Genomic DNA, 48,936 nt, shown 5'->3' on the forward strand with positions numbered 1-48,936 from the left:
TGGATCGTACAGGCTTTTGAGCTGCCGTTTAAGACCCTGCCAGATATTCATACCGACTACCTGTTAGAGCTGGTGTTGGCAATGCTAGGGCTGAGCGGTGTTAGGATGGTAGAGAAGATTAAGGGAGTTGCTAAGTAATTAGCTAAAAGGTGCAAGCCTAGATTTGAGGTGGTTGATTAGATTTATTCTTTCCAATGCTGTTAAATGCGGCTATGAATTTATTGATCGAGTCGACTGTCTTTTGAGTAGTCGACTGCAATTGTTTTAACTGTTCTTTATGTTCAATGAGTTCTTGCTTTGTCATTTTGTTCTCACACATTTTGATTAATAATTGCCCAACCTAATAAAGGTATTACTAGATAGATTGGCTTCTCATTATATCTTCCATCTTCCATCCAAATTCCCATGCCAGCGCTTTATCTTGCCACACTGTGATTGTTTCTCCTGTCTGCGCTGGCATGTTTCGTGGTTTGTAATACGGATTATCAATCTCTTTTATTCCAATAGCCCTAGCATTTGCACCGGCTTTCTGAATGTTTTCGTTCATTTTTGAGTCCGCTCATTCAAAGTCTTAATCACCCAATCAGTCAGCTTTAAACCTTCCAGTTGAGAAGCTTTTACCCAACTCGCTTTATCAGATGGCAGGCACCGAACAATTAACGTGCTTGTGGCCTTTTGATCCTCTGGCTTTGCCGCATTGCGCTTGCCTGTGTTCCCGTGTTGATTATCCATTTTTCACCTATATAAAAAAGCCCCATTCCTGGGGCTGTCTGTTTATTCGATTTCTACTTTTACCCTTGGCTTGTTCTGTGTCCAGAATGCGCCCTCATTTCTTAATGTTTTGTATATGATGGTATCAGCCCATTCACAATGCTTGCTGAGGTAGATTTTTGAAGCTTCCTTAACATCCTCAGGCTGATCATCATAGCCATAATATTCTCTAATGAAAGACCAGGCTTTTTGTCTGAGTTCCTCAGAGTATTCATTTCTAATATGCACATACTTTGCTTGAGGAATATCTTTCCGGCTGTTTGTGTATTCGTAGATATCCTCCATTCCATTGAAGCTACCATACTGAAATTGTCCGGAGAATTCTTCTATTTTTTTGAATATGGCTGGCAGTTGATCATAGACTGTTATATCTACTGCATCGCCCATTGAGAAGTTACGGCTTCTTACTGATGCTTTGATGCCGTGTTTTTTAAGTTCGGCCTTGATGATTGCAGCTGCTTTTGCTGATTCTGTTTTCATTTTTAAACTCTCCAGTTTTAGGTTCTAAGTTCCGCTTAGTCGGTATCAATTAATCAATTGATGGAATGCATTATATAGATATTATTTTAATTTGTCTATACAAATTAATTATAATTTATGCAATATTCATTTTAAAAATGCTGACAAAAATGCTGACCAAGCTATGCCTAAACATGACCAAATATGCCTAAATATAGCCATTCTTAGAACTGCAACTAATTGATTTATAATGATTATTATATTCGAATCGGAAATACCTAATATGCGACATCGAACAATATCCGGAAATGCCGGTAGTAGCCAGGAGCGTGTTCACCCCACCAGTGAGCCTGGAACACGAGACGAAAGAGGAATTTCTGAAACGCTTTACAGCGCAACCGAAGACAGTCTCAACAAAGGATTAGAGCAGGTGTGGCAGGACTTTGAGAAGTTGAAGATATATGCCTGGGATTTGACGGAGAGGTGCAGGCCAAAGTTTGAGGTGGTTGATATTGACAAAGCTAAATAATTTATTGATACCCTCGCTTTCAGCTTTCAGATTTTATCGGAAAGCTCATATGAGAGATTGCTATAAACAAAGTCTTTTGCCCTAAATAAATCTAACATATTCATCCTCCTAACGTACGGTCCTGATATTTGAACCATTTAAGCGCGCTCTCAAAGTGAGATGGTTCAAAATCTGGCCAATATTGCTCTACCACATAGATATCTGCATATACAGACTGGGCGGGCAAGAAGCCGCTAAGTCGTCTGCCTCCTCCCCAGCGGACGATCAGGTCAATACGAGAGACTTCTCTGGAGCGAATCTGTCCATCAGTTCTCAGCCCTTGCAAATCCCAATCCCAGCCGTAGTTAATTAAAAAATTCACCTTGATACCCACTCCCTGCCGTGAGCGAAAACGACGCAAGGCAGCTGGATATTGGGGCGACTCGTCGTCTCCTACCACGAGTAGTGCTGCTCCTCGCGCGGCGATCTCTTCTGCAAAGATGCAACAGGCATTACGGAAGGCATTTGCCTGAGTGCTCGGTCGGTGGGTGTTGTCCTTAGTGAAACCGTAGATCGAGAGCTCTTCAATGTCCAGTTTACGGCAGATTTCGTACAGTTCTATTCCAGGCAGAACGCCATGTGCGTATCCTTCTTCCTTGGCAAGATTTCGTGACTGAGCCCAGCGTCGATTGCCGTCGGGAATAAAGCCTACATGGCGGGGGAGAATATTTTTCATAATTACGGATTACTTGAGTGAGAGGATACCTTCTTTGCTTCTATCAAATAATGTCTAATTTTTTTAGTATCTCTTAACACTATTACAAAAACAATACGTATAACCCCCTAGAAACTGTTTGAAAATTCTGAAGTCACTAATCTGCTCTTTACTTCCGGTGAATTTTTTTCATTGAGACATTCATTATTCCCTTCTTTTATGACAATGACACTGACCAAAATGCTGACCAAGCTATGTTAAAACAAGTCAAAACAGGTATAAATACGGTCATTCTCATTTATATAAGTCATTGATATATAATTATTATTATAAGTTAGATGCATATAGTATCAATGCACTCAAGACAAACTCATACTCTTCGAATAAGAGTTGAGAGGAAATATTATCGATCACACAATAATGCTTTAGCCGAACAATTTGCTAATATTGATATCTTGCTGTTCATAGGCATTAAATTCGAGTAAGTCACGTGCCTTAAATTTAAATGATTTGGCAATAATGACTTCGGGAAATTGCTCGATACGTACGTTATTGATTTTTACTGCATCATTATAATACTCACGACGATCAGCAATACCATTTTCCAGATGAGTGATACGCGTTTGTAAGTGCTGGAATTTTTCGCTGGCTTTTAATTCAGGATAATCTTCAACTACTGCAAATAAATTACCTAGACCCACTCTTAACATATTCTCAGCTGTACCTAATGCACCGATATCACCTGCATCGCGTGCTATTGCAACCTGAGAGCGTGCTGCAATGATCTGCTTGAGTGTATCTTGCTCAAACCCCATATATTGTTTGCAAGTGTCGACTAGTTTGGGTAATTCGTCGTGACGTTGTTTGAGTAAAATGTCAATATTTGACCATGCCTGCGATACGGTATGTTTTATATCTACTAGTCGGTTATAGATCATGATGCTATAGCTCGTCACTAAGATTATAGTGACTAGAAAAATATAAATAGCGACATCCATGTAATATCTCCTCTAAGTTTCATTTCGTAACATACCTTAACGAAAGCTTATGAGAGAGTAGAAAAAGGAGCTCGTTTTGACGCTATTTTCTAGTGAATATTAAATCCCAGACGTTATGTCCTAAGCGTAAACCGCGTTGCTCAAATTTTGTGAGTGGACGATAGGGGGGACGTATAGCATAATCGATTGCTGTATTGGTAAGCAGGCTTTCGTTACTGAGAACAGATAAGATCTGTTCAGCATAGTCTTTCCAATCTGTAGCGACATGAAGATAGCTACCTGGTTTCATATACTTACATAAAAGCGAAACAAAAGCTGATTGGATTAACCGGCGCTTATGATGGCGCGCTTTGGGCCAGGGATCGGGGAAAAAAATATGAACGCCGTCGAGTGATTTAAGTGGCAGCATATGCTGCAAAACTTCGACTGCATCATGCTGAATAACGTGCAAATTCGTTAATTCAAGCATTTTGATTTGACTAAGCAGACTCCCCACCCCTGGAGTATGAACTTCTATCGCCAGATAATCGTTTTGGGGGTGCTGTTGAGCGATAGTAGCTGTGGCTTCTCCCATGCCAGAACCTATTTCCAAGATTTTGGGAGTGCTACGTCCAAAAATCTTCTCAAAATTCAGTTGTTGAGCTGAAAAAGGAATACCGAATTCTGAGAACAGCGTTTCATAGGCATTGCGCTGAGCATTTGAGATACGGCCCTGGCGAAGCACATAACTACGAATGGAATTCACTGATGACAAAAAATAGTACTATTTAAATTAATTTTATATAGCGAACTGAAAGATCATTTCGGCTGTACTGGTAAGATGCCTTCATTTGGTGAACTGGGGCTTGCGCTATAAGTTTTTTTTGCCATGCGTCCAGCCAAATAGGCTTCACGACCTGCTTCTACAGCTTTGCGCATAGCAGAGGCCATCATAATCGGGTTTTGTGCAGCAGCGATAGCCGTGTTCATTAGCACACCGTCACATCCTAATTCCATTGCAATTGCTGCGTCAGATGCCGTTCCTACGCCAGCATCTACCAGTACAGGAATTTGGGTGCTATCAATAATAATTTGCAAATTCCAAGGATTCAGGATACCCATTCCTGAGCCGATTAATGAAGCTAAAGGCATAATTGCAACACAGCCGATTTCTTCTAATTGTTTAGCGATAATGGGATCATCTGAGGTATAAACCATTACTTGAAAATTTTCTTTAACAAGAATTTCTGCTGCCTTAATAGTTTCTACCACATTGGGAAAAAGTGTCCTTGGGTCACCAAGTACTTCTAATTTTACCAGAGAATGACCATCCAGCAATTCTCTTGCCAGTCGCAAAGTACGGATGGCTTCCTCTGCAGAATAGCAGCCAGCAGTATTAGGAAGCAATGTATAGTGAGAAGGCGGCAATACATCAAGCAGATTGGGTTCGTTGGGGTTCTGACCGATATTAGTTCGACGGATAGCTATGGTAATGATTTGTGCGCCGCTAGCCTCTATGGCAGCGCGTGTTTCGTTGAAGTTTTTATATTTGCCGGTACCAACCAAAAGCCGAGAAGAGTAATGCTTGCCAGCAACGATGAAATCATCCATGAAATCAGTGTTTATAGAAAAATGCGAATTGCATATAAGATTAGAAAACGTTTAATATTTGATTAAATCAAAATTAAAAAGAATTAGCCGCCACCTACAGCCACCACAATCTCCAATTGATCTCCGTCAGAAAGCGTTTGTAATGTGAACTGACTTCGAGGCACGATTTCACCGTTACGTTCGACAGCAATACGTTTATTCTGGATTGACATGTGCTCCAGCAGTTGTTGAAGGCTGAGTGGGTTGTCAAAATGGTGAAGTTGACCATTTATGGTGACTTGTAACATTTGAAATATATTAAATATGTTTAATGTAAGGTAGACTTAAAAATCCATTTAATAATACAATTTTATCATGCGGGTGTAGCTCAATGGTAGAGTAGAAGCTTCCCAAGCTTACGACGAGGGTTCGATTCCCTTCACCCGCTCCATTCCCACTGCCGGCAATAAAAGCATGCGTGTCATGGACTATTAATAATATAATATCAATATTTTGATCAAAATAATCTTGGATCGTCTTGATGATTAGAATCCTACGGGGACATTTTTATTGTTTTTTGGCAATTTTTTTGCTAATAACAAGCGATTCAGTATTAAGTGATAGTAAAACTGATCAACCTGAACCACGACATATCCTTGGATGGGTAGAATCTATTCGATTAGAGCCATGGGGGCTAAAAATGCTTGCTCGTATAGATACTGGAGCAAATACCTCGTCCATGAGTGCACGGGATATTCATCAATTCAAAAAAGGAAATAAAGATTGGGTGCGGTTCATTCTCGATTTTGGAACTGAAAAAGGTAAACCCACTCGAACTGTCGAAATTGAACGCCCCTTACTTCGTTCACATAAGATAAAACAACATAGCGGTATTTCACAAGAACGCCTTATTATTGCTATGGACGTTTGTTTAGCAAACGAAATACATAAAGTTGAATTTAATCTTATTGATCGTCGAGCCTTAAATTATCCCATTTTGCTTGGACGTAGAGCACTTGCGGGTATCGCTCTAGTTGATTCATCGCGTACTCATCTTAGTAAGGCTGATTGCGGTCACGTAAAGAAAAAGAAGAAAAAACATGATCAATCAGATGAGTTGGCTATTCCTGAATGAGACAGCTTCATTTATTACTCTTAGTTATAATATTGTGTGCAGTAGGGCTAGGCTTAGCTATTTATAAAGTAACCACCCTGGGATTGCCTCTAACTACTTCTGAGAAAGCAGAAGTTTGGAATGTGGAAGCACGTATCAGTTTTCGCGCAAAGCCCGAAACCAGCGTAAAAGTAAGTTTACCGCTCCTTTTTAATCCTTCTGGCTATACTATTCTCGACGAGGATTTTGTCGCAGCCAATTATGGATTGGCAATTGAACAAGATGATAATGGACGTACAGCTCTGTGGGCAAAGCGACGTGCGGAAGGGAAACAATTATTATTCTATCGCGCAATCATATACAAGGATACTGAAAAGACAACTGATTCAGTTAAAGCACCGATTTATCCACCAATACCAGATTATCCTGAAAATTTCCGACCCATTATCCAAGGGCTGCTCGATAAGGCGCGACAGCAATCTGCAGATACCGTTTCTTTTGCACAGCAAGTCATTAAGCAATTAAATGCTGTATCGCCAGCACCAGAGTTAAAATTGCTACTGGAGCATATCAATAATTCTCGTAATCTTGCTAAAGGTGTTAATTGGATTTTAGCAGGAGCCCGTATTCCTACTCGAATTATTCAAGGCCTCCGTCTAGAAGATGGTAAGCTTTATTCTGAATTGGAATCCTGGATACAAGTCTATGATGGCAAGCAATGGCGCACACTCAATATAAAGGATGGTAAGGAAGGTCTGCCATCCAATTTTATCCTATGGCAAATTGGCGATCAGAAAACCTTTTCTGTCGATGGGGGAAGTGAAGTGAGTCTCCAATTTTCCGTAGCCAAAACGCTACGGGAATTAGTGGACATTGCAGAATCACGTGCGGCGCTCAAAGGATCACACCTGATGGAGTTTTCCTTATATTCATTGCCGGTTCAAAGCCAGAACGTATATAAAATATTATTAATGGTACCTTTAGGGGCATTTGTCGTAGTTTTAATGCGCAATTTAATTGGGATTAAAACTTTTGGGACATTTATGCCGGTATTAATCGCGCTGGCTCTGCGCGAGACAGAGTTGGCATGGGGGTTATTACTGTTTTGTTTGATTGTCGGATTAGGATTATTATTGCGTGCTTATGTGGATCGATTGAAGTTATTACTCATTCCACGCTTGGCTTCTGTGTTAACGATGGTAGTGCTTCTTATGGCGAGTATTAGCGTTATCATGCACAAGCTTGGACTTGAAATGGGGCTATCAGTCGCTTTATTTCCAATGGTAATCATGACTATGACCATAGAACGGATGTCTCTTACATGGGATGAAGCTGGCCCCGCGGAAGCATTTAAACAGGGCGCAGGAAGCTTGCTGGTGGCAACAATTGGTTATCTGGTGATGAATATCGATGCTTTACAACATTTAATATTTGTATTTCCTGAATTATTACTTGTTGTGTTGGCAGCCATACTATTGTTTGGCCGATACTCCGGATATCGATTGACAGAGCTGTGGCGCTTCCGTGCTTTAGCTAAACGCTAAATAGATGTTCAAAGTCTTACTCAATCTAAAGCGAGCAGGAGTTGTTGGGATAAACCGACGAAATGCCGATTACATCTTACGTTACAATGAACGTTCTCTCTACCCATTGGTTGATGACAAGCTTCGCACCAAACGACTCGCAATTACTGCAGGAATTGCAGTACCTGAGTTATATGGTGTGATTGAAATCGAGCATGACATAGGTCATCTTCCCAATATTGTAAATGGTCATAAAGATTTCGTGGTTAAACCGGCGCATGGCTCGGGAGGAAACGGTATTTATGTGATCATTGGACAAATCAATAACCGCTATCAGCATAACAATGGCAGCTTGTTGAGAGAAGAAGATCTGGAATACCATATTTCTAATATTTTAAGTGGTATGTATAGCCTTGGCGGTCAACCAGATCATGCGCTCATAGAATACAGAGTAAAGTTTGATCCGATATTTGAATCAATTAGTTATCGTGGTGTACCAGATATTCGCACTGTAGTATTCAGAGGCATCCCTGTTGCGTCAATGGTGCGTTTACCTACACGTATGTCGGATGGTAAGGCTAATTTACATCAAGGTGCAGTTGGAGCAGGAATAGATTTAGCAACCGGGCTTACTACGAATGCTGTTTGGCAAAACCACCCTGTTGAACAACACCCTGATACTGGCGCCAATATTGGTAATTTCAAAATTCCTCACTGGGATAAACTATTAACATTGGCATCTCAGTGTTATGAATTGGTCGGATTAGGTTATCTTGGAGTGGATGTTGTATTGGATCGTGAGCTGGGTCCTTTGGTATTGGAATTAAATGCAAGACCTGGTTTGTCTATCCAAATTGCAAATGGAAAAGGTATGCAGAAGCGTCTTGAATATATTGATCAACTTGCTGAAATTCCTGCTTCAGCGCAAGAACGTGCATCTTTTGCGCAGAATCTTTGCCTACAACTATAAAACACCCGCTTTCTAACCGTTGTGTTCATCCATACTAACTTTGTCTGCTTGCCATCTACTTAGGAGATGATAGGTTTACTCTAAGCTATTCCGTATCATTCGATTTAATCGTACTTAAACGAGTACGTAATATTTCAACTTCTTCACGAAGCTGTAGTACCAATGCGACACCTGCTAGATTAACACCAAGATCTCTTTGTAACCTCTGAATAATTTGAACGCGCCGCAAACAAGCACCACTGAAGTACCACCGCTTGGATGTGATATTAATTGGCTCAAGAATTCCTTCTTCAACTAAAGAAATGATCCATTCTGCATTGACTGCACAGATACGGCTTAACTCACCGAGAGAAAATTCCATATCATCTTCAACGATAATGCCATCGATTACATTATGATTTAATGTCATTTATACCCCCAATTTGGCACGTGGATTAAATGCCAGTTTTTGTTCCATTTCCCGGTATAGTATGCGAGCTTGCTCGCTATCAGCTGGCGGCAAAACAACTTGTAATGTAATGTATAAATCTCCGGGTGGATGAGCCGGAATGCCCCGTTCTTTTAGGCGCAGCTTGCGTCCTGATTGGATGCCAGGAGGTATTTTCAAATCCACAATACCAGTTGGAGTAGGAGTTTTGATGGTTACTCCCAACGCAACTTCCCATGGCGTAACAGGAAGTTCGAGAAAAACATCCTTCTCCTCAACTTTATACAAAGAGTGCGGCTGAAATGCTACCTCTAAATAAAGATCTCCAGCACTATTTTGATCCACGCCTCGGCTACCTTGGCCTACGAGACGAATAAGTTGCCCCTGTCGAACTCCTTTTGGAATTCTCACATTTAATGTACGCTCTTTAATTTTCGGTCGCCCGTCAGGACCTATCTCTGTGTGCTGAAGTGTGATAGTGCGAGTTGCTCCATGATAAGAATCTTCAAGATCAATTAATATTTTGGCATGGGTATCTTCGCCACGTACATTAAAGCCATAATGACGATTTTCTCTATTGGCATTGAAGCGGCTTCCAAATAATGCTTCAAAAAAGCTGCTAAATTCTGAAGTATCTGCTTGAGTAAATCCCCCACCATGAAACTCAAAACCTTGATTCCATCCAGGCGGGGGCTGAAATTCCTGACCACTTCTCCAACCGCTGCCTAATTGATCATAAGCAGCACGTTTCTCAGGATCTTTAAGCACCTCATATGCTTCACCAATCTCTTTGAAACGGACCTCGGCATCAGCTTCTTTACTGACGTCTGGGTGATATTTCCGTGCCAGCTTACGATACGCTCGCTTAATATCATCTTGTGTGGCATCACGTTTAATGCCCATAATATTATAATAATCTTTGAATTCCACTTTACTCTATATATTCAATTTATTTTTTATAGTTCGTATTCGTTTCAGTTTAAATCAAATTTAAATCCAATATTACTTTTGTTCAAGCAAATCCCGTTTAAATCAGGTAAATACTTAACTTGAATTTTCCATTAACATCCTGGTTATTTAATTCTTGGGTATAGGTTTAATAATTTCTTTCAATTTATGAGTTGATGATAAATTAATATGAAGTATAAAAATTGAATCTGAAGAGATTTTTATAATCTATATTCAGATTAATATGAAATAATCTCTAACTTACTAATAATTACTATTATCTAATTATTCCTAGGCATTGACAGTTACAATCAAAGATAAATTAATAAGACTAAGACAGGTAATTAACATGATGTTTTATGTGATAAATGGGGAAGATGCTCCAGATAGCCTTGAAAAACGCTTGATAGCCAGGCCAGCGCATCTGGAGCGCATCAAAGCATTGCAAGATGAAGGACGACTTATACTTGCAGGGCCCTATCCAGCAATTGATAATCCTGATCCTGGTCCAGCTGGCTTTTCCGGAAGCTTAATTGTGGCTGAATTTGTTTCACTTGAAGCAGCGAAATCTTGGGCAGAAGCGGATCCTTATGTAACCACAGGAGTATATTCAAAAGTAACTGTTAAACCATTCAGGAAAGTTTTGCCAGGTTAAACTTTTATATAATAATAGATTAGAAATTATTAATAAGGATTGCCAGATATTTTATGTTACCTATGCCTATAATATGTAAAGACTAACGCTTACAATCAATGAAACTGGTAGGGCGTAATCTTATATAAAAAATTTCATCAATTTTATATTTTCTAGAGGAAGTTGCATGCAGTTAATAAAATTTCTATTGTTAATGACGGTAAGTGTGTCAAGTTTTGTTGTCACTTCTCTTCATGCCCAATCGACTGCTTCGGTAGCAAAAGTCAATGGAGTAGCGATTCCACAGGCGCGGCTTGATTTTATGGTCAAAGCTGCTGTGGCTCAAGGGCAACCTGAATCTTCGGACATGAGGAATAACCTGCGCGAAAATCTCATAGCGGAAGAAATTATTGCGCAAGAGGCTCAAAAAAAAGGGCTTGATCGGGATCCGGATGTGATCACTCAAACCGAGCTTGCTCGTCAGGCAATATTAGTTAGAGCCTATCAAGCTGATTACATTAAAAATAATACAGTAAGTGACGATATCTTACGACGCGAATATGAAACTGTAAAAGCACAGATGGGCGATAAAGAATATAAAGCTCGTCATATCCTGGTTGAAAGTGAAGCAGAAGCTAAAGACATCATTGCTTCTCTTAAGAAAAAAGGTGCTTCTTTTGAGAAACTAGCAAAAGAAAAATCGATTGATGCCGGTAGTAAAGAAAATGGTGGTGAATTAGGGTGGAGTGCAGCTGCAGCCTATGTCAAGCCTTTCGCCGAAGCTTTGCAAAATCTGAAAAAAGGAAATACAACAGAAAAGCCGGTGCAAACTAATTTCGGATGGCATGTCATTCGCTTGGAAGATGTACGTCCTGCAGTTCCACCTTCATTTGAAGAAGTAAAAACAAATATGCAACAGCGTGTATTACAGCGGAATTTTGCTGCGACTGTGCAAGATCTACGTAGTAAAGCTAAAGTCGAATAATCTTATTTTGCTTGGGAGTCAGTAAAGTTAAAAGGCTTTACTGATTCTCGTCAGTCGTTGTGATTGTTTTAACCCTTGAGGATAAGGCACAAAACAATTCATAACTGATTGTGCCTGCAGATGTTGCTACTTCCTCTATGGGTAACTCATTTCCCCATAAAATTACTGGGCTCCCAATACGAGCATTTTTAATGCCGGTAAGATCAACGGTTAGCATGTCCATGGAGATTCGTCCAACAATACGTGTGCGTTGCCCATTAACAAGGACTGGGGTACCTGTTGGCGCATGTCGTGGATATCCATCAGCATAACCGCACGCAACGATACCAATATGCATCGGTTGTTCAGTCTGAAATTGACCACCATATCCAACTTTTTCTTTTGCAGCAAGATACTGTATAGCGATTATTTTGCTTGATACGGTCATGACAGGGCGTAATCCTAGCTCTGAAGCAGTTTTATCTATTAAAGGGGAAGCACCATAGAGCATAATGCCGGGACGTACCCAATCGGCATGTGCTTTTGGATATTGTAAAATTGCTGCAGAGTTTGCTAATGAGCATGGTAGAGGATATTTTCCAGCAAACAAGTGGAAACGTTTGAGTTGCTGATTCACTTCGTCTTTTTTAAAGGGGTCATCTGCGCTGGCAAAATGTGTCATTAACGTAATTTGATCGATACGCGGATTATTCTTTAATATTTTAAGTGCCACTAATCCTTTCTCGGGTGTAAAACCAAGACGATTCATTCCTGTATTAATTTTAAGAAATACATTGATCTTAGTTTCTTGTTTTGATGAGGACAGCATGGCTAATTGCTCATGATGGTGTATGACTGTACTTAATTGATACTGTCTTATAATAGCTAGATCTGCCTCAGAGAAAAAGCCTTCAAGAAGCAAAATAGGCTGATAAATACCTGCTTCTCTTAAGCGTATAGCAGCATCGAGTTCAAGAACAGCAAAAGCATCTGCTGCTTTGATGGCATTGGCAATATTAAGTAGGCCATGTCCATAAGCATTTGCCTTAATGACTGCTATGACACGTGCGTTTTGCGCATGTTTGCGTGCGATGTAAAAATTATGCTGAAGTGCTGCCAGGTCAATCCGTGCATGAATCGGGCGAGACATGAGTATTATTTGTCTGGAAGATAATGCTTATTTCAATTATTTGAATTTTATTCAATTTCTCTAGTAGAGATTGTCAGAATAAAAAATATATTTAATTAAATCAATACATTATAATAGATGGCAATTGATTGGATTATTTTGCGGATAGCTAATTTTTATCATATTAACTGGCAATAGGAGCTATCAAAGAAACATTTTGATGTAACATAAAAATAATGTAGTAAGAAATTCATCTTTACAAAGAAAGTGAGTATTTTAATACTACAACTATTTGATTATTGAAGTGAGATGATATAAGAGCTTAGCGCGCTATTTTTTAACACACCCAAATCCGGGTAATAAGCATACAATCAACATTTATTGTAAATTCAGAATAATTACAGCCTACCAGAATGTTTAGTCTTTTTAAATCTAAAAAAAATTCTACTGAAAAAAATTCCGCTGAAGATAATTCTAAGACGGAGAGTTGGACAAGTAAAATCAGACAAGGGCTTGCTCGAACCCGGCAGAATTTTGGCAAGCAATTATCTAGTTTGTTAAGTAGTCGCAAAATAGATGAGGCACTGTATGATGAACTTGAGACTATCTTGCTTACGGCAGATACTGGCGTGAATGCTACTAATTTGCTGCTGGAAGCATTACGTAAGAAAGTAAAAAGAGATGCGCTGAGCAATGCGGAGCAGCTTAAAGAAGCACTTCAAGAAACTTTGGTCAATTTGCTTGCTCCATTGGCTCAACCGCTTGATGTTACGACCAAGAAGCCATTCATCATTATGATAACGGGCGTAAATGGTGTCGGTAAAACGACTACAATTGGCAAACTTGCTCATTATTTTCAATCGCAGGGTAAATCAGTATTGCTGGCTGCTGGTGATACATTTCGTGCGGCAGCGCGAGAACAATTATTGGCATGGGGTGAACGCAATGATGTGACAGTTATAGCACAGGAAAGTGATTCTCAGAAAAAGAGTGATCCTGCCGCTGTCATATTCGACGCAATCAATGCAGCTAAAGCACGTGATATAGATATAGTATTGGCTGATACTGCTGGCCGTTTGACTACCCAAATGCATCTGATGGAAGAGATTAAAAAGATCAAACGAGTTATCAACAAGGCGTTACCAGATGCCCCACATGAGGTCTTGTTAGTATTGGATGCCAATACCGGTCAGAATGCACTTAATCAGCTCAAAGCTTTTGATGAAGCCCTTGGCGTGACAGGTTTAGTCCTTACCAAACTGGATGGTACTGCCAAAGGAGGTGTAATAGCTGCCATAGCCGCCCAATATCCACAAAATCCTCCTGCTTTACGCTTTATTGGAATAGGGGAGGGGTTAGAAGATCTAAGGCCATTTGATGCGCAAGAATTTGTCGAAGCAATATTTGATTAACCTTTTAACCGATTGGATCTGCTTGTTGGTACTGGGTATTTATGATTAGTTTTGTCAATGTTACTAAGCGTTATCCAGACGGGTTTGAAGCCTTAAAAAATGTTGCTTTCACAATTCATTCGGGTGAATTAGTTTTGGTAGCCGGTCATTCCGGTGCCGGTAAAAGCACTATGCTAAAGCTTATTGCGGCAATTGAGCGTCCCACCTATGGCAATATTTTGGTAAGCGATCAGAATGTCAACGCACTTAAGAAAAGTATGATTCCTTTTTTAAGGCGTAGCCTGGGGTTAATCTTTCAAGATCAGAAGATTTTGTATGATCGTAATGTTTTTGCCAATGTGATGTTGCCATTACAAATACGTGGTTTTCAGAATAAAACTGCGGCTGGGAGAGTTCGTGCTGCACTTGATAAAGTTGGGTTACTGAGAAAGGAAAATGCTTACCCAATTACATTATCTGGTGGCGAGAAGCAACGATTATGTATTGCTCGAGCGGTGGTTCATCGACCATCCATTCTGATCGCCGATGAGCCAACAGCAAATCTTGATGTAGATTATGCGCAAAGCATTATGGAAGTATTCAGATCTTTTCATCAGGTAGGGGTTACGGTGGTGATCGCTACACATGATACAGCCCTATTAAATGATAACCGTTATCGTATACTTACACTCAATCAAGGAAAGCTAGTGGTATGAAAATATGGTTATCACAACATTGGCAAGCACTAAACCGAGCACTCAAGCAACTTACAAATACACCCTTATCCAGCCTCCTGAGCATTATTGTCATTGGGATTGCTTTCAGTTTGCCCCTTGGGATTTATACTATGCTTGGAAACTTGCAAGCTATTTCCAGTGATACTGCCAGCACGCCACAATTAAGTGTATTTCTTAAATTGAAAGCATCACAAGCAGATATTGAAAACGTTAATTCACAATTGGAAGAATTTCCTTATATTGCGAGTTTTCAATTTATTTCCAAGGAAATTGCGTTGCAACAATTACAGCAAGAAAGTAATTTAAATGAGGTGGCAAATAATCTACCAAAAAATCCGTTACCTGATGCTTTTATTATTAATCTTCAGCAAATTCTACCTGATGAATTAGAGAATATACGCGCTGTAATAAAAAAATGGCCTGAGATAGAGCACGTCCAGGTCGATACAGATTGGGCCAGACGGGTAGATGCTTTACTCAGATTGGGGCAGCTTGCCGTATTGATGTTAGCCGTTGTGTTAGGTTTGGCATTAATCATAGTCGTTTTTAATACAATTCGCTTACAGGTATTAACCAAACGAGATGAAATTGAAGTTATTAAATTAATCGGAGCGACCGATAGTTTCATCCGTCGTCCTTTCCTTTATTTTGGTGCAATACAAGGAATGGCTGGTGCAGCAGCTGGCTGGCTCCTTATTGCCTTAGGTATTCAGGCTATCAATGAGAGTTTAGTAGAATTGGCACAACTCTATGAGACAGATTTTCATTTGAATTATCTTTCTTTCTACGATAGTCTTAGTTTGCTTATCTTTTCAGCATTGCTAGGATGGTTGGGGGCCAGATTATCAGTTGCACAGTATCTCTCTCAAATAGAACCAGAATAGAGATATTGCTTTTTAGTGGGTAATTCCATTTCCAAATTCAAAAGTGATGCTAAGGCGAGCCGTAGACAGTATAAATAATACGGCAAGGTGAAGCCCCGACAAAGTCAGTTTTGATTTAGAAATGGAATAAGCTTCTCTATACCCAACATCTCTAGACACAAATACATTTTCTAGATCTTTCTCTCCAAACCATAAAATATCTCTAAACGGAGTGTTCAGAGAATATTCCCTCTACACTAAAGTTAGGCTTTCAAAAAAAATTTTCTCATGAAATTATAATAGTTAAGGAAACTTCAGGAATTATTAGCACTCTCATTGTGCGAGTGCTAAAATAAATTTTAAAATAATAATAATTCAAAATTGAGATTAAAGGAGAAAGTATGACAACAACTCTTGCGTTACCCACAATAGCGGGAAATAGTATTGAAGGATATATTCAAACTGTTAACCGTTTCCCTATGCTATCCCAAGAGGAAGAAATACGGTTGGCGAAATGTTTAAGGGATGAAAATGATATAGAAGCTGCTCATCAATTGGTGTTATCGCATTTAAGAGTGGTCATTGCGATAGCTCGCGGCTATTTAGGTTACGGCTTACCCCATGCCGATTTAATACAGGAAGGTAATATCGGCTTAATGAAAGCGGTGAAACGATTTGATCCAGAACGTGGCGTGCGCCTGGTATCCTTTGCGATTCATTGGATTAAAGCAGAAATCCATGAATTCATCATGCGAAATTGGAGATTAGTCAAAATTGCCACAACGAAACAGCAACGTAAGTTATTTTTTAACCTGCGGAGCATGAAACAAGGTTTGAATTCCATGAATCAGGAGGAGATAGCTGCCGTAGCAAAACAATTGGGCGTCAAATCTGAAGAAGTCATCGAAATGGAAACCCGCTTTAGTGGTCGTGATATCTCACTGGAGCCATTATCAGAAGAAGATGATGAAAGCTGTAATCCGATTGATTATTTGACCGATGGTATCGATCCATCACAAATTATTGAGAAAAACCAGATTTCTCACCTATGCCATGAAAGACTTAAAGAATCACTTGCCAACCTTGATGATCGTAGCCGCCATATTATTGAAGCGCGCTGGCTAAGAGAAAAAGATACTGCGACACTTCATGAGTTGGCTGAAGAATTAGGGGTATCAGCTGAGCGGGTTCGACAAATTGAAGTCAAAGCAATTGAGAAAATAAGAAATTCAGTTGCTAATGCTATCTAATTTTAAATAAAGACTATGGTTAGAAGCTCAAAACTGGTCAGGTGAGAAAATTTACACTTTTTGCTATAAATAAAATGGCTATAAACTGTTAAACTATAAAAAGCTCGCAAATTTATACTTGAATAAGGTGTAGGGAGAGGTACCGAAGTGGCCATAACGGCGCTGACTCGAAATCAGATGGCTGGGGTAACCTGGCACGTGGGTTCGAATCCCACCCTCTCCGCCAATTTATCCCCTAATAATATCTAACGATATCCAATAATTATCTAAATATGTAATAAATACAATTAGATTAACCTTTTTAACTATCCATCAGCATCTAAGTGTATCTATTGACAGCCAAGTATAACTTGGTATAAATATTAGTATAACTTTCTACACTTATTGGAGTTATACCAATATGTCACTCACTGATGCTGAAATACGAAATACAAAATCCAACAGTAAGGTTCAATATTTATTTGATAATGAGGGATTGTATTTACAAGTCAATCCCAACGGGTCACGGTGGTGGCGTTTTAAGTACCGCTTCCAGGGAAAGCCTAAATTATTATCTTTGGGGATATATCCCAATATAACTTTAAAAGATGCTCGCTTGGCACATTTCGAGGCACGGAAACTTATTACTAAGGGCATAGACCCTAGTGCACAAAGAAAGCAAGCTAAGGCCGACATTAAGGAAAAAAGTGAGATAGCGCGACGAATTGCTGCAGGTATTCCTCTGGAAAATAGTTTTCAAGCTGTCGCTTTGGAATGGTTTGATAAACAAACTCATACTTGGGTACCGCATCATGCTAAAGACGTTAAGCGCAGATTGGAAAATAATATTTTTCCCTATATTGGTACAAAAGTGATTGCAGAGATTGAGCCTCCTGAGCTTCTAGCAGCTATAAGAAAAATTGAAGAGCGTGGCTCATACGATTTAGCACATAGGGTATTACAGCTGTGCGGTCAAATATTTCGATATGGCGTAGCTACAGGCTACTGCAAACGCGACCCATCACCTGATCTACGCGGGGCGCTTACCCCTCACAAGAAAATGAATCAAGCAGCTATTCAGCCTGAAGAGCTGCCTGACTTATTACGTGCTATCGCAAGTTATGACGATACAGGGAACATGCAAACACGGCTCGCATTACAATTGCTCGCACTAGCCTTTGTCCGCACCAGTGAACTTATTGGTGCTGTCTGGGCTGAATTTGATTTTGATAAAGCTATTTGGCTTATCCCAGCTGAACGCATGAAAATGCGCACACCCCATGTTGTCCCACTTTCAAGTCAAGCAATTACTATCCTCAAAGAGCTCAAAGTTATCGCTGGCGATAGCAGTTACATATTACCTGGTAGAAATCCTAGAAAACCTGTCAGTAACAACACCATGCTTTTTGCTTTATATCGATTAGGCTACAAAAGCAAAATGACTGGCCACGGTTTTAGGGCAGTGGCTTCTACTATCTTAAATGAAGCCGGATTCAGATCTGATGTAATAGAACTGCAACTAGCACACTGCGAGCGGAATGAAGTACGCGGGGCATATAATCGCGCACAATACCTTGAAGAGCGAAAGCAAATGATGCAATGGTGGGGAAATTACCTAGAGAAAACTGCAGCTGGAGCAGAAGTAATACCATTGCATGGCAGGGCAATTCATCAAGCTTTTAATACATAAACCGACCTATAACAGTTCTGAGGCATTAAGCAAGTAATTGTACTGCACGTACATTTGCCAGCAAACAAAGCAATCTTAAAGCTGACAAATTAAGAAAATATGATATTAATCAATAAGTTAAATTTGATTTTTGGCTTGGATTAATATATATTAGCTGCTTCAACTATCTTTTTTGCGCCACTGAATAGTATTCAGGGTGGTGCGTCATTCGACATAGACAGCCAAGGAGGGCGGTGTACTCGCAATGAGTACGTTATTGCGCTCTGATTGGCGATTTGTCTGGTAACTCTGATAAATCCCCGACAGAAATTCTTAAACTGTTATCGTTCATTTACGAGCGAGGGAGACTTAACCTATGTCAGTAAAAATAACTGATACCTTAAAAATTCTAAAATCCACTAGGAGTGGACATACCCAACCAAAGGCACCACTGGTTCCTTTAGAACAAGAAGGAAGGCTAAGGGTTGCGAACTGGCTGGCTCTACTCGGAGTTTGTCACTCAACTTTTATAAAAGGCGTTAAATCTGGTCGATACCCTAAGCCAGATGGTTACGACGGACGGTTCCCCTATTGGAGAAACGAGACCGCAAGAAGATTTTTAATAGGAGAAAGTGAGGGTAAAAATGAAAATTAGCAGAAAGAATCCCCATGAGAGCTGCAACCCGGATTTAGTAGCAAAAAATAATTTTAATTTTGATTCTGATCTAATATTACCTAGCCGGCACAACGATGCTTGGCCCCTAATATAATGACACATACAATACCTCAAAAAAAAACCGTTGTAGTACCATTTAAGCCGCAAACCAAAATCAGCTTAGCCGACTTTCCTATCGGCTCGCCTGAGTTTGAGCTACTGAAAAAAAGATTCAAGCATTCCAAGACAGCTCAGGCTCTCCAACACCTGGAGTTTTTATACCGCCAATACGAGATGCCAGTAAATGGGATCTACAGAAATATATATCCCTGCGGGGATATGCCAATCAACAAAACAATTTCAGGGCATATCGGAATTAAAAGTCGAAGAATTGTTTTCTCTATTTTGAATGAAATTCGTCAGAGTTATCAATTCGAAAAGGCAGTAAAACTTATTCCCAATGAGATTGACTTTAGGGGGAAACTATATGCTTCCTTCTATTTACCTAGCGATCCTCATCGTACAGTATATTGGTTTAGAAACCAAAAATTGATCAACGAACTCTGTGCAGAGATTGAACAGGAGTTAGCTAATCTGAAGCATGCAAAAGAAGCCTGCTATGTTATACCTCAGAAACCAGCATGTGAACCCCAATGTAACACAGCAAGTGAACTGTCATGTATACCTTCGGGTACACCTTCGTATACTAATATAGAGAATTTAGAAAAAAGAAAAAAGAAAAATAATGATAAAGGGGTGACAGATCCCCCTTTTCTCCGGGATTCTAATCCTTCTTTTCTCCGGGATTCTAATGCGAAAGCAGGAGAGAATTATAAAACGAAGGTATCCTCAAAGGATTCAAATGTAAATGTAAGTACCGATAAAAATGTTTATTCTTTGTATAAATCATACTGTGAATCCTTGGATAAAGGTATTTTATTACCACCAAGCCCAACCAATCTGGATGCTAAAAAGTTGGGTAAATTTTTTCATGTATTTATTGGTCTCGGACTGAAGCGAGAAGAACTTCCTCAGTTTTTTAAAGCCTTGGGAGCTAATCACGAAGCAGTTGTAGAATATTTAAAGGAACGTGGAGTGTGGCAGGTTAAAGATTATGCAATATCCTTGGACTCTTCTTTTCTCGCAGGGCACGCTAATCGAATTATTTCTTGGTATGCAAAACAGGAAAATCAGCTGTTAAATAAAGCTAGTTTAAAGTCAAAAAGATTTGAGCTTAGCCTTGAGGTGACCAAGCCCAAAGCACCATTTATTACGAATAGTAAAGGCTTCACCTATCAAGAAAAGCAAAAGCTTATACCTGAAGAAGAAAGGGAATCATTGGAATATGCTTATGTTTACTTTGAAAAAGAGGACCCTCAGTTAGCCGAGGTCATATATTCAGCTCTTAAAAATAATTCCATTGACCTAGATGCAAGCGAGGAGCGAATGAACAAACTACGGGCATTGTCATTAGATGAATTTGATAAACTAGCCACCCCTCGGTAAAAATGTTTTGCAATTAACTGCATTAATATCAGAAAATTTTGGGGAGATATCAAAAATGTATACGCTTGGATAAGCTGATAATTATTCTGGGCTAATCTAAGAACTTTTATACTGTTACAAATTGTTTATTTTTGTTGGGGGATTATGAAAAACCACAAGCCGTTAAAACCGAAGCAACTTACAGCCATTCAACTGCTTGCTATGGGAACCCCCGCAAGTGAGGTTGCCGCTAAATTGGAAATTACTTCAATGACTCTTTATAGATGGCAGAGGCTTCCAGAATTTAATTCGAAACTAAATAATATTACTCATTCAGGATTGGAAGAAATAGCCAAAAAAATGAATGCTGCCACAATCACAGCAATCGAAACTTTACAAGAGGCTATGTGCGACTTGACAGAACCCAGCTCGGTAAGGATAAAAGCAGCTCTAGGCGTGTTAGGCGCTATGGCATCAGTAAATGGGGTTCTAGAAAAAGCATTAAAACATCGAATCGGGGATTTTGACCTAAACCATCGGTTCACTGACCAAGCATTTACATTCGACATGGATGGTAATCCGTGCCAGCTTTCCACACAAAAATCGTATTCAATCTCTTCAGATGGAGGTATAAAAATATAAAATCATTAAGAATATTTGACCAAGTAGTATAAACAGAAGGGACAGCAGTGAGTATTGGCTTCAATGCTCATTGCAATTAATTGCAATTGGCTTGAGGGGTTGGTAGGAAAATAAAAAACCCCGCCAGCCTTGCAGCAGCTAACAGGGTTTAAGGTTTTAAGAAGTAGAGGAATTACCCTCATTCCCTCCAATCAGGCAAAACTGAAATTAGTCGTGCCGAAGGATGCAGCGTTAATACCCACGAGCGTAATACCCATATCAGCTGCACCGTCACCATTCAAATCAACCTGTAATGTCTGTGCTGCATCATCAAAGCGTACCTGGGTCGAATCTGTATTGGTAAAGGAATTCCCGCCGATGTAAGCAGCAGAACCTTTTTGCATATTGGCAGCGAATTGGATGGAATCAGCAGTCACATCAAAATTGCTGACCGAATCCTTGGTGGTAATACCATTTGACTCTGCTTGAGCATTGTAAAGCAGCTTGTCCGCGGCAGTACCTAGAAAGACAAGATCGCCACCTAGACCACCGGTAATAATGTCACCATTAGACGATGCAATGTAGGCATCATCGCCTTGACCCCCTGTAAAGGTCACAGACTTGTCGTTTTTACTGAGATCCATGAATAAACCCCCAACGGCACCGAAAGCATCCTTCACCACACCGGTAGCATCAAGGGTGGTTATGTTTTTGCTGGCACTCAGATCGCCAATACCGATACCATCCGATCCAGTCACCTTCAGAGTAGTCAGCGCAGTATCAGCCAGCTTATTGAGCTTGGCACCAGCGCCAGATGTCGCGTCGGTTGCTACAGTGATGGTTTCCACGCCATCAGCTTTGATGCTCACTTTGTTGGTATTGAGATCAACGCCTTTATCGAAAAACAGCGTTGCAGCTTCATCAATACCCACAATAGCGCCCTTGACATTTATACCGATTGTGCCCGCAGCAGCCGAAGAAGAGTTGAAGGTTACCTGGGTATGATTCGCCAGATTGGTCAGGTTGAGCGTATCCTTTCCTACACCAGCACCAACAAAAGCATCATGGATGGTGATATTGCCGATGCCAAATAACTCAGCGTTCACGGTTGTGTTCGTAGCCAATGGCCCCTCCAAAGTGATGCCGAGGTTTTCCACGTTCTTTACTGAACCAGCTTTGGTAATGGACTGCAAGTTGGCCAATGAGGCAATTAACGTGTCGTTATCGCTGCTCTTGCCTTCCTTGTCCACGATCTCCCCACCATCAATGGAATCGGTAGCTGTGAAGTTCCCCAGAGTGAGCGTATCATTGCCCGCGCCGCCGATGAACTTGATATCCTTGTTGTGACTAGTCAGATCGAACGTGACACCACCGGTGTTACCCGAAGCATCCACCGTGGTAACGTTGTTAAACTCGCCATCCGTGGCCACGATATCCAACGAACCGCCTCCAGCAATTTTGATGGTACTTAATCCACCAATGGAATTTGCCCCGTCCGAAAATTGCACAAAGTTAGGGCCCTCTGCGATCAGGGACAGCGTCACATCTTTGGCGGTATTGGCAGTGGTTGCATGCCCAACGGTTTCAAGCATGCGAGCCGTGCTGCCACCTGAGGAAACGAAAGCCAAAGTGACTGTTCCGCCAGTACTAATCGTGCCGTCTTTGAATGTGGCGTTCTGAGTAGTTCCCTTATCGACATTGAGAGCCCCGATAGCAGCATTGTTTTGAATGTTATTTAAGTTCAGAATGGAACCTTTAATGGCACCAGAGTTCCACAATTCCGTTGCACCGGTCACATTGGATAAATTCAAATCAGTAGTACCCGCATTTACATTTGTAAAGACGATTTTTTCAAAATCTTTGATGGTCGCATGTGTAGGCCATGAGTTTGTAACAATAACAAAGTTAGCAGTATCGAACCCAGCCTTACCGTCAACATTATCGCCGTCCGTCAGCGTACTACTGGTAGGAGTAGTATTATCAACCACACCATTGATTTCATCGTTGTCATTCGAGGTGGCAGGATTATCTACGCCATTAGTAAGAAAAAACGTCGGATCGGGATGGGGAAAGTTAATAAGACTCAAATATCCTTCGGCCTCGGATTCTGTCTTAGGACCTGCCGCTGTTACGCCAATCAGTATAGATTGCAGTTGAGCTAGATCGTTGGCTGAATCTTTTCTGGAGTAGACATCAGCAACTATTATCTTGTTATGGAAAAGATCAGCTGCAGGCTGAAATGCTTCAACAGGATTGCCCAAGAGATAAGTGCCTGCTTCGATGATAACATCACTTATGCTCGCACCTTGCTCGAGGCGGTCATTGAAATAGGCCTCTGCTTGAGCATCTGGACTGAAAGGGTCAGTATTACCTGCCGTCAAGCCAAAATTCTCCAGCAGTGCGCCCGCAATTTTTTCATTGGCTACAGCGCCCTTTAAAATACCATTCTTAAATTCATCGGTAGTTACCAGTATATCAGCCAGCGTTTGTAGAGACATGCCAGCTTCAATCTCAGTAAAGAAATCTTGCAGAAATTGTGCACCAGGAGGGGCATTGAATGTAGCCACTACCAGTGCAATTAAATTTTCATTAGGTGGAAGGGGGATAGCCATAATACGTTTTACTTTTGAATAGAGTTAAAAAAGCCACAGGTTGGTTGATAATTTAAGCTAAGCATTTAATTAGTCGAAACAAACTCGTAATATTAGAGCCTCTATGCCATAAATAAAGAGAGTTTGCGATGCCCCGGTTGATGGTCAGTGATCAGTTCCGGTCAAAACGGGAGAAGATTCTGCTTCAGGAAGTGATTTATAACAAGCACAATTTGCGCATAATAGCAGAAGGTGTGCTTACGGCCCGCGGATTAGTTGCCCATGGGGTGACTTATTTAAGGATTTTGGAGATCGGAATGATATCTACAAAACATTCCATGCCTAGGTGCAAGTGGATCAGGATTTTCCAAGCACTGATCATTGATCCTGATCGGGAGTGGAAATTTATTGATGGCAGCAATGCTAAGCACACCAGTATAAGTACGGAAGCAATAGATCAAGAATCCGCAGGCCACATAGCAGGCAATAGCTCAAAGATTCATTTGAGGGCTGAGAATTATAGTTTGCCAGTGCAAATTAATGAAGAAGGGAGCTGGAGCTGTGATATTGAGAAAAGAAACTATGGTAAAAGGCAACGCAGACATGGATTGAAATAGATATTGGTATTTGGTAGAAAAGGCCTTTGCCCGAGTAAAGCAGTATTAAGCAGGGTCAACACGATATGACAAGCTTGAGAGAAATTACGAAAGCGTGGTCTCCATGGCTTGTGAATATTTATAGTTACCAATATGAAATGTCAACAGACCTTAATGATTTTTCAATGAATGGAAAAAATGACTACTCGGAATTGCAGTTAATTGCAAATTTGTGCTTGCCAAATACGGATGGAGATAGGGGAGATGGGGTTAACATGGAAATTATTACTGCCCCAGTGAGCATATACTCCAAACTCGGGCTGCGATTACCTATATTTATAGCCTATAAACGATTCTTTATTGGGAGGGGGTATGCCACGCATTGTTCTAATATTGTTTCTAGATATGGTTGCTTTACTAGTCGCCTGTACTCAACTGGGGACAATCAAGCAAAAACCAGAAATCACCCTGGCTAATATCGAGCTTGTAGAGCTTGGCCTCCTGGAGCAGCGGTTTAACCTCCAGCTACGCATCCAAAATCCCAACGACGTAGCACTGCGTATCAATGGCATGACCGTTGATCTTGAACTCAACGGAACAAAGTTTGCCAAGGGTCTTTCCGATAAGACCGTTACCGTACCTCGCATGAGTGAAGCGGTGATGGAGGTAAAAGCGACCAGCTCCCTTGGAATGCTATGGCAGCAATTAAGCCAATTAGAGAAATCCAGCTCTGACAAGATAGACTACCAGAATCTCTGGACAACTCTTTCTGGAGGGGCTGGGCAGCATCCCATTTGAGCAAAAAGGTGACGTGTCTATCCCTTTGAATGGTGCTGGTAATTAGTGCATCTCAAAAAGCTTATGATACTGGAGTAAAACATAACCTTTTGAGCAGAGGGTGTGAAATATCGAAGAGTATCGCTTTTGCAATTAATTGCAATTCACTAGCCGAGCGTATTGCAAGCTTACTCTCCTAACATTAACGTCGATCACATCTCATCTACCAATGATCCTGAAAAGCTGCATCTAATACCATCAGCTGTTGTCGGCCAAAAATGTAAACTGCTCCTCGGTTACAGTCAGCAAACTGAAAGCAAGTTGTGACAACACTTTTAGCAGATTTTGATTGTTTCACTAAAATCTCACCTGACTGGTGACCTCATGGATTTTTCAAAATATCTTAATCAATAGCGTTCTTGAGCAATTTAAGAGATTTTAACTGAGGAATTTGGGATCAATAATTAATGATCTTGTTAGGCTAAATATGTATCTAAAAATATAGAGAAGATAGAGCTAAAAATAAATATAGCTTTAAAATTATTCTTGTTTATCAATGTGTTAAAATAAATTTTACCTTGATAAACAAGGAGTTATATGAATAATAATTTCCGCTCCACCAGCCTGATAATATTTCCATCAGGTGAGCTTTCTCCATATAAAGTAGACCGTAATCTAAATACATGTACCTGTCACAATTTTATTTCTGAAGGTTGGTGTAATCATTTAAAAGCGGTTGGGTGTTACCCCAAAAAGGCAGTGAAACTATCGGCTAGACCAAACTTCTATCAGGCTCTCTCCGGTTTAGTCAAAGGCATCAGATTGCGAAATTTGGATGAGGGAGCTTATTGGTTAACTTACTGTTGGTCTTTTAGACAAAAATTAAATGGTACCCAGTACCGTATTGTCAGGAGATTATTGATTGGATCAGCAGAAGACGGCCACTCAATAGCAGTTATGGAGAAATTATCTGACAGTTATGCAAAATTGCTTTCCAAGGATGTGGATTTCTCCAACGTCATGGCTGAATTGATACGAATATGCAAGATCCCCAATTGGTGGCACCCTGATACTGGAGGCCATGACTATATATACAGTGGGATGTTGGCAACCAGAAAGATACTTTATAATCGCTCAGCTTACACTGTGGATGATTGCTTATCAGGTCTAGAAAAAGCGGTAGCTAATCAAAACAAAGTAGATGCTCTACGGTGGGTATTACAGAACCAGGAATCTGCTTCTACTATTTTAATTATTGCGCACAAATTATGTGAATTAGCTATAGCTAATGACTGCCAACCAGCTAGACGCCTGATACAGCACATCTATCTTCGACAAGAAAGATCACTGAAAAATGATAATAACTTTCTCTGCCAGGCTGCATGGTTGCTTACTGGAGGTAACTCGCCAGTAATTGATGTAAGCGAAACTATAACCCAAACAGAAGTAAATAATCTGATCGACAAGATAAATGCTACAGAACCTCATATTATTCCGGGATGGTGCTGTGACGGTGTACATTGTGCAGGCAATGATATTCGCTATGCTGGAATGTGGGATCGAATGTATGCAGTTTGTAATCAATACAACCACTATGGCAAGGTAAATCCAGATGATCCTTGGCTAGAAAATGAGTTTTATTGCCTGGATGGTCTGGAAGTTATAGACGTATAATGGAGAGCATTTTACCTCTAATATGCAATTCGCTTAAACTTGCTAATTTGATAAGGTCCTGTACAATTAATTGCACTAGAGAAACTTGCCTCTATAACTCTATAAACAAGGAAGGTACGCAAGTGGGTGAATTGCAGTTAATTGCAAATTAGGAACTGCCATAAAAAATTGGAGATCGGGAAAAATACCATAACGCTCGTAATTAAGTAATTATTTTATTTATAATAATCAGCTTTCCCGAAAAATTTACTTTCCCATACCTTTTCCTAGATTAAGCAAAATATCTGGCTAAAGTCATTTTGCAGTTAATTGCAAATTTAGGCATGCCATAAACAATATAATGGGTAATGAGTGCAGTAAATCTTCGCTATCTCCCTATAGCTTCTATGTGGAGGAGATGGAACGTGCGATCAAAATGTTTGATTCCGGTATCATTACGGAGATTTTTCATCCAATCAACTCATTCTTTCATGGCGCTAGAACTGATCGTCCGCAAGTAGAAATTGATACAGGACACATGTGCATTTTTTTTAAGCGAGAAATGCAAGCTGTGATAGAACAGCGTCCGAACCTTTTCATCCAATGGGTTGAAGTGATTTACTTCTACTTTTGGAATATGGCCGCATTGCCTGACCTTGCCAATATAATATGGCTGCAACTATGGCTGACCTTGGATATGCTGGAGCAAAGCGGAGCGGAAACCTTACCCGCAAGAATTCAGATGGCAAGTTGGGCAAACTTTTATGACGATGTGAACAAGCACAAGGCATTGTCACACATTAAGGCAATGAGTCCATCATCGCAGCTAATGGATTTGCATAGGTCGGCTTTCCTCACAACTGCAATCAACAAAGGTAATGAAGATTATCTATTTCATATCAACCACGCCTATTCTTATTCTCATCTCCTTCATCCATTGAATAGGCTGCAGGTAAATATCAGTTATTACATTGAGATTTCCCCTTCACGAGAGCTTCTGCACAATATTCTTTCGATCCTAAGCTGGAAAGAGTTATGGGAGTACCGACAAGGCAAAATGGAGTCGTTGAGCTCGCTGTATTGGACAATGATGCAGCGCAATGACTACGAAAGCCTGCTTTTTTTTACGCGATGTCTAAAATTACAAATAAATGTCGAAGGATTCGATTGTTCTCATGCCTTCGTGTTCCCGAATGATGAGGCGCAGTTCTGTGCAATATCAAAGTCTAATCTAGTCATGTTCTCAGACAAAGACAATGGCGAGAGCTACTTTGCGTTAATCAAACTATGCAATCGTCTCAACAAAGTAGCGATATCGCTAAGAGGCGACTATGAAGTCGATTTTCGAGTAGACACGGAGAGGTTTGGAATACCATCTGTGGGTGAGGACTTCGAGAAGTTAAGGCAAGCGGTTATCAATCACTATCATTTGGATAATGATTTCTACAGAGAGGTAAGTTTGATTACCCTTCTGCCATCGCACAACCACCCTTTGCAAGGAGCGATTTGTTCACTTGGTGTCACGCCTCCCTTGATCTCAGTAAGCCTACAAAACTTAGCGGAGGAGCCAAGCGAAAAATGTTTCATCTTTTTCTTGTCATCTGAAACTTTCACGCGAGACACCGAGTTGGCATGGATTCACCAAGAGTTCGGTATAGATGCTGAAGTCATCATTGATCCAGCACCTGATCTTTTCGTTGAGTATATAAACAACGATATATACACCCACGTTTACATATCGGCGCATGGGATTTACAGCCACTGGAAGAGCGGCGAGGAAAGCATCTATTTCTCGGAAGCTTCTCAGATCCCTGCTTCTATGTTGAAGATAATCAGGAGGACATCTATTGTTCGACGCACGATTGTGCTCAATATTTGTGACGGCGCAGCATCCTCATTGAGCTTCAACCACAACAATCATGGCGTCGCAGCCTCGCTCGCGGGAGGGAACCAGGTCGTAATTTCGCATTTGTGGCCGGTGAACCCTTTTTACGCTTGCATTTTCGGAACACTCGTCTTAAGACAGCTGCGTTATATGTCAGCTGCTGAAGCTGTTCTGTCTATTTATTCATTGCTCAGTCAGAGCAATCAGAATATTGTGCAGAGTATTGTGGGATGGGGTGATTCCTATAATGAAATTGCAAAAAAGATTAATAATACGAGCTTTGAGATATCCGACTTTAGAAATATCGGTAGTACAGCGATCTACGCATAGTTTATTTCAGGAAATGGGGGAAAGTTATTCCGTTTCTATTTCATAAGTGAATTTATAATCCAAGGCCATGCAGCGATGGAATCGACACATTCACGATCTTTTTCCATGTCGCGCATGGGGCTGCTTCCAAGTGGTTTTCAAGCGCGCCCAGGCTGTCAAATACACGGTTGTGGAATGATTTCTCCCGTAGTTCATCCCAAAGATTCTCCACAGGATTGAGCTCCGGTGAGTAGGGTGGCAGCATGAGTAAGCGCAGATTATGTGGAAGCTTAACCCCAATATTGCACGAAGGGAAGTGGCAATTCCTCAATAATTCTTTATAATTCAGTTACCTAGGCTGAATAAAGAAAAGGAATTGCCAGTGACAAAGTGTATCCAAGAATCATTTAATTTTCCAGATGTTAAAAAGCGTACTGTTGAAGTAAATTTCGAGGGTGGAGAGATTACTTCAGATGGTGGTGTCATGTTATTGCGCCAGGTGGATAAACGTATTGGCCTGAGCAAAGCGGTTGCTCAGGTACTGGAAGATATTCGTCGGCAGGCAAGTTGTAAACATGATAATTTGGCGCTATTGCGCCAACGAGTTTATGCCTTGGCATGTGGCTATGAAGACCTCAATGATCATCAGCCATTACGCTATGATTTGGCGATTCAATCAGCGGTTGAACGCGCAGAGGTATTGGCAAGCAGTTCCACCTTGTGCCGCTGGGAGAATCAGGCGAATCGACAAACAGCCTGGCATATTCATCAAGTGATGATAGACCAGTTTATGGCTTCGTTCGAACAGCCACCTAAAGAACTGATGCTCGATTTTGATGCCACCGATGATGCGGTCCATGGCAAACAGGAAGGCCGTTTTTTCATGGTTACTATGACCATTACTGTTTTTTGCCGCTGTATGTGTTCTGCGAAGATCAACTGCTGGTAAGCTACCTGCGGCCAAGCAATATTGATGGGGCAAAACATGCCTGGGCTATTCTGTCACTGCTGGTAAAACGGTTCAGGCAAAGCTGGCCTGAAGTTCGTATCATTTTTCGAGGTGACAGTGGTTTCTGCCGCCGCAGAATGCTGGCATGGTGTGAGCATCATGAGGTGGGCTACATCGTGGGGATCGCCCAGAACAAGCGACTGAATGAGATCACTGCGCAGTGGCAGCAAGCAGCAGAGAAGCAGTATGCCGCATCCGGTGAGAAAGTACGCTGGTTTAACGAGTTTCAATATGCTGCAAAAAGCTGGCAGCGGCTACGGCGCATCATCGTTAAAATCGAACATACTGAGAAAGGCAATAATCCGCGTTATGTGATTACCAATCTGATAGGCAAACCGCAGTTCCTCTATGATAAGCTTTATTGCGCCCGCGGTGAAATGGAAAACCGCATTAAGGAACAACAACTTGATCTGTTTGCCGACCGCACCAGTTGCCATCGGTGGTGGTCAAATCAATTTCGTCTACTCCTGTCTTCCCTAGCTTACATCCTGCTGGAAACCATCCGGCGCCTTGCCCTGCAAGCCACAGAACTGGCTCAAGCCTATGTGAGCACATTGCGCCTTAAGCTGATCAAAATCGGTGCCGTTATGCTACGCAATACCCGCCGTATTCGCTTTTTACTTGCAAGCAGCTGCCCTTATCAGAAACTGTTCTTCCAAGCCGCAGCCAGACTGACTTCTGGATAGCTCATTTCCAGGATTATGAACCGCCGTTTACCACATAAAATAGCTATGGGGTGAATGGGCTACGCCTGTCAACAGAGAAAAACCTCTTTTCTGTCATAATTTCCACCAAAATACGCAGAAAAGCATATTCCATAGCAATAAATTCTGAATAGAAATCCGATTTATCTACTTGAAAAATGAATCTCTGGCAAATTCACTCTTATTTTTGATGCTCGTGCAATATCCGGGTTAAGGGTGTGACTGCAATGCCATCCTGCCCCATCGAGCGCCAGAACAATTCGGTCATTGGGATGACGCGACGCTACCTCATCCAGAAATAGCTGCATGCAATCGCTATTAACCTGAGGCAGGATAAGCGTATCCAGTTCACCATCAGCCACAGAGACAGCGGCATAAGCATAGACATATTCCTGAGTGATGATTGCTTGGCATAGCGGTCGTATCGGCTTGGGACACCAACATCGGCGTGTATCAGAAACACGCCCAAAGCGGGCTTCATCCTGAAACATCAGGCGCAGCTGTCCTTCTGCTTGCCACGCCTGGTCAATTTCTGTGAGGGTATCTTGAAGTTTTTTTTCCACTCGTCTTGAGCGGGCACGTCTGCTTTGGGATGACGCTTGTCAGGAGCTAGCTTGCGCCAGCCATGACGGTGCAGCAGGTTGTAGGTGGCTGCGAGCGATGTCTTGCGCTTTAAGCGGGCATCCAGTGTTTGCTTGATTTCGCTCACAATCAAAATGCCTCCCGCCGCTGCTTTTTCTATAAAGGGCGCCAGAAAGATAACTTCTTCTTCACGCGAAAGATTCTGGCGTCGTCGCCCACCACGGGTGGGCCTGGCTGTTTCACGTATGCCGCCATTGCGGATAAGACGCCTTCGAAGCTGGCACGCCCAGCCTATTGAACTACCTATTGCGGTAGCTGTCTGCTCCATTGATAAGCCAAGTTCCAAAGGTAACACGACAGCCTGCGCCTGTCTTAATTCTTCTATTGTGCTTGCATTAACCAGTAAGTCCTTTGCTTGTTCCAACACCTCTTTACCACTTGCTACTCGTGCCATCACCATACTTCCTTTCATATGCCACTTCTATTATTACACTTATGAAATAGAAATGGAATTACATCACTCGTAAGTAGCGATAACTCTTACTTATCACTACCTAGAAATCCCATCTTTTTGTCATAAAAAATCAGTTTGATTTCCCGTCTAGCTCGTTCGTAAGTTGTTGTTTTATTGACAAATTCCATCAAAATGATACAATAAACCATTGAAAAACATAATGTTTTTAATGTGATTGAGTTGTCGCAATAAGGAGGATGAATGGATTATCCAATTGACCAGGCGCAAATACAGAATCCAATGATTTTGAATAATGTAGCAGTGCAGGATTATCTGAATGCCTCCCTTTCGGTTAATACTTTGCGGGCTTACCATGATGATTTGCAGCACTTTCAAAACTGGGGTGGTACTTTACCTGCTACCCCCGACCAAATAACCTTTTATTTGGCTCATTACGCTCAAGAGCTTACCATTGCTACCCTAACACGTAGATTGGCCAGCCTTTCCAAAATACACAAAATCAAGCAATGGCCTAATCCAATAAGCACTGAATTGGTGCGTTCTACCTTTCGTGGGATACGCAACCAGCATGGAGTGAAGCAGCGCCAAGTGGCTCCTGCCATAAAAGAAGATATTGTGGCGATGGCGGCCAATTTGCAAGGCATTAAGGGTATTCGTGATAAAGCTTTATTGCTGATCGGTTTCGCGGGAGCTTTCCGAAGAAGTGAGTTGGCTAGTTTGCAAGTTTCTGATATTGAATTTGTGCAGCAAGGTGTACTGATTCATTTACGCCGCAGCAAAACTGATCAAGCGGGGCAAGGCAGGAAAATCGCTATCCCTTATGCACGTGGAATTCTTTGCCCAGTAATTGCCTTGCGTGAATGGCTGCAGCACTCTGGAATAACTGAAGGCCCAATTTTCCGTAACATTAATCGTCATGGCCAGATCGGGACGCAAATGATTTCACCTCAATCGATTGCTTTGGTGATCAAAGAACGCGCGAAAGTAGCAGGACTAGATTTCACGCAATACTCAGGCCACAGCTTGCGGGCGGGATTAGTCACTTCTGCTGCCCAAGCGGGAGTCAGTAGTTGGAAAATTCGCCAGCAAACTGGCCATAAATCTGATGCGATGCTGCAGCGCTATATTCGAGATGCAAATATTTTTACTGACAATGCGGCAGGAGGAGTTTTATGAAAATATCCATGCATTATGAGAGCTTATCCAATGCAGAATTGCTTGCCAAACTTATCGGTATACGTGAATCACGTCTGCTTTATCGAGGCTCGCTTCAGCCATTATTCGCAACTTCCCCAGAAAAGGGTATCCCTCATGAAAAATGTGCAGTTGCTAAAGAATTAGTGCGAAGGTTTCTGGAAGAAGAATTGCAACAGAGAGATGTACTAGATTCACCCGATGCAGTGCGGGATTATCTCAAGCTAACCCTGAACCAGCATGAGCATGAGGTTTTTGTAGTCATCTTTCTTGATGCACGGAATCGGGTCATTGCTGTAGAAAAAATGTTTCGCGGGACGTTGACCCAAGCCAGCGTATACCCGCGCGAAGTAGTAAAAGCTGCACTCAAACATAACGCTGCAGCAGTGATATTGGCACACAATCATCCAAGCGGGGTGGCAGAACCAAGCAGGGCAGACCAAATGCTGACTGACACTCTGAAGCAGTCATTGTCCTTGGTTGATGTAAAAGTGCTCGATCATTTCATCATTGCCGGAACTCAAACAGCAAGTTTAGCTGAGCAAGGTTTTATTTGATTTTCCAGTGCAATTAATTGCACTGGGTGTGGATAACTTTTCTAGTGCAATTAATTGCACTGGAAAATCTGATCACGGCATGGATTCATCTATGAGAACTGAAAAGAATATTGAACCGCGCAGAGGAAGTTGGTATAACGGCTACAGCCCTGCGGAACGTGATAAAAAATCCAGAGAACTTAAGCGCCTGATTGCCAAAGGTGTGTTGTTACCTGCATCCGGCCCGTGTGCGTTATGTGGTGATCCCGATAATGTTCCAGTCGAATATCACGATGAGGATTATGGGGAACCTTTTAGTTGGGAAGCCCCTGTATTACTTTGTCTCTGCAGAAATTGTCACAGAGATAAATTACATAAACGATTTTGGAGGCATTCGGCTTGGTTTGCATTTATTGCCCATATCCGACGCGGGGGTTATGCCCGTGACCTGAAAAACAGAAGTATTAAAAATGAAGTTAAAGCATATCAAGTTGCGCTTGAACGTGGTGAACTAATCACACTAAAAAAATTACGGCCTTACAAAAGAAAAATCGGTGAAGAATGGTTTGCCAACCTACGGATGGATGCGGAAAGTTTGTGTGACCCCTCGGCACGTCCACGTCCTTAACTTTCTTAAAAAATAGACCTTAATATGGCAATTTGCTCGATAAGAAATGCAAGTTATTATTCGATAATTCCTAATTTTGAGATACGCATGATATCCAAAACAAAATCATGAGGACACAATTTTACGACATCATTGGCGATATCCATGGGCATGCGGATGCACTGGATGCTTTGCTGCAAAAGCTGGGCTATGTGTTTCGCGAGGGTGTCTATCAGCATAATCAGCATAAAGTCATTTTTTTGGGCGATTTTATTGATCGAGGCCCACAGCAGAGAGAAGTCATCCAACTTGTAAAACCAATGATTGAGCAAGGCTATGCGCTCAGTGTAATGGGTAATCACGAATTCAACGCAATCTGTTATGCCACTTTGGGCCAGGATGGTAAGCCATTGCGAGCACATGATGCTAAAAACAACAAGCAGCATGAAGCATTCCTAGCAGCATACCCTGACATAGATGAACGCCTGCAGATCATCAATTGGTTCAAAACCCTGCCTGTCTATATTGATACAGGTGGTATTCGCGTGATTCACGCCTCGTGGAATGAAAAAGCTTTGCATGAGATATCTACCCTACTCGATGTAAAACAATGCTTGATAGGCAATGTCTATGAAAAGTGCAGTGAGAAAGATTCTGCGCCCTATCGTGCCATCGAAACATTACTGAAAGGCCCCGAAGTAGTATTGCCTGATGGCGTCACATTCACGGATAAGGATGGCCACATCCGAAGCGTTGCTAGGATTAAATGGTGGACACCAGCCCACCATGAATTAAAAGAGCGATTACATCTTGGTGCAGAGCTAACGAGTGACCACAAGCTTGCGGATATGACATTAGACAGCGGGCATAATTATCCGCAGACAAATAAACCCGCTTTTATCGGGCATTATTGGATGAATGAGGAAATCCCAAAACCTTTATCGCATAACTGCGCATGTCTTGATTACAGTATTGCCAAGGGAGGTAAACTGGTTGCCTACAAGTGGAGAGGGGAAAAGTAGCTAAAGGAAAGCCACTTTGAATGGTGCCAATGATAGATTACTCATTTTTTTATATATGTAAGATATAAATTTGATATTCTTTCGTCATTTCTCATTTCAGAATTTTCTTGCAACCGATAACATAATCGGTTAAATAGACCACCCACAGCAGCAAAAAACTAAAACTAAAATTAAGATTATATGAATCATCAATCTCTTTCCGCTTTTATCTGGTCGGTAGCTGACCTTTTGCGTGGTGATTATAAGCAATCTGAGTATGGCAAAGTGATTTTGCCGTTTACTGTGTTGCGCCGTCTGGATTGTGTGCTGGAATCAACTAAAGAAATTGTTTTAGCAGAGCATGCTAATAAACAAAAGATGGAAGTCAATTCCGAACCTTTTTTGCTACGTAAAGCGGGGCAGAGTTTCTATAATATTTCATCGTTAGATATAAAGAAGCTCATGGGCGATCAGGATCACATCAAGGAAAACTTGTTTGCTTACATTCAGGGTTTCTCGGCTGCAGTTCGGGATATTTTTGAGCGCTTCGATTTTTATACTCAAGTAGAACGCTTAGCTAAAGCTGGATTGCTGTACCAGGTCGCCGAGCGTTTTGCTAATGTTGATTTGCACCCGGATAAAGTTAGTAACAACCAAATGGGCTTGTTATTTGAAGAGTTAATTCGCAAGTTTGCCGAGATTTCCAATGAAACGGCGGGTGAACACTTTACTCCACGTGAGGTGATAAAGTTAATGGTTAACCTGCTATTTATCGAAGATGACGATGTGTTAGCTAAACCTGGTGTAGTGCGAACTATCTATGATCCTGCAGCTGGTACAGGTGGCATGTTATCAGTAGCAGGTGAGTATCTGCATGAGCACAATCCAAATGCACGTTTGACTATGTTTGGTCAGGAGCTTAATCCAGAGTCTTACGCCATCTGTAAAGCCGATATGCTGATCAAGGGTCAGGATGTGGCCAATATCGTTTTTGGTAATACCTTTTCTGATGATGGCCATTTACATAAGAAATTCGATTACATGCTTTCTAATCCTCCTTTTGGGGTGGAATGGAAAAAGGTCGAAAAAGAAGTTCGTAGAGAACATGAAACTCAGGGTTTCAACGGTCGCTTTGGGCCAGGGTTACCGCGTGTGTCAGATGGTTCCCTGCTGTTCCTGTTGCACCTGATCAGCAAAATGCGTCCTGCTGCTGATGGGGGCAGTCGCTTTGGTATTGTATTGAATGGCTCACCCTTATTTACCGGTGCTGCAGGTTCAGGTGAGAGTGAAATACGTCGTTATGTATTAGAGAACGATTTACTAGAGGCAATCATCGGTTTACCTACCGATATGTTCTATAACACCGGTATTTCTACCTATGTATGGATACTATCCAACCGCAAACCAGAACACCGCAAGGGATTAGTGCAACTTATAGATGCTTCAGGTTTCTGGCAAAAGATGCGCAAAAGTTTGGGGTCGAAGCGTAAAGAGCTATCTGAGGAACATATTGCTGAAATTACCCGCTTGTTTGGAGAATTTATTGAAGCGAGCGAAGGCAAGAAACCGATTTCCCGTATTTTTAAAAATACTGACTTTGGTTATCGCACCATTACCGTTGAACGGCCATTACGTGACGAAAATGGACAAGTTATTTTAGCTGCTAAAGGTAAGCAGAAAGGGCAGCCACAAGCAGATAGCAACCTGCGTGATACTGAGAATGTGCCGCTCAATGAGGATTTAGAGGATTATTTCAAACGTGAAGTATTACCTCATGTGCCAGATGCTTGGATCGATTATGAAAAAACCAAAATCGGCTATGAGATATCCTTCAATCGGTATTTTTATGTGTTTGAACCGCCTCGACCATTAGCTGAGATTGATGCTGACTTGAAACAATGTACAGATCGCATTCTGGCTATGATTAAAGGGTTATCTGCATGAGTTTCCCACGCTATGAGCGATATAAGGATAGTAGGGTGAAATGGTTGGAGGAGCTACCGGAACAGTGGAAGCACGCTTCTCTTAGGTACGCATGTGGCCGTATCACCGACGGCTCTCACTTTTCGCCAAAGAGCATTGAAGAAGGGAAATCCTATGTTACGGTGAGAAATATTGAATCAGGTAAAGTCAACGTAGAAGGGGCTGCCAAAATCAGCCAGGAAGATTTCGAGCAATTAGAAAAAGCAGGTTGCAGACCATCGTTGAATGATGTTTTATTTTCGAAAGATGGGACTGTTGGCAAAGTTGCTATTGTTGAGAATAATGATTTTGTTGTCCTATCAAGTTTGGCTATCATTAGTCCTCATCCTGAAAAGCTTGATTCAAAGTTTCTCTTCTACTTTTTACAATCAGTAAATGGAGAGAAACAGATTGAGAGCTTATATGCCGGTGCAGCTCTAAGGCGAATTACACTTGATGCAATTGTCGGTATTTGGCTCCCACTCCCAGGACTGTATGAACAACAAACCATCATTACCTTTCTTGATTATGAAATTACCAAAATTGATGAACTGGTTGCTGCACAGCAACGGCTCATTGATCTGCTGAAGGAAAAACGACAAGCAGCTATTTCACATGCTGTCACCAAGGGACTGAATCCTAATGTACTAATGAAGGACTCTGGAATTGAATGGTTGGGTGAGGTACCGCAGCATTGGGATGTTACTTCATTAAAGCGAGAATGTTCATTACTCAAAGATGGTACTCATCTTCCGCCTCCGAGAGTAGCTAAAGGAATCCCTCTTTTGAGTGTAAGAAATATTCAATGCGGAAAATTTGATTTTAGAGAAGATGACACGTTAATTTCAGAAGAGAGCTACCACACTTTATGCAAATCTTTTATTCCTAAGCCTAATGATGTTCTTCTAGCAATCGTGGGGGCAACTCTCGGAAAAGTTGCTTTGGTACCTGATGGATTAGATAAATTCCATATCCAACGAAGTTTAGCAATATTTAGACCAGTAACTCGAATGAATCCGAAATGGCTAAATTTTGTATTTCAAGCACAAAAATTCCAACAGTTATTATGGGCGCATGTCAGTTATTCAGCTCAACCAGGAATTTACTTAGGGACATTAGCACAATTTCGAATTCCGCTTCCATCTTTGACTGAACAAAACTTAATAACTAGTTTCCTCGATTCGGAAACAAGTAAACTCGATACTCTCATAACCGAAGCCAAATGCGCCATCGAATTGTTCAATGAACGCCGTGCTGCACTAATTTCTGCTGTTGTCACAGGAAAAATCAATATTAGTAAATTAGTTTGATATGAATACCTCAAAATTAATACGAGAACTAGGCTCAAATGGTTATTTGTCCATAATTGAAAGGCAAAGATAAAGCTTGTCTACAGCTATGAAATCATTATTAGGTGGCTATGATAAAAATAATGACATTTTTAGATCAGCCCTATGTTCTTCATTATTTATGAGTGAGATTGACTTTCTTTTTCGCCATGCTAAAAAAATAGAAGAACTTAACAATTATTGGAAGCAATTCCATCAACCACTCTCTCAAATTAGAGAATCGATGCTATTGACTGACAAACTCGACAAAGCATTAAGATTTTCTTCTAATAGATATGCAGAAATAGATGAATTAATTTCTTCTTTATCAATAGAATCATCTATTAAGAGAATGTCGAATGAATTAAGTAATAATATAGCTGGTATATCATCAAATTATGGCGAACGTTTTTTAGAGCTTACTAAACCATACCAAGGATTTCTGAGATCACTGAATTCAGACTCACTGTATGCCAAAGCTATCAAAAAAATTTCTGGACAGTATGATTGGATGAATGGTGTTGAATTACCAGTAATTGATGAGCATTCAGCGTCAACTATTGCAGCTCTCTGGGGGAGAAATGGAATAGAAAAACAATTACAGTCTTTTGGCATCGATTACCAGAGATTTATTGAAGATATTGAATCAGAATCTGACCTAAACAACGCATTACAACACATACAGATACCCCAAATTGATTTCTGGACAGCGTTTAATATTCTTTTAGCAATTTTTTTAACTATTTGGCAAATTCATCTTTCAAACCAATCAGAAGAGCGCATTTCTTCTGAAATCAACTTTTCTAATGAAAAGTTAGATGAAAATACAAAATTCCTTGAACAAAATGCAAAACTTTTTGAGCAACTATTGCTTAAGTTAATTGACGCAAATTCTCAGAAAGAAGGAGACAAGACTCAATTAGTGATAGGTTCGCGTGTATCTAAAATACGCATCGAACCCAATCATGGAGCGACTATAACTGCTGAAGTTTTTCCTAACCAAGTTGTTACTATGCTGGATAAAAAAGGGAAATGGATAGAAGTAGAATATTTTGATTGGATAAATCATGAGCTTCGCAGCGGGTGGATGCTAAAAAAATACTTAATAAGAATTCCACGTAAAACTTCCAATAAAAGCTTCTAATTCAAATAAAACAAATCCATGGCTAATCTTTACAAAGAAATATGCCTTGAAACTGAAATCTGTGACTACTTGGCTACTCATGGCTGGCTTTATGCAGATGGAGATGCACAAGCATATGACCGAGCGCAGGCGATATTTCCAGCAGATGTAGTGAAATGGGTACAAACAACCCAGTCAAAATCATGGGATACGCTCGCAAAAAATCATGGGGCACAAACAATGGATGTATTGTTGGGTCGATTGCGAGATTCCATAAATCAACGTGGCACACTGGATGTGCTACGCCGTGGCATTGAAATGATTGGTCTACGCCAGCCATTGCAGGTAGCACAATTCAAACCTGCATCAGGGATAAATTTAGAAATTCTTAAACGCTATTCTGCTAACCGGCTGCGAGTGATACGTCAGGTACGCTATTCGCTGCATAATGAAAATTCCATTGATTTGGTATTCTTCCTCAATGGTATTCCCATTGCTACCGTCGAACTCAAAACCGATTTTACTCAATCAATAGATGATGCCGTTGATCAATATCGTTTTGATCGCCTTCCACGTCCTAAAGGGCAAAGTACTACTGAACCTTTGTTATCTTTCCCTAATGGCGCTGTGGTTCATTTTGCGGTCAGCAACATGGAAGCACGCATGTGTACCAAGCTGGAAGGCCCAAAATCCAATTTCCTGCCCTTCAACCGCGGTAACCAAGGGGCAGCAGGTAACCCACCTAATGAGAAGAATGGCCATCGCACAGCTTATTTATGGGAAGAAGTATGGGAGCATGATAGCTGGCTAGAAATTCTGGGTCGATACCTAGTAGCACAGAAAGACGAAAAAAAGCAGATCAAAAATATCATCTTTCCACGCTTTCACCAACTGGATGCTACTCGAAAGTTGCTGGCTACGGTACTGACTGAAGGCCCTGGTGGCAAGTATCTGATTCAGCATTCAGCAGGTTCGGGCAAGACCAATTCAATTGCGTGGTCAGCACATTTTCTGGCTGATTTGCACAAAGCTAACCACGAGAAAATATTCGATTCCGTGCTAGTGGTGTCTGATCGGACAGTTTTAGATGATCAGCTACAGAGTGCCATTTTTGACTTCCAGCGTACCACGGGTGTAGTTGCTACGATAAAAGGAGAAAACGCCAGTAAAAGTGCCGAATTAGCTACAGCCCTTGCTAGCGGAAAAAAGATCGTGGTTTGCACCATTCAAACTTTTCCCTTTGCGCTGAAAGCAGTGCAAGAACTGGCAGCGACACAAGGCAAGCGTTTTGCGGTAATTGCAGATGAAGCACACTCTTCACAAACGGGTGAAGCCGCAACCATGCTCAAGGCAGTATTGTCAGCTGAGGAGTTGCAGGAATTAAACGATGGGGGTGAGATCAGCACTGAAGATATATTGGCTGCTCAAATGGCGACCCGCACATCAAGTAACGGTATCAGCTATGTTGCATTTACTGCCACTCCCAAGGCTAAAACATTAGAATTATTTGGCCGCAAACCTCATCCTGATCTACCCGCCAGCATAGACAATTTACCCACACCATTTCATGTCTACTCAATGCGTCAGGCGATAGAAGAAGGATTTATTCTGGATGTCCTACAAAATTACACACCTTATAAACTCGCATTCAAGCTGGCGCACGAGGGCAAGGAATTCGATGCGGATGAAGTGGAACGTAGTGAAGCGCTCAAGGGTATTATGCGTTGGGTCAAATTGCATCCCTACAATATTAGCCAGAAAGTGCAGGTAGTGGTAGAGCATTTCCGTGCCAATGTAGCCCCGCTACTCGATGGCCAAGGAAAAGCAATGGTAGTTGTTTCCAGCCGATTGGAAGCAGTGCGCTGGCAGCTTGCCATCAACAAATATATAAAAGACCAGGGTTATAAAATTGGGGCTTTAGTAGCTTTCTCAGGTGAAATTAATGATCCCCAGTCTGGTTCTGAATCCTTTACTGAAACCAGCCAAACCTTGAATCCCAATTTAAAAAGACGCAGCATACGCGATGCTTTTGGTACAGAAGAGTATCAAATTTTGTTAGTTGCAAACAAATTCCAAACAGGGTTTGACCAGCCGAAGCTGTGCGGGATGTATGTTGATAAGCGCTTGGCGGGTATTGCAGCAGTACAAACGCTCTCAAGGCTAAATCGTGCTTATCCTGGTAAAGACACAATTTATGTCGTAGATTTCGTTAATGACCCTAATGAGATATTGGAGCCATTCAAGGCTTATTATGACACTGCCGAATTATCGAATGTGACTGACCCGCATCTTGTGTTTGATCTACGCATGAAGCTGGATGCGGCAGGCCATTATGATGAATTCGAGGTGGATAGAGTAGTAGAGGTAGAGTTAAATCCGAACGCTAAACAAAGTGACCTGGCGGGTGCGCTGGAGCCAGTAGTATCACGTTTGCTGCATCGATATAAAGCTGCACAGGAAAAATTAAAAAATGCCAAAGCTAAAGATGATGCTAAAGCTACTGAAGTAGCCCAGAATGAATTAAATACGCTTGCCTTATTCAAGCACGATATGGTGGCATACCAGAGAATGTATGCATTTCTTTCGCAGATTTTCGATTACGGGAATACCGCTATTGAGAAACGCTTCATTTTCTATAAACGCTTGCTACCACTGCTGGAGTTTGGACGTGAACGAGAGGGTATTGATCTCTCCAAAGTAATCTTGACTCACCACAATTTAAAAAAACAGGACAAACAATCCTTGTTGCTGAGTGAGGGCGACAATCCCAAGCTCAAACCCTTAACAGAATCAGGCAGTGGTTCGGTATACGAAAAAGAAAAAGTGCTACTCAATGAAATTATAGCCAAGGTTAATGATTTGTTTGAGGGTGATATTACAGATGATGACCGTCTTATCTATGTCAACAATGTAATTAAAGGGAAACTGCTTGAGTCAGAAACCCTCATGCAGCAAGCAGTCAATAACACAAAAGAACAATTTGCAAATTCCCCCGATCTCGCCAGAGAAATCCTGAATGCAATCATGGATGCTTTCGCAGCGCATACTACGATGAGCAAGCAGGCGCTAGATTCAGAAAAAGTGAGAAATGGGATGCAGGAAGTTTTACTTGGCCCAGCCCAGCTTTATGAAAAATTGCGCGAACGGTCTAACCTGCAGCCATGAGATTTTTTAGAGGATTATTTGTACTTAGCCAATAAATAGGCAACAAGCCGAACAAAAACAATTGCTCCCAGATCAAGTGAACATTTGATTAATGGGCGCAAGCAACAAGAACATCATACTAAACAGGCGCTTATTCCTAGTATTAAGTAGAAAGCTTTGCTGATTTTTTCAAGCTCTTGTACAGATCAGGATGCTGTGCTTTCAGCATTGCAGCCACAATCAAATCATCTCGCTTAATTTTGGTCAAATCAATCCGATCAATATGGACTAAACGTACCAATTCTCTGACAGCTTTTGGGATTTCTCGTCCGCTTTCATAACGTGAGCCGCCACTTTGGGTTACGCCTACCTTATTCCAGAATTCCAACTGGTTAAGACCAAGTTTTTGCCGAATTTCCCTTGGGTTTGGTATTTTCTTAAAAAGTTTCATAATGTCTGTTCTCAGGTGTCATAAAGTTCATAATAAAACAGACTAAGGAATTTATTATTTGTTCATTTTTAATGACTTACTGCAATTGCAGTAATGTTCTACAGGTAGCGATGAATAATAGAGAGTTTTATACCGACTCATGATGTCTATTTATCCATTTCGCACATATTCATGGCAGCTATAATTCCTTCATGTGTGGCGGTATTGAGTATCAGAATCATAAAATCTACTTTCCTCAACCCAATCCCAAACTACCAGTATTGCTAAGGCATGGCGGGGTAATTTGGGTGCGCTGGGGCAAACGTCAAAATGAAGGGCCAGGTAAGTTTCCTAATGGAGGCTGGGCAAGGCTTGATTCAATCAAGGCAGGCAAATGGAAGCCTTGGCATCCACGGCCGGTATTAATTCCTGCAGATAGTTTTCTAGAGAAAGATCACGATGAGCAATCCCATTGGGTAAATCTTGAGTCTGGGATGTTTGTTCAGGCTCTACTTGCCGAGAGAAATGATGAGCACCGGGTCTATATTGTCACCGAAGAGACTCCACCTCAGTATCACTGGATACATGACAGATGGCCTAGGTTGGTAAGGTTACCAGATCATAATAAGACGACAATGGAACACACGTGATGCATTTTCTTGCGCTCATTATGATGCTCTTTCTTGCGGCAGCTTGTTCGGCAGAAATCCAGAGTCAGATTCTGAAGGGTATGGAACCCACAACCTTTACGATAAAGTGGAAAGGGATCATGCAATGGAAAAGAAAGAGCCATATCTAGCAGAAGTGCTCACATCACAAGGGCAGAAAATAAAAACTTACATTCAAATCTGGTTATTTCATTTCTAAATCAGAAATGATGCGAAGGCGAGCCGCAGACAGTATAAATAATACGGCATGGTAAAGCCGAAAAAGTAAGGTTTGATCTAGAAATGGAAAGTAATCACGCTATGACGTATAGCATTACATGCAGCTTGGCGTTGAGATGAGGAAAATATATTTATTGTATACATATTGGATTGCAATATAAATTATAAGCAAATTCAAATTTGGAGAATTTAGTGACTATAGCAAATACTAAAACACTACTATTTGTAATCTTGCTCTACCTTGTTCTTTTGCCGTTGCCTGCAACAGCCCAGGAATATATTGGTCGAGTAGTGGGTATATCGGATGGGGATACGCTAACGCTCCTGGATAATCAAAAGCAGCAAATCAAAGTGCGGCTGGCTGAGATAGATACGCCAGAATCAGCACAACCTTACGGATCGCGTGCAAAACAGGCATTATCCGGGCTTGCTTATGGAAAAACTGTAATCGTAAAGGTACAAGATACAGATCGCTATGGTCGTAAAGTTGGGCGTGTGTATACGGACGGTCTCGACGTCAATGCGGAGATGGTAAGAATCGGTGCAGCGTGGGTATATCGGAAATATGCCAGCGATCAAAATCTCTATGCTTTAGAAAAACAAGCTAGAAAAAATAAAGTAGGGCTGTGGAGTTTACCAGAAGCTCAGCAAGTTCCACCTTGGGAATGGCGAAAAACAAGACGATAAGGCGAAAACCTGACTACTTCTGATAAGTGCAATTAACTGCACCGCCACAAAATAATATGGCTAAAAATACAAAATCTATAGCATGCTTATTCTTCTAAATTTATCCAGGGAATCGTCCTGCCCTCAACATTCCCTTGGTTCCCTGCAAACAAAGCTTATTTAACTTGGTTTATTTCTTTTTTTCCAGTTGCTTTAGATTTGCTTGATTTAGAGGTGGGTGTTGGTTTAACAGCTGCAGCTGAATCTGATAAGGTTTTGCCTGGTTTGAATCTAACGACTTTTTTTGCAGGAATCATCATGGATTTACCTGTTGCTGGATTGCGACCTTCGCGGCTTGCGCGCTCTGTAATTGAAAAGGTGCCAAATCCCACTAACTGAACATTATTGCCACTAGCTAAGGTATTTTGAATAATATCTAATAAACCATTGAGTATGGCAGCGGTTTGGTTTTTTGTAGTATTGGAACGGGTTGCAACTGCCTCAATCAGTTCAGTCTTATTCATGGTAGATGCTCCTGTTAGTGGTTTAAGAAGTAGCTAAAAATCTAGCAGAATATAATTCTAATCATCAATAACTTTTGAGCATTTCCATCATTTATAGTCAGAAAAAGCTAATTATTTGGCAAAAATACAACACAGTAGAGTTTTAATCGATAATGGATTGCTTTTCGAGTCACTAGAGGTACATTAACACTCAACAGGCGAGATTATGTGGGGGTTTTATTCTTTCGTTATTATTTTTCTTACATTACTGTTGACCAATGTAGCCGTTGCTTTTGATCGGGTTGTACAAGGGATGGAACCCAATAGCATCACGATTATAGGTGAAAAACATAAACGGCCAGAATCAGTTCATTTTTTCAAATCACTGATAACTGATTACTTGCAGCAGAATAAGTGTCTCACCGTTGCGCTTGAAATTGCTAGTAATCAGCAATCATTCATTGACGAAATCAAGCAGGGTAGACCCGTATCTGACATTGAGATAGCCCCGATGATTGATCACCCACCTTTCAGGCAATTGATTAATGATCTAGCCCAGATGCAGGGTAGCAACGATTGCCTTAAGATAATCGCTATTGATGCAGGGATAAAATCCGAAACTCGGCGTGATGAGTGGATGGCAACAAAATTGGCTGAACATGTGGGGCAAGCACCGATACTGGCTTTAGTGGGAAATTTGCATACACTAAAGAAAGTTGAATGGAACTATGCAATGTCAAAGAAAGAACCCTATGTTGCAGAAATACTCGTATCACAGGGGAAGAACGTAAGAACTTATCCGCAAATCTGGTTAGATCGTGAATGTAGCACACGTGATCGATATATTCATGCAGATTCGCCAGAGGCAACAGAAATGCTAAACGATAATTTATTTTCTTTGCTAAATGCTGATAAACCTAAGACCGCAAACGGTGTCGTTAATGGAATTGTTATGTGGGAATGTGATAGATAGTATCAAAAAATTGAGGGAGTCAGCATTATGGCAGAGGATAAACATGTTGATAGATTTGTAGCTGATGAGGGCTTACGGTCAGTTACCCCTCCCTGTGCTACTTGTGTGCATAGATCACAAAAAGCCCCAGGCTATTGCCTAGCCTTTCCAGATGGAATACCGGAAGAAATTTTGTCGTGTAAGAATGATCACCGTAAACCCTTTAGAGGCGACCACGGTATTCAATATGAGTCTATAAAGCTATGATAACTATACGAAACTTATTATGTGGTGTAGCAGTAGGAGATGCCATAGGCTATCCCTTAGAATTTAATTCAAACCCAAATGCAGATGACTTTGCAGAGTCAGTATCGGCTAAGGTACTACAGGCCTCAGACGATACCCAGATGAGTTTGTTTTTGGCAGAGGCTATAGCGAAGCACGATACTAAATTTAAACCAGATTTGCCGTATATGCGATGGTACGTAACGCAGACCAAACCCATTCCGCATACTGCGGCCTTTGAGGGATTACTTGCTTTTGATTGCATGTATGAAGTGCGAGCACCTGGTAAAACGTGTATGTCTGCCTGTGGAGCGTTATCGAATGGTACAAAAGTACAGAATGATTCCAAAGGTAATGGCACAGTGATGCGAATTGCACCGTGGGCACTGAAAGCAGTGCTAGATACCGAACGGGATTATGCACATTATATGCAGTATGTTGTAAACGATTCTTTCTGCACCCATAAAAATATGGAAGCTACAGAATCGGCAAAAGCGTTATTTATGATTCAATACTTTGCACTCCATAAAGTTCCATTACGAAATGCTATTGAGTTGGCAATGCGCGAGGTCGATCCCATAAGTAGAGCTTTTCATTTGCTAAGCTTTGTAGATCATGAGGAAGATTTTGAAAAAGGGGGATGGGTGGCAGAAGAGGCGGTTTATATCGCTGTGCGAGCTGTGCTAAAGGCAAAAGATTACTTAGATGCAATCTACAACGCAACAGTGATAGAAGGAGACTCAGACACTTGTGCTGCAATCGCTGGCGCTCTAGCAGTGTGTTATGGCATGAAACCACCAGAGGAACTAATCGCTAAATTGGATATACTACCTGCTATAGAGTATGTATCGGATATCTGGGAATCTCATTACAGGGCACCTCTAAAAATTCATAATTCGTCATAATACTTCGTTGCTCACAAAAAAATATTTCCTTACATATCAGTTATATGCTGCGTCAACATTTTTTGTTCTCGCCTTGTCTTGTTTAGAACTCTGAATTTTTAGAGGCGCCCTACAATTAATTGCAATACCTTGGACATACAAAGAACGCACGCAAAACTGGCAAGCTCTGGCTTGATGGGTACATGGTCGTGTATGAGTAAGATTGTATGGATGGGTATAACTTTTAGTATAACTGTTGATATGAATTGATATATATTCATTTAAATACAATCACTTGATATGTTATTGTGAATCCCACCCTCCCGCCAATTCAGCTTTCATACAAATCCGTAGCAATCCACGAAACATAATATACAAGCTGGTTTACAAGATTTTCAACTCCGTATTAATCCGAATTAATCCGCTAGAAGCCAGTAAAAAAATGTGGTAAAAAGTGTGGTAATTATTTTTACCACACTAAAAGTTACCACATTATGGCTCTCAAAGAATTACTGACAGACTTGGCTTGCAAGAATGCAACGGCTGAAAGCGCCAAGATACGCAAGTTACATGATGGTCAAGGGCTTTATCTTTGGGTATATGAAGATGGCCGGAAATATTGGCGATTGCGTTACAAGATCCATGACAAAGAAAAATCCATCTCATTAGGCGTCTATCCTGTCATAGGGTTAAAGCAAGCTAGGCAGCTTGCCCAGGCCGAACGTGTCAAACTGGCAAGTAATATAGATCCTTCTATTGATCGTCAAATAAACAAGCAAAAAGCAAAAGAAGCTGCCACTAATAGCTTTGAAGCTGTCGCTCGTGAGTGGTACAGCAAACAAACGCATACCTGGGTAATAAGTCATAGTAAGGATGTATTGCGTAGGCTTGAAGGGAATGTATTTCCTTATATCGGGGTGTACCCTATCAGCACGATTGAAGCCCCGCAGTTACTTAACATGATTCGCATTATTGAACATCGGGGTTCTTTTGATCTGGCGCATAGAGTGCTAGGGGTATGTGGGCAGGTATTCCGCTACGGTATATCAACAGGCCGATGCACGCGTGATCCTGCTGGCGATCTGAGAGGGGCGCTTACGCCACATAAAAAGAAAAACCAGGCAGCTGTCAAGCCTGAAGAATTACCGGAACTGTTACGTGCGCTAGCTACCTACGAAAGCATAGGGAATAGGCAAACACAGCTTGCCTTGCAATTGCTGGCGCTGACCTTTGTTCGTACCAATGAATTGATTGGTGCACTATGGACTGAATTTGATTTGAGCAATGCGCTATGGATTGTTCCCGGTGAGCGAATGAAGATGAGGAATGAGCATGTAGTACCGCTCACCCGCCAAGTATTGGAAATTTTGACTGAACTAAGAAGCTGTCTGGCAAAACGATTTCCATTAAAATCATGGATTTTGATAACAAGCTAAGAAATGTCATACAAAACAGATATAAATGATAAGGAATG

The 48,936-nt window shown here is 41.2% G+C and carries 47 protein-coding genes, 2 tRNA genes and 1 pseudogene; 33 read left to right on the plus strand and 17 right to left on the minus strand.

The annotated features are described in order from the left end of the window. Positions 1-355: 355 nt before the first annotated feature. The 3 genes from BM122_RS11220 to BM122_RS11230 are packed head-to-tail and all read right to left on the minus strand — an operon-like array spanning position 356 to position 1,251. Positions 356-547 (minus strand): CrpP-related protein, encoded by a 192-nt coding sequence (locus BM122_RS11220; RefSeq protein ID WP_074905644.1) that lies wholly within the window; start codon positions 545-547, stop codon positions 356-358. Then, positions 544-732 carry a hypothetical protein gene (locus tag BM122_RS11225; RefSeq protein WP_074905645.1) on the minus strand — a complete coding sequence of 63 codons (189 nt, stop codon included), beginning with the start codon at positions 730-732 and terminating at the stop codon, positions 544-546. The genes BM122_RS11220 and BM122_RS11225 overlap by 4 nt, the downstream gene beginning before the upstream one ends. Before the next feature lie 42 nt (positions 733-774). After that, positions 775-1,251, minus strand: coding sequence for an LPD29 domain-containing protein (locus BM122_RS11230; RefSeq protein WP_074905646.1), 477 nt, complete (start codon positions 1,249-1,251; stop codon positions 775-777). A gap of 229 nt (positions 1,252-1,480) precedes the next feature. Between BM122_RS11230 and BM122_RS11235 the strand changes: the two genes are divergently transcribed. After that, the gene (locus BM122_RS11235) at positions 1,481-1,759 is read left to right on the plus strand and encodes a hypothetical protein (protein WP_074905647.1); all 279 of its coding nucleotides are present in this window, start codon (positions 1,481-1,483) and stop codon (positions 1,757-1,759) included. A 100-nt stretch (positions 1,760-1,859) separates the two neighbouring features. On the opposite strand, the gene BM122_RS11240 is transcribed toward BM122_RS11235, so the two are convergent. From BM122_RS11240 to thiS, 5 genes are all read right to left on the minus strand, one after another. Further along, positions 1,860-2,474, minus strand: coding sequence for an undecaprenyl diphosphate synthase family protein (locus BM122_RS11240; RefSeq protein WP_074905648.1), 615 nt, complete (start codon positions 2,472-2,474; stop codon positions 1,860-1,862). A 404-nt stretch (positions 2,475-2,878) separates the two neighbouring features. After that, the gene (locus BM122_RS11245; protein ID WP_074905649.1) at positions 2,879-3,451 is read right to left on the minus strand and encodes a LemA family protein; all 573 of its coding nucleotides are present in this window, start codon (positions 3,449-3,451) and stop codon (positions 2,879-2,881) included. A gap of 82 nt (positions 3,452-3,533) precedes the next feature. Beyond that, positions 3,534-4,205, minus strand: a complete 672-nt coding sequence (gene trmB, locus BM122_RS11250) for a tRNA (guanosine(46)-N7)-methyltransferase TrmB (RefSeq protein ID WP_074905650.1) — start codon at positions 4,203-4,205, stop codon at positions 3,534-3,536. A 44-nt stretch (positions 4,206-4,249) separates the two neighbouring features. Beyond that, entirely contained in the window at positions 4,250-5,041 is a 792-nt protein-coding gene (locus tag BM122_RS11255) for a thiazole synthase (protein ID WP_074905651.1), read from the minus strand. An 83-nt stretch (positions 5,042-5,124) separates the two neighbouring features. Next, positions 5,125-5,328, minus strand: coding sequence for a sulfur carrier protein ThiS (gene thiS / locus BM122_RS11260; RefSeq protein ID WP_074905652.1), 204 nt, complete (start codon positions 5,326-5,328; stop codon positions 5,125-5,127). A gap of 69 nt (positions 5,329-5,397) precedes the next feature. Between thiS and BM122_RS11265 the strand changes: the two genes are divergently transcribed. The 4 genes from BM122_RS11265 to BM122_RS11280 all read left to right on the plus strand — a co-directional run bounded on the left by BM122_RS11265 (position 5,398) and on the right by BM122_RS11280 (position 8,627). Beyond that, a tRNA-Gly gene (locus tag BM122_RS11265) sits at positions 5,398-5,471 on the plus strand. Positions 5,472-5,561: 90 nt separating this feature from the next. Next, entirely contained in the window at positions 5,562-6,155 is a 594-nt protein-coding gene (locus BM122_RS11270) for an ATP-dependent zinc protease family protein (protein WP_143083411.1), read from the plus strand. Beyond that, the gene (locus BM122_RS11275) at positions 6,152-7,678 is read left to right on the plus strand and encodes an inactive transglutaminase family protein (RefSeq protein ID WP_074905654.1); all 1,527 of its coding nucleotides are present in this window, start codon (positions 6,152-6,154) and stop codon (positions 7,676-7,678) included. Before BM122_RS11270 ends, BM122_RS11275 begins: the two co-directional genes overlap by 4 nt. A gap of 4 nt (positions 7,679-7,682) precedes the next feature. Next, entirely contained in the window at positions 7,683-8,627 is a 945-nt protein-coding gene (locus BM122_RS11280; protein ID WP_074905655.1) for an alpha-L-glutamate ligase-like protein, read from the plus strand. Positions 8,628-8,712: 85 nt separating this feature from the next. On the opposite strand, the gene BM122_RS11285 is transcribed toward BM122_RS11280, so the two are convergent. Both BM122_RS11285 and BM122_RS11290 read right to left on the minus strand, forming a co-directional pair. Then, entirely contained in the window at positions 8,713-9,036 is a 324-nt protein-coding gene (locus BM122_RS11285; RefSeq protein ID WP_074905656.1) for a chaperone modulator CbpM, read from the minus strand. Beyond that, the gene (locus BM122_RS11290; protein ID WP_074905657.1) at positions 9,037-9,984 is read right to left on the minus strand and encodes a DnaJ C-terminal domain-containing protein; all 948 of its coding nucleotides are present in this window, start codon (positions 9,982-9,984) and stop codon (positions 9,037-9,039) included. 370 nt (positions 9,985-10,354) lie between these two features. Here BM122_RS11290 and BM122_RS11295 point away from each other — a divergent pair, with 370 nt between their 5' ends. Continuing rightward, complete coding sequence (locus BM122_RS11295) at positions 10,355-10,657, plus strand: YciI family protein (protein ID WP_074905688.1); 303 nt, start codon at positions 10,355-10,357, stop codon at positions 10,655-10,657. Positions 10,658-10,823: 166 nt separating this feature from the next. Further along, the gene (locus tag BM122_RS11300) at positions 10,824-11,621 is read left to right on the plus strand and encodes a peptidyl-prolyl cis-trans isomerase (protein WP_074905658.1); all 798 of its coding nucleotides are present in this window, start codon (positions 10,824-10,826) and stop codon (positions 11,619-11,621) included. Between the two features lie 37 nt (positions 11,622-11,658). Here BM122_RS11300 and alr read toward each other — a convergent pair whose 3' ends face one another. Further along, on the minus strand, positions 11,659-12,750 hold the full coding sequence (gene alr, locus BM122_RS11305; RefSeq protein WP_074905659.1) for an alanine racemase: 1,092 nt from the start codon (positions 12,748-12,750) through the stop codon (positions 11,659-11,661). Positions 12,751-13,142: 392 nt separating this feature from the next. Between alr and ftsY the strand changes: the two genes are divergently transcribed. The 8 genes from ftsY to BM122_RS11350 all read left to right on the plus strand — a co-directional run bounded on the left by ftsY (position 13,143) and on the right by BM122_RS11350 (position 21,400). After that, positions 13,143-14,141 (plus strand): signal recognition particle-docking protein FtsY, encoded by a 999-nt coding sequence (gene ftsY / locus BM122_RS11310; RefSeq protein ID WP_074905660.1) that lies wholly within the window; start codon positions 13,143-13,145, stop codon positions 14,139-14,141. Positions 14,142-14,182: 41 nt separating this feature from the next. Next, on the plus strand, positions 14,183-14,836 hold the full coding sequence (gene ftsE / locus BM122_RS11315) for a cell division ATP-binding protein FtsE (RefSeq protein ID WP_074905661.1): 654 nt from the start codon (positions 14,183-14,185) through the stop codon (positions 14,834-14,836). Next, entirely contained in the window at positions 14,833-15,741 is a 909-nt protein-coding gene (gene ftsX, locus BM122_RS11320) for a permease-like cell division protein FtsX (RefSeq protein ID WP_074905662.1), read from the plus strand. Before ftsE ends, ftsX begins: the two co-directional genes overlap by 4 nt. A gap of 380 nt (positions 15,742-16,121) precedes the next feature. Beyond that, positions 16,122-16,970 carry an RNA polymerase sigma factor RpoH gene (gene rpoH / locus BM122_RS11325; protein ID WP_074905663.1) on the plus strand — a complete coding sequence of 283 codons (849 nt, stop codon included), beginning with the start codon at positions 16,122-16,124 and terminating at the stop codon, positions 16,968-16,970. A 133-nt stretch (positions 16,971-17,103) separates the two neighbouring features. After that, positions 17,104-17,196 (plus strand) — tRNA-Ser (locus BM122_RS11330). A gap of 174 nt (positions 17,197-17,370) precedes the next feature. Continuing rightward, positions 17,371-18,639, plus strand: coding sequence for a tyrosine-type recombinase/integrase (locus BM122_RS11335; protein WP_074905664.1), 1,269 nt, complete (start codon positions 17,371-17,373; stop codon positions 18,637-18,639). Between the two features lie 748 nt (positions 18,640-19,387). Further along, entirely contained in the window at positions 19,388-20,779 is a 1,392-nt protein-coding gene (locus tag BM122_RS11345; protein WP_074905666.1) for a hypothetical protein, read from the plus strand. A gap of 144 nt (positions 20,780-20,923) precedes the next feature. Next, complete coding sequence (locus BM122_RS11350; protein WP_074905667.1) at positions 20,924-21,400, plus strand: phBC6A51 family helix-turn-helix protein; 477 nt, start codon at positions 20,924-20,926, stop codon at positions 21,398-21,400. A gap of 191 nt (positions 21,401-21,591) precedes the next feature. On the opposite strand, the gene BM122_RS11355 is transcribed toward BM122_RS11350, so the two are convergent. Continuing rightward, entirely contained in the window at positions 21,592-23,991 is a 2,400-nt protein-coding gene (locus tag BM122_RS11355; RefSeq protein ID WP_074905668.1) for a beta strand repeat-containing protein, read from the minus strand. 128 nt (positions 23,992-24,119) lie between these two features. Between BM122_RS11355 and BM122_RS11360 the strand changes: the two genes are divergently transcribed. The 4 genes from BM122_RS11360 (at position 24,120) to BM122_RS11375 (ending at position 29,211) form a co-directional block, all read left to right on the plus strand. Further along, the gene (locus BM122_RS11360; RefSeq protein ID WP_442754077.1) at positions 24,120-24,587 is read left to right on the plus strand and encodes a hypothetical protein; all 468 of its coding nucleotides are present in this window, start codon (positions 24,120-24,122) and stop codon (positions 24,585-24,587) included. Between the two features lie 351 nt (positions 24,588-24,938). After that, positions 24,939-25,364: an LEA/WHy family protein gene (locus BM122_RS11365; RefSeq protein WP_074905669.1), complete on the plus strand. Its 426-nt coding sequence runs from the start codon at positions 24,939-24,941 to the stop codon at positions 25,362-25,364. A 576-nt stretch (positions 25,365-25,940) separates the two neighbouring features. Beyond that, complete coding sequence (locus BM122_RS11370) at positions 25,941-27,017, plus strand: hypothetical protein (protein WP_074905670.1); 1,077 nt, start codon at positions 25,941-25,943, stop codon at positions 27,015-27,017. A gap of 397 nt (positions 27,018-27,414) precedes the next feature. After that, positions 27,415-29,211, plus strand: coding sequence for a hypothetical protein (locus tag BM122_RS11375; RefSeq protein WP_074905671.1), 1,797 nt, complete (start codon positions 27,415-27,417; stop codon positions 29,209-29,211). A gap of 52 nt (positions 29,212-29,263) precedes the next feature. On the opposite strand, the gene BM122_RS11380 is transcribed toward BM122_RS11375, so the two are convergent. Continuing rightward, a complete protein-coding gene (locus tag BM122_RS11380) occupies positions 29,264-29,521 on the minus strand; it encodes a transposase (protein WP_256212015.1) in 258 nt (85 codons plus the stop codon). Between the two features lie 51 nt (positions 29,522-29,572). Between BM122_RS11380 and BM122_RS11385 the strand changes: the two are divergent. Further along, positions 29,573-30,885, plus strand: a pseudogene (locus BM122_RS11385) (IS1380 family transposase). A gap of 161 nt (positions 30,886-31,046) precedes the next feature. Here BM122_RS11385 and BM122_RS11390 read toward each other — a convergent pair. Further along, a complete protein-coding gene (locus BM122_RS11390) occupies positions 31,047-31,394 on the minus strand; it encodes a transposase (RefSeq protein WP_074905673.1) in 348 nt (115 codons plus the stop codon). Next, positions 31,394-31,957 (minus strand): winged helix-turn-helix domain-containing protein, encoded by a 564-nt coding sequence (locus BM122_RS11395; RefSeq protein ID WP_083398457.1) that lies wholly within the window; start codon positions 31,955-31,957, stop codon positions 31,394-31,396. The genes BM122_RS11390 and BM122_RS11395 overlap by 1 nt, the downstream gene beginning before the upstream one ends. 243 nt (positions 31,958-32,200) lie before the next feature. Here BM122_RS11395 and BM122_RS11400 point away from each other — a divergent pair, with 243 nt between their 5' ends. The 8 genes from BM122_RS11400 to BM122_RS11435 all read left to right on the plus strand — a co-directional run bounded on the left by BM122_RS11400 (position 32,201) and on the right by BM122_RS11435 (position 42,876). Then, the gene (locus BM122_RS11400; protein WP_218152061.1) at positions 32,201-33,136 is read left to right on the plus strand and encodes a site-specific integrase; all 936 of its coding nucleotides are present in this window, start codon (positions 32,201-32,203) and stop codon (positions 33,134-33,136) included. Then, a complete protein-coding gene (gene radC / locus BM122_RS11405) occupies positions 33,133-33,711 on the plus strand; it encodes a RadC family protein (RefSeq protein ID WP_074905675.1) in 579 nt (192 codons plus the stop codon). The genes BM122_RS11400 and radC overlap by 4 nt, the downstream gene beginning before the upstream one ends. Before the next feature lie 7 nt (positions 33,712-33,718). After that, a complete protein-coding gene (locus BM122_RS11410; RefSeq protein WP_074905676.1) occupies positions 33,719-34,318 on the plus strand; it encodes a hypothetical protein in 600 nt (199 codons plus the stop codon). A gap of 107 nt (positions 34,319-34,425) precedes the next feature. After that, on the plus strand, positions 34,426-35,319 hold the full coding sequence (locus BM122_RS11415; protein ID WP_074905677.1) for a metallophosphoesterase: 894 nt from the start codon (positions 34,426-34,428) through the stop codon (positions 35,317-35,319). 180 nt (positions 35,320-35,499) lie between these two features. Continuing rightward, entirely contained in the window at positions 35,500-37,242 is a 1,743-nt protein-coding gene (locus BM122_RS11420; RefSeq protein ID WP_074905678.1) for a type I restriction-modification system subunit M, read from the plus strand. A 35-nt stretch (positions 37,243-37,277) separates the two neighbouring features. Next, positions 37,278-38,570 carry a restriction endonuclease subunit S gene (locus tag BM122_RS11425; protein ID WP_074905679.1) on the plus strand — a complete coding sequence of 431 codons (1,293 nt, stop codon included), beginning with the start codon at positions 37,278-37,280 and terminating at the stop codon, positions 38,568-38,570. A gap of 76 nt (positions 38,571-38,646) precedes the next feature. Next, complete coding sequence (locus tag BM122_RS11430) at positions 38,647-39,732, plus strand: SH3 domain-containing protein (RefSeq protein ID WP_143083413.1); 1,086 nt, start codon at positions 38,647-38,649, stop codon at positions 39,730-39,732. Positions 39,733-39,750: 18 nt separating this feature from the next. Then, positions 39,751-42,876 (plus strand): type I restriction endonuclease subunit R, encoded by a 3,126-nt coding sequence (locus tag BM122_RS11435; RefSeq protein WP_074905681.1) that lies wholly within the window; start codon positions 39,751-39,753, stop codon positions 42,874-42,876. A 142-nt stretch (positions 42,877-43,018) separates the two neighbouring features. Here BM122_RS11435 and BM122_RS11440 read toward each other — a convergent pair whose 3' ends face one another. Further along, complete coding sequence (locus BM122_RS11440) at positions 43,019-43,306, minus strand: helix-turn-helix domain-containing protein (RefSeq protein ID WP_074905682.1); 288 nt, start codon at positions 43,304-43,306, stop codon at positions 43,019-43,021. Positions 43,307-43,497: 191 nt separating this feature from the next. Between BM122_RS11440 and BM122_RS25135 the strand changes: the two genes are divergently transcribed. Beyond that, the gene (locus BM122_RS25135) at positions 43,498-43,935 is read left to right on the plus strand and encodes a hypothetical protein (RefSeq protein ID WP_256212016.1); all 438 of its coding nucleotides are present in this window, start codon (positions 43,498-43,500) and stop codon (positions 43,933-43,935) included. A gap of 429 nt (positions 43,936-44,364) precedes the next feature. Continuing rightward, the gene (locus tag BM122_RS11450; protein WP_256212017.1) at positions 44,365-44,859 is read left to right on the plus strand and encodes a thermonuclease family protein; all 495 of its coding nucleotides are present in this window, start codon (positions 44,365-44,367) and stop codon (positions 44,857-44,859) included. Between the two features lie 155 nt (positions 44,860-45,014). Here the strand turns inward: BM122_RS11450 and BM122_RS11455 are convergent, their stop codons facing one another. Beyond that, positions 45,015-45,362: an HU family DNA-binding protein gene (locus BM122_RS11455; protein ID WP_074905683.1), complete on the minus strand. Its 348-nt coding sequence runs from the start codon at positions 45,360-45,362 to the stop codon at positions 45,015-45,017. A 205-nt stretch (positions 45,363-45,567) separates the two neighbouring features. Here BM122_RS11455 and BM122_RS11460 point away from each other — a divergent pair, with 205 nt between their 5' ends. From BM122_RS11460 to BM122_RS11475, 3 genes are all read left to right on the plus strand, one after another. After that, entirely contained in the window at positions 45,568-46,314 is a 747-nt protein-coding gene (locus BM122_RS11460; protein WP_074905684.1) for a hypothetical protein, read from the plus strand. Positions 46,315-46,556: 242 nt separating this feature from the next. Then, entirely contained in the window at positions 46,557-47,483 is a 927-nt protein-coding gene (locus tag BM122_RS11470; protein ID WP_074905686.1) for an ADP-ribosylglycohydrolase family protein, read from the plus strand. 473 nt (positions 47,484-47,956) lie between these two features. Next, positions 47,957-48,898 (plus strand): tyrosine-type recombinase/integrase, encoded by a 942-nt coding sequence (locus BM122_RS11475; RefSeq protein ID WP_074905687.1) that lies wholly within the window; start codon positions 47,957-47,959, stop codon positions 48,896-48,898. Positions 48,899-48,936: the final 38 nt, after the last annotated feature.

The sequence above is a fragment of the Nitrosomonas communis genome, assembly GCF_900114745.1.
Classification (GTDB): Bacteria; Pseudomonadota; Gammaproteobacteria; order Burkholderiales; family Nitrosomonadaceae; genus Nitrosomonas; species Nitrosomonas communis_A.

Coding starts and splice junctions, on each gene's coding strand:
- BM122_RS11420 (WP_074905678.1), top strand. CDS start 35,500: ATGAATCATCAATCTCTTTCCGCTTTTATCTGGTCGGTAGCTGACCTT.
- BM122_RS11460 (WP_074905684.1), top strand. CDS start 45,568: ATGTGGGGGTTTTATTCTTTCGTTATTATTTTTCTTACATTACTGTTG.
- BM122_RS11455 (WP_074905683.1), bottom strand. CDS start 45,362: ATGAATAAGACTGAACTGATTGAGGCAGTTGCAACCCGTTCCAATACT.
- BM122_RS11230 (WP_074905646.1), bottom strand. CDS start 1,251: ATGAAAACAGAATCAGCAAAAGCAGCTGCAATCATCAAGGCCGAACTT.
- radC (WP_074905675.1), top strand. CDS start 33,133: ATGAAAATATCCATGCATTATGAGAGCTTATCCAATGCAGAATTGCTT.
- BM122_RS11245 (WP_074905649.1), bottom strand. CDS start 3,451: ATGGATGTCGCTATTTATATTTTTCTAGTCACTATAATCTTAGTGACG.
- BM122_RS11270 (WP_143083411.1), top strand. CDS start 5,562: ATGATTAGAATCCTACGGGGACATTTTTATTGTTTTTTGGCAATTTTT.
- BM122_RS11400 (WP_218152061.1), top strand. CDS start 32,201: ATGGATTATCCAATTGACCAGGCGCAAATACAGAATCCAATGATTTTG.
- BM122_RS11275 (WP_074905654.1), top strand. CDS start 6,152: ATGAGACAGCTTCATTTATTACTCTTAGTTATAATATTGTGTGCAGTA.
- BM122_RS11345 (WP_074905666.1), top strand. CDS start 19,388: ATGACACATACAATACCTCAAAAAAAAACCGTTGTAGTACCATTTAAG.
- BM122_RS11365 (WP_074905669.1), top strand. CDS start 24,939: ATGCCACGCATTGTTCTAATATTGTTTCTAGATATGGTTGCTTTACTA.
- BM122_RS11335 (WP_074905664.1), top strand. CDS start 17,371: ATGTCACTCACTGATGCTGAAATACGAAATACAAAATCCAACAGTAAG.
- BM122_RS11255 (WP_074905651.1), bottom strand. CDS start 5,041: ATGGATGATTTCATCGTTGCTGGCAAGCATTACTCTTCTCGGCTTTTG.
- BM122_RS11280 (WP_074905655.1), top strand. CDS start 7,683: ATGTTCAAAGTCTTACTCAATCTAAAGCGAGCAGGAGTTGTTGGGATA.
- BM122_RS11390 (WP_074905673.1), bottom strand. CDS start 31,394: ATGTTTCAGGATGAAGCCCGCTTTGGGCGTGTTTCTGATACACGCCGA.
- BM122_RS11475 (WP_074905687.1), top strand. CDS start 47,957: ATGGCTCTCAAAGAATTACTGACAGACTTGGCTTGCAAGAATGCAACG.
- BM122_RS11220 (WP_074905644.1), bottom strand. CDS start 547: ATGAACGAAAACATTCAGAAAGCCGGTGCAAATGCTAGGGCTATTGGA.
- ftsX (WP_074905662.1), top strand. CDS start 14,833: ATGAAAATATGGTTATCACAACATTGGCAAGCACTAAACCGAGCACTC.
- BM122_RS11350 (WP_074905667.1), top strand. CDS start 20,924: ATGAAAAACCACAAGCCGTTAAAACCGAAGCAACTTACAGCCATTCAA.
- BM122_RS11375 (WP_074905671.1), top strand. CDS start 27,415: ATGGAACGTGCGATCAAAATGTTTGATTCCGGTATCATTACGGAGATT.
- BM122_RS11300 (WP_074905658.1), top strand. CDS start 10,824: ATGCAGTTAATAAAATTTCTATTGTTAATGACGGTAAGTGTGTCAAGT.
- rpoH (WP_074905663.1), top strand. CDS start 16,122: ATGACAACAACTCTTGCGTTACCCACAATAGCGGGAAATAGTATTGAA.
- BM122_RS11360 (WP_442754077.1), top strand. CDS start 24,120: ATGCCCCGGTTGATGGTCAGTGATCAGTTCCGGTCAAAACGGGAGAAG.
- BM122_RS11435 (WP_074905681.1), top strand. CDS start 39,751: ATGGCTAATCTTTACAAAGAAATATGCCTTGAAACTGAAATCTGTGAC.
- BM122_RS11235 (WP_074905647.1), top strand. CDS start 1,481: ATGATTATTATATTCGAATCGGAAATACCTAATATGCGACATCGAACA.
- BM122_RS11295 (WP_074905688.1), top strand. CDS start 10,355: ATGTTTTATGTGATAAATGGGGAAGATGCTCCAGATAGCCTTGAAAAA.
- BM122_RS11225 (WP_074905645.1), bottom strand. CDS start 732: ATGGATAATCAACACGGGAACACAGGCAAGCGCAATGCGGCAAAGCCA.
- BM122_RS11355 (WP_074905668.1), bottom strand. CDS start 23,991: ATGGCTATCCCCCTTCCACCTAATGAAAATTTAATTGCACTGGTAGTG.
- BM122_RS11285 (WP_074905656.1), bottom strand. CDS start 9,036: ATGACATTAAATCATAATGTAATCGATGGCATTATCGTTGAAGATGAT.
- BM122_RS11370 (WP_074905670.1), top strand. CDS start 25,941: ATGAATAATAATTTCCGCTCCACCAGCCTGATAATATTTCCATCAGGT.
- BM122_RS25135 (WP_256212016.1), top strand. CDS start 43,498: ATGTGTGGCGGTATTGAGTATCAGAATCATAAAATCTACTTTCCTCAA.
- BM122_RS11395 (WP_083398457.1), bottom strand. CDS start 31,957: ATGAAAGGAAGTATGGTGATGGCACGAGTAGCAAGTGGTAAAGAGGTG.
- BM122_RS11440 (WP_074905682.1), bottom strand. CDS start 43,306: ATGAAACTTTTTAAGAAAATACCAAACCCAAGGGAAATTCGGCAAAAA.
- thiS (WP_074905652.1), bottom strand. CDS start 5,328: ATGTTACAAGTCACCATAAATGGTCAACTTCACCATTTTGACAACCCA.
- ftsY (WP_074905660.1), top strand. CDS start 13,143: ATGTTTAGTCTTTTTAAATCTAAAAAAAATTCTACTGAAAAAAATTCC.
- BM122_RS11240 (WP_074905648.1), bottom strand. CDS start 2,474: ATGAAAAATATTCTCCCCCGCCATGTAGGCTTTATTCCCGACGGCAAT.
- BM122_RS11470 (WP_074905686.1), top strand. CDS start 46,557: ATGATAACTATACGAAACTTATTATGTGGTGTAGCAGTAGGAGATGCC.
- ftsE (WP_074905661.1), top strand. CDS start 14,183: ATGATTAGTTTTGTCAATGTTACTAAGCGTTATCCAGACGGGTTTGAA.
- BM122_RS11415 (WP_074905677.1), top strand. CDS start 34,426: ATGAGGACACAATTTTACGACATCATTGGCGATATCCATGGGCATGCG.
- alr (WP_074905659.1), bottom strand. CDS start 12,750: ATGTCTCGCCCGATTCATGCACGGATTGACCTGGCAGCACTTCAGCAT.